Origin of the sequence: Methylobacterium sp. 22177 (assembly GCF_052045615.1) — a bacterium.
Lineage (GTDB): Bacteria > Pseudomonadota > Alphaproteobacteria > Rhizobiales > Beijerinckiaceae > Methylobacterium > Methylobacterium radiotolerans.
Window position 1 is genome coordinate 1 of sequence record NZ_JBQEPK010000030.1, and the last position, 56833, is coordinate 56833.

General features: G+C 72.4%; 45 protein-coding genes, 1 tRNA gene and 1 pseudogene (1 of these 47 cut by a window edge). 28 read left to right on the forward strand and 19 right to left on the reverse strand.

What is annotated here, in order from left to right:
- The 3 genes from ACTJK8_RS22725 to ACTJK8_RS22735 form a co-directional block, all read right to left on the reverse strand.
- Window positions 1–1508, reverse strand: a 1508-nt coding sequence (locus ACTJK8_RS22725) for a CHASE3 domain-containing protein (protein WP_440762543.1), incomplete at its 3' end; no start/stop codon positions are given.
- 479 nt (window positions 1509–1987) lie between these two features.
- On the reverse strand, window positions 1988–2515 hold the full coding sequence (gene hslV, locus ACTJK8_RS22730) for an ATP-dependent protease subunit HslV (RefSeq protein WP_024829538.1): 528 nt from the start codon (window positions 2513–2515) through the stop codon (window positions 1988–1990).
- Between the two features lie 124 nt (window positions 2516–2639).
- Complete coding sequence (locus ACTJK8_RS22735) at window positions 2640–3449, reverse strand: SGNH/GDSL hydrolase family protein (RefSeq protein ID WP_012320028.1); 810 nt, start codon at window positions 3447–3449, stop codon at window positions 2640–2642.
- Window positions 3450–3781: 332 nt separating this feature from the next.
- Between ACTJK8_RS22735 and ACTJK8_RS22740 the strand changes: the two genes are divergently transcribed.
- The 3 genes from ACTJK8_RS22740 to ACTJK8_RS22750 all read left to right on the forward strand — a co-directional run bounded on the left by ACTJK8_RS22740 (window position 3782) and on the right by ACTJK8_RS22750 (window position 5673).
- Window positions 3782–5008 carry an MSMEG_0565 family glycosyltransferase gene (locus ACTJK8_RS22740; RefSeq protein ID WP_012320027.1) on the forward strand — a complete coding sequence of 409 codons (1227 nt, stop codon included), beginning with the start codon at window positions 3782–3784 and terminating at the stop codon, window positions 5006–5008.
- Window positions 5001–5279 carry an MSMEG_0570 family nitrogen starvation response protein gene (locus ACTJK8_RS22745; protein ID WP_024829540.1) on the forward strand — a complete coding sequence of 93 codons (279 nt, stop codon included), beginning with the start codon at window positions 5001–5003 and terminating at the stop codon, window positions 5277–5279. The genes ACTJK8_RS22740 and ACTJK8_RS22745 overlap by 8 nt, the downstream gene beginning before the upstream one ends.
- 94 nt (window positions 5280–5373) lie before the next feature.
- Entirely contained in the window at window positions 5374–5673 is a 300-nt protein-coding gene (locus ACTJK8_RS22750; RefSeq protein WP_012320025.1) for a hypothetical protein, read from the forward strand.
- 106 nt (window positions 5674–5779) lie between these two features.
- Here ACTJK8_RS22750 and selB read toward each other — a convergent pair whose 3' ends face one another.
- Window positions 5780–7753: a selenocysteine-specific translation elongation factor gene (selB, locus tag ACTJK8_RS22755; RefSeq protein ID WP_012320024.1), complete on the reverse strand. Its 1974-nt coding sequence runs from the start codon at window positions 7751–7753 to the stop codon at window positions 5780–5782.
- Window positions 7754–8123: 370 nt separating this feature from the next.
- On the opposite strand from selB, the gene ACTJK8_RS22760 reads away from it, so the two are divergent.
- The 10 genes from ACTJK8_RS22760 to ACTJK8_RS22805 all read left to right on the forward strand — a co-directional run bounded on the left by ACTJK8_RS22760 (window position 8124) and on the right by ACTJK8_RS22805 (window position 18393).
- Entirely contained in the window at window positions 8124–9641 is a 1518-nt protein-coding gene (locus tag ACTJK8_RS22760) for a CYTH and CHAD domain-containing protein (protein ID WP_029357798.1), read from the forward strand.
- Between the two features lie 90 nt (window positions 9642–9731).
- Window positions 9732–10898: a carboxylate-amine ligase gene (locus ACTJK8_RS22765; protein ID WP_012320022.1), complete on the forward strand. Its 1167-nt coding sequence runs from the start codon at window positions 9732–9734 to the stop codon at window positions 10896–10898.
- A 230-nt stretch (window positions 10899–11128) separates the two neighbouring features.
- Window positions 11129–11590 carry a tellurite resistance TerB family protein gene (locus ACTJK8_RS22770; protein ID WP_024829545.1) on the forward strand — a complete coding sequence of 154 codons (462 nt, stop codon included), beginning with the start codon at window positions 11129–11131 and terminating at the stop codon, window positions 11588–11590.
- A 118-nt stretch (window positions 11591–11708) separates the two neighbouring features.
- Entirely contained in the window at window positions 11709–12974 is a 1266-nt protein-coding gene (locus ACTJK8_RS22775) for a Zn-dependent hydrolase (RefSeq protein ID WP_107681063.1), read from the forward strand.
- A gap of 87 nt (window positions 12975–13061) precedes the next feature.
- Window positions 13062–14345: a beta-ketoacyl-ACP synthase gene (locus ACTJK8_RS22780; protein ID WP_024829547.1), complete on the forward strand. Its 1284-nt coding sequence runs from the start codon at window positions 13062–13064 to the stop codon at window positions 14343–14345.
- The gene (locus ACTJK8_RS22785; protein WP_053621100.1) at window positions 14342–15109 is read left to right on the forward strand and encodes an SDR family NAD(P)-dependent oxidoreductase; all 768 of its coding nucleotides are present in this window, start codon (window positions 14342–14344) and stop codon (window positions 15107–15109) included. The genes ACTJK8_RS22780 and ACTJK8_RS22785 overlap by 4 nt, the downstream gene beginning before the upstream one ends.
- 2 nt (window positions 15110–15111) lie before the next feature.
- Window positions 15112–15429, forward strand: coding sequence for an SH3 domain-containing protein (locus ACTJK8_RS22790; RefSeq protein ID WP_012320017.1), 318 nt, complete (start codon window positions 15112–15114; stop codon window positions 15427–15429).
- Between the two features lie 11 nt (window positions 15430–15440).
- Window positions 15441–16463 (forward strand): zinc-binding dehydrogenase, encoded by a 1023-nt coding sequence (locus tag ACTJK8_RS22795; protein ID WP_440762544.1) that lies wholly within the window; start codon window positions 15441–15443, stop codon window positions 16461–16463.
- A gap of 138 nt (window positions 16464–16601) precedes the next feature.
- Window positions 16602–17618, forward strand: coding sequence for a lipid A biosynthesis lauroyl acyltransferase (locus ACTJK8_RS22800; RefSeq protein ID WP_440762545.1), 1017 nt, complete (start codon window positions 16602–16604; stop codon window positions 17616–17618).
- A gap of 7 nt (window positions 17619–17625) precedes the next feature.
- Window positions 17626–18393, forward strand: coding sequence for a DUF1223 domain-containing protein (locus ACTJK8_RS22805; protein ID WP_053621103.1), 768 nt, complete (start codon window positions 17626–17628; stop codon window positions 18391–18393).
- 16 nt (window positions 18394–18409) lie between these two features.
- Here ACTJK8_RS22805 and ACTJK8_RS22810 read toward each other — a convergent pair whose 3' ends face one another.
- A complete protein-coding gene (locus ACTJK8_RS22810) occupies window positions 18410–18631 on the reverse strand; it encodes a hypothetical protein (RefSeq protein ID WP_440762546.1) in 222 nt (73 codons plus the stop codon).
- A 223-nt stretch (window positions 18632–18854) separates the two neighbouring features.
- Here ACTJK8_RS22810 and ACTJK8_RS22815 point away from each other — a divergent pair, with 223 nt between their 5' ends.
- From ACTJK8_RS22815 to ACTJK8_RS22835, 5 genes are all read left to right on the forward strand, one after another.
- On the forward strand, window positions 18855–19571 hold the full coding sequence (locus ACTJK8_RS22815) for a DUF1194 domain-containing protein (protein ID WP_012320012.1): 717 nt from the start codon (window positions 18855–18857) through the stop codon (window positions 19569–19571).
- A 31-nt stretch (window positions 19572–19602) separates the two neighbouring features.
- Window positions 19603–21105 carry a M81 family metallopeptidase gene (locus ACTJK8_RS22820; protein WP_058606935.1) on the forward strand — a complete coding sequence of 501 codons (1503 nt, stop codon included), beginning with the start codon at window positions 19603–19605 and terminating at the stop codon, window positions 21103–21105.
- Between the two features lie 120 nt (window positions 21106–21225).
- A complete protein-coding gene (locus ACTJK8_RS22825) occupies window positions 21226–22296 on the forward strand; it encodes a malate/lactate/ureidoglycolate dehydrogenase (RefSeq protein ID WP_012320010.1) in 1071 nt (356 codons plus the stop codon).
- Window positions 22297–22403: 107 nt separating this feature from the next.
- Window positions 22404–23714, forward strand: a complete 1311-nt coding sequence (locus tag ACTJK8_RS22830; protein ID WP_063110343.1) for an MFS transporter — start codon at window positions 22404–22406, stop codon at window positions 23712–23714.
- A gap of 35 nt (window positions 23715–23749) precedes the next feature.
- Window positions 23750–25273, forward strand: coding sequence for a UxaA family hydrolase (locus ACTJK8_RS22835; protein ID WP_440762547.1), 1524 nt, complete (start codon window positions 23750–23752; stop codon window positions 25271–25273).
- A 73-nt stretch (window positions 25274–25346) separates the two neighbouring features.
- Here the strand turns inward: ACTJK8_RS22835 and ACTJK8_RS22840 are convergent, their stop codons facing one another.
- On the reverse strand, window positions 25347–26393 hold the full coding sequence (locus ACTJK8_RS22840; protein ID WP_440762548.1) for a saccharopine dehydrogenase family protein: 1047 nt from the start codon (window positions 26391–26393) through the stop codon (window positions 25347–25349).
- Between the two features lie 140 nt (window positions 26394–26533).
- Between ACTJK8_RS22840 and ACTJK8_RS22845 the strand changes: the two genes are divergently transcribed.
- Entirely contained in the window at window positions 26534–27346 is an 813-nt protein-coding gene (locus tag ACTJK8_RS22845; protein WP_024829558.1) for a hypothetical protein, read from the forward strand.
- 102 nt (window positions 27347–27448) lie between these two features.
- Complete coding sequence (putA, locus tag ACTJK8_RS22850; protein WP_440762549.1) at window positions 27449–31135, forward strand: trifunctional transcriptional regulator/proline dehydrogenase/L-glutamate gamma-semialdehyde dehydrogenase; 3687 nt, start codon at window positions 27449–27451, stop codon at window positions 31133–31135.
- Between the two features lie 16 nt (window positions 31136–31151).
- Here putA and ACTJK8_RS22855 read toward each other — a convergent pair whose 3' ends face one another.
- The 3 genes from ACTJK8_RS22855 to ACTJK8_RS22865 all read right to left on the reverse strand — a co-directional run bounded on the left by ACTJK8_RS22855 (window position 31152) and on the right by ACTJK8_RS22865 (window position 34890).
- Window positions 31152–32744 carry an ABC transporter substrate-binding protein gene (locus ACTJK8_RS22855; protein ID WP_012320004.1) on the reverse strand — a complete coding sequence of 531 codons (1593 nt, stop codon included), beginning with the start codon at window positions 32742–32744 and terminating at the stop codon, window positions 31152–31154.
- Window positions 32745–32892: 148 nt separating this feature from the next.
- Window positions 32893–33186, reverse strand: a complete 294-nt coding sequence (locus ACTJK8_RS22860) for a DUF2218 domain-containing protein (RefSeq protein WP_012320003.1) — start codon at window positions 33184–33186, stop codon at window positions 32893–32895.
- A 258-nt stretch (window positions 33187–33444) separates the two neighbouring features.
- Window positions 33445–34890: an FAD-binding oxidoreductase gene (locus ACTJK8_RS22865; RefSeq protein WP_043074006.1), complete on the reverse strand. Its 1446-nt coding sequence runs from the start codon at window positions 34888–34890 to the stop codon at window positions 33445–33447.
- Between the two features lie 137 nt (window positions 34891–35027).
- Here ACTJK8_RS22865 and ACTJK8_RS22870 point away from each other — a divergent pair, with 137 nt between their 5' ends.
- The 5 genes from ACTJK8_RS22870 to ACTJK8_RS22890 all read left to right on the forward strand — a co-directional run bounded on the left by ACTJK8_RS22870 (window position 35028) and on the right by ACTJK8_RS22890 (window position 38161).
- Window positions 35028–35723, forward strand: a complete 696-nt coding sequence (locus tag ACTJK8_RS22870; protein WP_012320001.1) for a fumarylacetoacetate hydrolase family protein — start codon at window positions 35028–35030, stop codon at window positions 35721–35723.
- 13 nt (window positions 35724–35736) lie between these two features.
- On the forward strand, window positions 35737–36201 hold the full coding sequence (locus ACTJK8_RS22875) for an NUDIX domain-containing protein (RefSeq protein ID WP_012320000.1): 465 nt from the start codon (window positions 35737–35739) through the stop codon (window positions 36199–36201).
- Window positions 36202–36308: 107 nt separating this feature from the next.
- Window positions 36309–36383, forward strand: a tRNA-Gly gene (locus ACTJK8_RS22880).
- A 277-nt stretch (window positions 36384–36660) separates the two neighbouring features.
- The gene (locus tag ACTJK8_RS22885; RefSeq protein WP_440762550.1) at window positions 36661–37539 is read left to right on the forward strand and encodes an NAD(P)H-hydrate dehydratase; all 879 of its coding nucleotides are present in this window, start codon (window positions 36661–36663) and stop codon (window positions 37537–37539) included.
- A gap of 124 nt (window positions 37540–37663) precedes the next feature.
- Window positions 37664–38161 carry a hypothetical protein gene (locus tag ACTJK8_RS22890; RefSeq protein ID WP_012319998.1) on the forward strand — a complete coding sequence of 166 codons (498 nt, stop codon included), beginning with the start codon at window positions 37664–37666 and terminating at the stop codon, window positions 38159–38161.
- 32 nt (window positions 38162–38193) lie between these two features.
- On the opposite strand, the gene ACTJK8_RS22895 is transcribed toward ACTJK8_RS22890, so the two are convergent.
- Window positions 38194–41199, reverse strand: coding sequence for a PAS domain S-box protein (locus ACTJK8_RS22895; RefSeq protein ID WP_440762551.1), 3006 nt, complete (start codon window positions 41197–41199; stop codon window positions 38194–38196).
- Window positions 41200–41576: 377 nt separating this feature from the next.
- Here ACTJK8_RS22895 and ACTJK8_RS22900 point away from each other — a divergent pair, with 377 nt between their 5' ends.
- Entirely contained in the window at window positions 41577–44066 is a 2490-nt protein-coding gene (locus tag ACTJK8_RS22900) for a PAS domain-containing protein (RefSeq protein WP_182178085.1), read from the forward strand.
- Window positions 44067–44073: 7 nt separating this feature from the next.
- Here the strand turns inward: ACTJK8_RS22900 and ACTJK8_RS22905 are convergent, their stop codons facing one another.
- Window positions 44074–44673 carry a TetR/AcrR family transcriptional regulator gene (locus tag ACTJK8_RS22905; RefSeq protein ID WP_012319995.1) on the reverse strand — a complete coding sequence of 200 codons (600 nt, stop codon included), beginning with the start codon at window positions 44671–44673 and terminating at the stop codon, window positions 44074–44076.
- 88 nt (window positions 44674–44761) lie between these two features.
- Between ACTJK8_RS22905 and ACTJK8_RS22910 the strand changes: the two genes are divergently transcribed.
- The gene (locus ACTJK8_RS22910) at window positions 44762–46021 is read left to right on the forward strand and encodes an efflux RND transporter periplasmic adaptor subunit (RefSeq protein WP_440762552.1); all 1260 of its coding nucleotides are present in this window, start codon (window positions 44762–44764) and stop codon (window positions 46019–46021) included.
- A 113-nt stretch (window positions 46022–46134) separates the two neighbouring features.
- A pseudogene (locus ACTJK8_RS22915) lies at window positions 46135–49362 on the forward strand (efflux RND transporter permease subunit).
- Here ACTJK8_RS22915 and ACTJK8_RS22920 read toward each other — a convergent pair.
- The 8 genes from ACTJK8_RS22920 to ACTJK8_RS22955 all read right to left on the reverse strand — a co-directional run.
- Entirely contained in the window at window positions 49336–50328 is a 993-nt protein-coding gene (locus ACTJK8_RS22920) for a DUF808 domain-containing protein (RefSeq protein WP_012319992.1), read from the reverse strand. The pseudogene ACTJK8_RS22915 and the gene ACTJK8_RS22920 sit on opposite strands and share 27 nt — an antisense overlap.
- A gap of 124 nt (window positions 50329–50452) precedes the next feature.
- The gene (locus ACTJK8_RS22925) at window positions 50453–51121 is read right to left on the reverse strand and encodes a response regulator transcription factor (protein ID WP_012319991.1); all 669 of its coding nucleotides are present in this window, start codon (window positions 51119–51121) and stop codon (window positions 50453–50455) included.
- A gap of 10 nt (window positions 51122–51131) precedes the next feature.
- Window positions 51132–53207 carry an ATP-binding protein gene (locus ACTJK8_RS22930; protein WP_059409803.1) on the reverse strand — a complete coding sequence of 692 codons (2076 nt, stop codon included), beginning with the start codon at window positions 53205–53207 and terminating at the stop codon, window positions 51132–51134.
- A gap of 164 nt (window positions 53208–53371) precedes the next feature.
- On the reverse strand, window positions 53372–53596 hold the full coding sequence (locus ACTJK8_RS22935; protein ID WP_024829568.1) for a ribosome modulation factor: 225 nt from the start codon (window positions 53594–53596) through the stop codon (window positions 53372–53374).
- Window positions 53597–53924: 328 nt separating this feature from the next.
- A complete protein-coding gene (locus ACTJK8_RS22940) occupies window positions 53925–54347 on the reverse strand; it encodes a hypothetical protein (protein ID WP_053621132.1) in 423 nt (140 codons plus the stop codon).
- Window positions 54348–54884: 537 nt separating this feature from the next.
- Window positions 54885–56258 (reverse strand): hypothetical protein, encoded by a 1374-nt coding sequence (locus ACTJK8_RS22945; RefSeq protein ID WP_287080658.1) that lies wholly within the window; start codon window positions 56256–56258, stop codon window positions 54885–54887.
- Entirely contained in the window at window positions 56258–56575 is a 318-nt protein-coding gene (locus tag ACTJK8_RS22950) for a hypothetical protein (protein WP_059409804.1), read from the reverse strand. Before ACTJK8_RS22950 ends, ACTJK8_RS22945 begins: the two co-directional genes overlap by 1 nt.
- 103 nt (window positions 56576–56678) lie before the next feature.
- A protein-coding gene (locus ACTJK8_RS22955) for a hypothetical protein (protein WP_012319985.1) crosses the window boundary here: on the reverse strand, window positions 56679–56833 show its 3' end. 583 nt of this gene lie beyond the right edge of the window; only the last 155 of its 738 coding nucleotides appear in the window; its start codon lies beyond the right edge, outside the window — the gene reads right to left on this strand; the stop codon is at window positions 56679–56681.

The following is a 56833-nucleotide window of genomic DNA, read 5'->3' on the forward strand; positions in this document are numbered from 1 at the left end:
ACGTTGCGGACGATCTCCTGGGTCGCCGCACCCTGCTGCTCGACCGCGGCGGCGATCGAGGTCGCCACGCCGCTGATCTCGCGGATCCGGCCGGTGATGCCGGCGATCGACGTGACCGCCTGCCCGGTCGAGGCCTGGATCTGCGCGATCTGGCCGGAGATCTCGTGCGTCGCCCTGGCGGTCTGCTCGGCCAGCGCCTTGACCTCGGAGGCCACCACCGCGAAGCCCTTGCCGGCGGCCCCGGCCCGGGCCGCCTCGATGGTGGCGTTGAGCGCCAGCAGGTTGGTCTGGCCGGCGATGTTGGAGATCAACCCGACCACGTCGCCGATCCGCGACACGGAATTGCTCAGCTCTTGGACGAGGGCGCCGGTCTGATCGGCATCGGAGACGGCCCGCTGCGCCAGGAGCGCCGAACCGTCCACCTGCCGGCCGATCTCCTGCACCGACGAGCCGAGCTCCTCGGCCGCGGCCGCGACGGTGTTGACGTTCGAGGCGGCTTCCTCGGCGGCTGCCGCAACCGTGTTCGACTGGCTCGACGTCTGGGACGCCGTCGCCGACATGGTCCGGGCGGTCGCCTGCAGCTCGGTGGCCGAGGATGAGACCATGCCGACGATCCCGCCGACCGCCCGGTCGAAGCCGTCGGCGAGCTCGATCATGGTCCGGCGCCGCTCGGCCGCGGCGGCCGCGTCGGCGACGCGCTTCATCTCGGCCTCCTCGGCGGCCTTCTTGGCGACCATCGCCTTGATGCCGTCCACGGCGCGCCCGACAGCGCCGATCTCGTCGCCGCGGGCGGCCTCCTCGATCTCGGCCTCGATCTCGCCCCGGGCCATGCGCTGCAGCACCGCCACGAGACGGCCGAGGGGCCGGGTCAGCATCGCGAAGACGAGGAAGGCCAGCAGCACCGCGATGACGACGCTGGCGAGGCTGCCGAGGAGGCTCGCGAGGTAGGCGGCGCCGAAGGAGCGCGCCTGCTCGTCGCTCCGGGCCGTCAGGAGGTCGCGTTCGGCCTTCTCGGCCTCGCCGATCTTGGCGCGCAGGGCGTCCATGGACGCCTTGCCGGCGCCGCTCGCCTCGATCTGCCGGGCCTTGTCGAGGTTTCCGGCCTCGACGAGGGCGATCTCCTTCGCGGCGATGTCCTTCGACCACGTCTCCGCCGAGCCGCGCACGGCCTCCAGGCGCGCCTGCTGGGCGGCATTGTCCGCGGTGAGCGACCTGGCGCTCTCGAGGGAAACCTTGAAGGACTTCTGGCCGGCGTGGAGCGGCTCCAGAAATTTCGGGTCGCCCGCGATCAGGTATCCGCGCAGTCCGGTCTCCTGATTGACCATCGCCTGCGTGAGGCCGTCGAGGGCCGAGATGACCTGATACGAGTGCTCCGTCAGATGATTGACGCGCTCGATCGAAGAAAGATGAGTGTATCCGATGACGCTGATCCCGACCGTGACCGCCGCCAAGGTGCCGAAAGCGGCAGTCAGTTTCGTTACGATCCGGACGTCATTGATCGAGCGCATAGTCAGTCCTCAGGGTCCCATTCGGGAATTCGGTTCTCGTTCCCTGCGGTCAGTAATAATTTATACGATGTAAATTTTGTGTTACTTTGGGCATTAACGCCGTAGACAGCTCTGACGAAAGGTGTTGAGAGCGCGCCGCCCGCGATCAAATTTCTGTGCGCGCCCGGCGTTCTTCTGTCGTCAGCGGTTACAACCTCAGATGAGTGTTGACCGGTCAAGGTCTTCGTCGGCGCTACGGTCGCATTACCGGTACAGACGGGTGGCGGCAGACCCGAAAATCGGTGCAGGACCGTATTCGCGCGCGGTGCAGCTCGCGCGGAAGCTGTGGTGCGCTGCCGTCAGCCGGACGCGCGCCGTGCTGTGCTGCCGAGCTTCGAGCGCCAGCGACGGCAGGCGGGCGCGGCGAGGAACGCCTTGCGCGCGCGACGCCGCGGCGAGGACGGTCGGGCCGGCGCGACCCGGCCCCGCGGAGCCCGGTCTCAGGCGTCCAGCGCCTCGATGACGAGGTTGCCGTTGGTATAGACGCAGATCTCGGCGGCGATCGCCATGGCCCGCCGGACGATCGCCTCGGCGTCGAGGTCGCCCTCCTCCAGCGCCCTGGCGGCCGCCAGGGCGTAATTGCCGCCGGAGCCGATGGCCATGACGCCGCTCTCGGGCTCCAGCACGTCGCCGGAACCCGACAGGAGCAGGCTGACTTCGCGGTCGGCGACGAGCATCATCGCCTCGAGGCGACGTAGGTAGCGGTCCGTCCGCCAGTCCTTGGTCAGTTCCACGCAGGCCCGGGTCAGCTGGCCGGGGTACTGCTCCAGCTTCGCTTCGAGGCGCTCGAACAGCGTGAAGGCGTCCGCGGTGGCGCCGGCGAAGCCGCCGATCACCGCGCCCTTGGCGAGGCGCCGGACCTTGCGGGCGTTCCCCTTCACGATGGTCTGGCCGAGGCTGACCTGACCGTCGCCGCCGATGACGACGCGACCGCCCTTGCGGACCATCAGGATGGTGGTCGCGTGCATCTGGGGGACGGCGCCCCGGTCGTCGTACCTGAATGCGTCCTGGCTCAAGATTCGGCTCCGCTCTCGATCGCGCCGAGATGGGGAGCTTCGCCGGCCGAGTCCAGCCGGTCCGGGACCCGGGCGCCTACTCGGCGACCGCCTGGGCGCTGCGCAGCGGGCCGGCATCCTGCAGGATCGACTGCGCGGCGGCCTCGGCCAAGAGTGCGTAGCCGCGATCGGCCATGTGCAGGCCGTCGGCGGCGAAGAGCTGCTTGGTCGTCAGCTTACCCTCGCGGACCCAACCGTGCATCAGGTCGGCCCGCCGGATCACCGGCACGTCGAGCTCGTCGCCGATGCTGCGCACGGCGTCGCGGAAGCGGGAGGCGCCCGGCGTGGATTCGAGCTTCGGGCACCATTGCGGCTCCATCAGCACCACGTCGATGCCGGCATCCCGGATCCGGCGGATCGCCGACACGGTGGCCTCGCGGAAATGCTCCAGCGAGACACCGCGCAGAGGGTCGTTGCTGCCGGTCTGCCAGATGACGAGCTGGGGCTCGGCCGCGATGACGTCGCGGTCGAGCCGCGCCAGCATGTCGTCGACGTGCTCGCCGCCGATGCCGCGATTGATGACCGCGACGTCCAGCCCGTGCAGCTTCTTGCGGAGGTCGATCTGGAGGCGGGCCGGGTAGGCGTTGGCCGGGCTCGAGGCACCCACGCCCTCCGTCGAGGATGATCCGAAGGCCACGATCTTGAGCGGGGCGCCGATGGCAATCTGGCGGGCGACGTGCGGCAGGTCCGGGCTGTCGCCCAGGTCGAAGCCCAGCATATCCAGGGATTCGGGGAGCAGGTCCGCGTAGGCGAGCACCGCGGTCGGCAGAACCAAGAGGGCGCCCAACAAGCCGAGGCGGCGCAGCATCCTGCGGGCGGGAAAGACAGTGTTCAGCGACTTGGACACGGGACCGACGGCTCCGGCTCTCGTGAGCGGTAGATACAATCTGACACAGGGCCCTGAAAAGAGCGGTTCCAGGCAGAGTTTGAAAACACACTGAATTCGTAACACAAAATTAGGCGTTAGTTGGGAGCGGGGGGCTTGCGCGAGGTTTCCCGGCAACATCGACCGGCCCATCGGCGCCGCCAGTCGCGGCGACCGCGCTTTCGAGCGCCTCCCGGCCGACTCGGCATGAACCATGCGACCGCTTCGAAACGCGTCTCCGAGAGGGCGGCGGAGCGCGCGGTCGGGCGACGCGGCGCGTCCCCCGACCGGCCGCGGGCTCCACGCGCCGTCCCATGGTCGATTGCTTGCGCATCGCGATCCTCACGCACTCGACCGACCCGCGCGGCGGCGTGGTCCACGCTCTGGCGCTCGGGGAGGCCCTGGGCAGGCTGGGGCACGAGGCGGTCGTCCACGCGCCCGATCCGACCGGCGGCGGCTTCTTCCGCGCGGCGCAGTGTCCGGTAATCTCGGTCGCGGCCAAGCCGGCCGCGGGGTCCGACGCGGCGCTGGTCGGCGCCCGGATCGCCGATTACCTCGCGCATTTCTCGACCCCCGCCGCCTGCGACTTCGATGTCTTCCATGCCCAATGCCGCGTCAGCGGGAACGCGCTCGCGACCCTGACCCGCCGCCGGCTCATCCCGGGCTTCGTGCGCACGGTCCACCGCATCGACACGTTCACCGATCCGCGGCTGGCGCAGTGGGAGGAGCGCGCGATCCTCGATGCCGGGCGCCTGCTCTGTGTCAGCCGGACCTGGGCGGCGACGCTGGCCGCCGAGTACGGCGCGCGGGCCGACGTGGTCGGGACCGGCGTGGACGCGGCCGCCTTCACGCCCGATCCCGGGCCGGAGGACGACGCGCTCCGTCGCCGCCTCGGCCTCGGCGGCGGCCCGGTCTTCCTCGGTGTCGGCGGCTTCGAGGCGCGCAAGAACGCGCTGGCGATCATCGAGGCCTTCGCGGCCCTGCGCCGGAGCTTGCCCGGCGCGCAGCTCGTCGTGGCCGGCGGCGCGTCGTCCCTCGATCATGCCGGGTACGAGGCCCGGTGCTGCGCCGCCCTCGAGCGCGAGGGGCTCGAGGTCGGCCCCGGCCGGCCGGTGATCCGCACCGGCGCCGTGGCGCAGGCGGACATGCCGGCCCTCTACCGGCTCGCCGACACCCTGGTCTTCCCCTCGCTGGTGGAGGGCTACGGCCTGTGCGTGCTGGAAGCCATGGCCTGCGGCACGCCGGTGATCGTGTCGGGAAGACCGCCCTTCACCGAGTACATCGCCCCGGGGGAAGCCCTGTCGGTGAATCCGGAGGACACAGAGGCCATCGCGGCCGCCATGCGGGCGAGCCTGGACCCGAGCCGGCGGGCGCGACTGCGCAACGCCGGCCGCGAGGTCGCCCGGGCGCATGTCTGGGACGCCTGCGCGGCGCGCCACCTCCCGACCTACGCGGAACTCGCGCCCGGGGACGCGCCGTTGATGGCGGCGGCCACGGGGGCTGCGGCCTGGAACACGCTGCGGGTCCCGCGCGATGCCTGAGATGCGCTTCCATATCCGGTGGCCGGACGGGACCCGCGAGGCCTGCTACTCGCCGTCGCTGGTGATCAAGGACCACCTCGCGGTCGGGCAGGACTACCCCCTCGACGAGTTCGTCGCCCTGAGCCGTCTGGCCCTCGGCATCGCCAGCGATCGCGTCCGCGCTCGCTACGGCTTCCCCTGCGGCCGCGCGCAGGCGCAGCTCGCCCGGATCGAGGAGGGGGCCCGCCGCCAGGAGCCCGGGACCGTCCACGTCGAGGCCTTCGAGGACTAGCCCGGGCCCGCCGCGTCGCCTTGCGGCGAGCCGACGCAGCGCGGGCGACGGCCGCGCCGGGTTGTTCGCAGGACCGATGGCGGAGGCGAAGGCGATGATGACCCGGATTGCGACGGCCCTGGTCCTGGCCGCGTCGCCGGTCGCGGCTCAGACGCGACCGTCCAGCACGACGATGACCTGCCAGCAGACGATCCGCCTCATCCAGGCCCGCGGCGCTCTCGTCCTCGGGACCGGCGGCATGACCTACGACCGGTTCGTCCGCGACCGCTCGTTCTGCGAGCCCACCGAGATCGCGCGGCGGGCCTTCCGGCCGACCCGCGACAACCCGAACTGCCTGATCGGGTACACGTGCTACGAGCCCGGTCGCGGCGATTGGTTCGGCGCGGATGACTAGAGTTGGCGCTGACCGCGCTGGCGCGCGCCTTTCCCTCGTGGAGGAGACACCGGCTCAAGGGCGCCTCGGGTGCGAGTGTGCCGCGGTGCGGTGATTCCCGGCCCTGTCATGAATGGGACGCGCCGTCCTGGGCGCCGCGTCGGCCCGCGTCCGGGCCCGCGCGCCCGGTCTCGAGGGCGACGATGACCCGGCGATCTCCCGCCCGGCGGGTGAACCCCGTGGCGTCGAGATGCTCGAGCAACGGGATGGAGAATTTGCGCGAGATCCCGAGGGTCGCGCCGGCCTCCCGGGCCAGGAAGCCGGTCTCGGCCGTCCGCGCCGTCGGGAAGGCGTCGATCAGGCGGGTCTTGGCGCTGTCCACCGCCTCCCGGTGGAACAGCACGGCGCGGCGCTGGACCCGGTCGACGGCGCGGATCACCGTGCCGGCCCCCACGAGGTAGGTCAATGCCTCGCGGCGGCGCACGTCACGGCCGATGGCCTCGGCCTCGTCGGGCGGGTTGAGGCCGGCGCGGCGGAAGACCTGCTCCAGCCGGCGGGCGGCCTCGCTCTCGTTGCGGGCGGGGTCGAATTCGGCCCGTCGCCACAGGGCTGCCGCCTGGGCGACTGCGCCGGCGGCCGCGAGGTCGCGCAGGACGGCGCCGGCCACCGCCTCGGGCAGCGCCAGGGCGCGCGACAGGCGCTCGAGGGCGATGCCGTGCTCCATCGGGTAGTCGCGGTGGTGGTGCGCCAGGGCTGCCAGCGTGCCGGTACGCAGCGCCTCGAAGGCCGCGGCCCCGACGAAGCGGTCGCCGATCGCCCGGGCGCCGCCTTCGGAGAGCACCTGCCGGGCCCGGTCCGGCGCCACACCGGCGATCCGGGCGAGGTCGATGAGCGGCGCTCCGGCCGCGCCGAGCTGCCCGAGGCGGACCGTGATCGCGTCGGCGGGACCGCCCGCCGCCAGGGCGGCCAGGTCGGCCATGACCCGGGGATCGTGGCGCCGGCGGCGGCGGCTCGCCGGATCGAGGATCCGACCGCCCGCCACCGTGACGGAGGGCGAATCGAGCCGCAGCACGAACGGCTCCCGCGCCGGCACCGCCACCGGCTCGCCGAGATGGAGCTGCGCCCGGGTGCTGGCCCCGGGCTCCAGGGCGTCGCGGTCGAGCAGCCGCAGCCGCGCCTCGACCTCGGTGGTCCCGAACAGCAGGCGACAGGCCGTGCCGCCCGCCAGCGCGTCCGACAGGCTCGCGGCCGCGGTGATCGCCACGTCGAGCCACGGGCTCGGCGCGAGCTGGCCCGGCAGCGACAGCGCCTGCCCGCGGGCGATCTGATCGAGGTCGATCCCGCGCAGGGCGACCGCCGTGCGCCGCCCCGGCTCGGCACGCTCCACCGCGCGCCCGTGGATCTGCAGGCCGCGCACGGTCGCGGTGCGGCCGCCGGGGGCGATCTCGACGGTGTCGCCGACCGCGAGCGGCCCGCGCCGCAGCGTCCCGGTCACGACGGTGCCGAAACCCGGCCGGGAGAAGACCCGGTCCACCGGCAGGTAGGGGAAGCCGTCGTCGCGGCCGGGCTCCGTCTCGGCCAGAAGCGCCGAGAGGGCGGCCGCGAGCTCCGGCAGGCCGTCGCCCGTCACGGTCGAGGTCGCGATGACCGGTCCGGCCTCGATCCCGGCCCGGGCGGCCGCGGCGGCGATCTCGGCGGCGCGGGCCGCTACGGTCTCGGGCGTCGCGAGGTCCGCCTTGGTCAGCGCCAGCACGCCGCGGCGCACGCCGATCAGGGACGCGATCTCGAGATGCTCGACCGTCTGCGGCTTGATGCCCTCGTGGGCGTCGACCGCCAGCAGGACGGCCCGCATCCCGGTCGCGCCGGAGATCATGGCGCGGACGAACCGCTCGTGGCCCGGCAGGTCGACGAGGTCGATCTCGCCCTGTCCGGAGGTCAGCAGCGCGAAGCCCGGCACGATGGACACGCCGCGGGCGCGTTCCTCCTTGAGCCGGTCGGTCTCGACGCCGGTGAGCGCGCGGACGAGCGCCGTCTTGCCGTGATCGACGTGCCCGATCACGCCGACGAGGAGTGTCTTCAAAGCAGCCACCGACCGGATCATCTCCACGGTGCCGCCGTCCACAAGGGGCGCACCGCTCGCTCGGATGGGAAATCCGCCGCGCCGGCGCGTCGTGGCGCCGTGTGCCGCCGGGCGGTCGGGGCCGGGGCTGCGTGGCAGATCGATTGTGGACAATTTGTCTTGCCACGCCGTGCCGTTCTGGGAAAGCGCGATTTTAACGCAGCGCAGCATCCATCTGCAGCGCGGAGCAGCGGCGTCGCAGCTTGACGACGGGAACGCGGCCCCCTTTGCTGAGTCAGGTGCGTCGGACGGTCACGCCCCGATGCCGGTGTCGCGCGGCGCGATATGGGAGCCGATGCAACCGGAGCCCATCCCTGCCTCGTTAGCGGTGGCAGGCGACGAAGAGGAGCGTATGAGCGATACCGATAGCAACGCCGGGGAGGAGCCCCGCGAGGTCGAGCTGAAGCTCGACTGTGCCGGCCCGGACCTGACGGCGCTCGCGTCCCATCCCCGGCTGACGGACGCGTCGGCGACCGAGCCCGAACTCCTGGTCACGACCTACTACGACACGCCCGACCGCGCCCTCCGCGAGGCCGGTCTGACCCTGCGCGTCCGCGCCAAGGGCGGCCGCCACATCCAGACCGTGAAGGCCGGGAGCGGCGGCGTCGGCCTGTTCGATCGGGCCGAGTGGGAGACCGAGATCGCCGGCGAGACGCCGGAGCCAGCGGCCTGGGCCGACACGGCCGCCGAGCCGGTCCTGCGCGCGGCCGACGCGCCGCTGGAGCGACTGTTCGCCACCGTCGTGATGCGTCGGGAGATTCCGGTCATCCAGGGCGAGTCTCGCGTGCTCGTCACCCTCGACGAGGGCAGGGTCGAGACCGCGTCCGGCGACGCGCCGCTCTGCGAACTCGAGCTGGAACTCCAGTCCGGCGAGCCGGCCGACCTGTTCGCGCTGGCGCGGGAGCTGGCGGAGACCGTGCCGCTGCGCCTCGGCGTGAAGGCCAAGAGCGCGGTCGGCTACGCGCTTCTCGACGGGAAAGGGCCGGGCGTCGTGAAGGCCGAGCCGGTGGAGCTGCCCGAGGGCGCGAGCGCCGGGGAGGTCTTCCGCCGGGTGGCGCGCGCCTGCCTGCGCCACATGCGCCTCAATGAGACCGCGTTCCTGGAGGGCGGACGGCCGCCCGAGGCGCTCCACCAGATCCGCGTCGCCCTGCGCCGCCTGCGCTCGGCGCTGTCGCTCTTCGGACCCATGCTGGAGACCGATTCCCGGGCCGCGGCCTTCAATGACGAGATCAAGCGCGTCACCGAGCCCTTCGGCCACGCGCGCAACCTCGACGTGTTCCTGAGCGACACGCTGCCGGACATCGCGGAGCAGCGCCCCGACGAGCCCGGCCTCGACGCCTTGCGCGCCCGCGCGGAGGCGGAGCGCGCGACCGCGTACGATGCGGTGTCGGCGACCCTGGAGAGCCCGCAGTGGCGCGCGCTCATCATCGACTTCGCCGGCTGGGTCGAGGCGGGGTCATGGGCAGCCGGGCCGGACGCGGCCGTCGACGGACGGCACTTCGCCGCGCAGGTCCTCGACAAGGCGCGGGCGCGCCTGAAGAAGCGCGGCCGCGGCCTCCGGCACCTCGATCCGCACACGCGGCACCGGGCGCGGATCGCCGCCAAGAAGCTCCGATACGGCGCGGAGTTCTTCGCCGGTCTCTACCGGAAGAAGAAGGCTGTCCGCCGGCAGGAGAAGTTCGGTGCCGCGCTCTCCGACCTGCAGGACCATCTCGGCGCGCTCAACGATCTGGAGACGGCTCGGACGATGACCGAGAGCCTGTCGGGGCCGCCGATGCCGGGTCCGGACGATCCTGGGGCACAGAAATTGCTGGACGCGGCCGCGGACGCGCGGTCCGAGCTCCTCGACGTCAAGCCCTTCTGGCGCTGAGGCTTTTCGCGCCGCCGGTCGGGCCGGAACCCGGCCGGTGCGGCGGCGTTCGCCGGACAACGATCGGCCCGTCCGGGGCAGGGAGCGCGGATGGCCCACGCCTACAGGTTCGGCATCGAGGAGGAGTTCTTCCTGGCCGATGCCCGCACGCGCGGCACACCGCGCGCCGGCCTCCGCGCCTTCCACGCCGCCGTGCGGGGCCGCCTCGACGATGCCGAGCGCGAGCAGCTCCAGTGCCAGGTGGAGGTGGCCTCGCCGCCGACCGCCGACCTCGCGGAGGCGCGGGCGCATCTCGCGGACCTGCGCGCGAGCCTCGCGGAGATCGGCGGCGAGCGGGGCATCCTGACCTTCGCGGCGGGCACGCATCCGACCGCCCGGTGGCGCGACCAGCGGCCCACCGACAAGGCGCGCTATCACGGCATCATGGCCGACCTCCGGATGCTCGGCCGGCGCAACCTCGTCTGCGGCCTCCACGTCCACGTGGAGGTGCCGGATCCCGCGGCACGGATCGGGCTGATCAACCGGCTTCTGCCCTACCTGCCGGTGCTGCTCGCGCTCTCGACCGGGTCACCGTTCTGGCAGGGGCAGCAGACCGGTCTCGCCGGCTACCGGATGCGCGCCTACGCCGAGCTGCCGCGCACCGGCGTTCCCGAGCTGTTCGCCGATGCCGACGACTACGCCCGCTACGTCGACGTGATGACCCGCTCGGGTGCCATCGCGGATGCCAGCTATCTCTGGTGGCACGTGCGCGCGTCCGTGAAGTACCCGACGCTGGAGCTGCGAATCGCCGACAGCTGCGCGCGCCTCGACGACGCGCTCTGCATCGCCGCGCTGTTCCGCTGCCTCGTTCGCCGGGTCGTCCGGGACAGGCGGCTCAATGCCGGCCTGACCGCGGCCTCACGCGGCTTCGTTTTGGAGAATCTCTGGCGGGCCGAGTGCGACGGCGTCCGCGCGACGCTCATCGACGAGGCGCGGGTCCGGGCCGTGCCGGTCGCCGCAGCGGTCGAGGCCCTGCTCGCCGACATCGCCGAGGATGCCGATGCCCTGGGCTGCGGCGCGGCCTGCGCGCACGCGTCGCGGATCGTCGCGGAGGGGACGAGCGCCGACCGGCAGATGGCCGTGTTCGCGGCCGCGCGCCGGTCGGGCGCGCGGGAGCGCGCGGCGCTGTCGGCAGTGGTCGATCATCTCGCGGCGGAGACCGCCGCCGGCTCGAAGTCCGGGCCTGGGGGGCACCCGAACATCGCTCCGGCGGCGTGACGACGGGCGCGGACACGGCTGAGGGGGGATCGTCGAGGCCGCGGTCCGTCGGCCGCGCTCGAGGACGCGGTCGCCCACACGAGTCGCATGGCCATGTTGCCGAAGGATGTCTGGCCGCCGGTTTCGCCCGCGTATATGGCCGGTCGCGCGGCGACGGGTTCCCTCCGTGTCGTCCTCTGCTATCCCTCGCGTCCCAGCAGCTACCCCGACTCCGCGGCCGAACCTCCGGAATGAGCCTCCTGCGCGACCTCTTCGGCCATGTCGGCCGTACCGTGACGGCCTATGCCGGTGACAAGGCGCTGATGCTCGCGGCGGTCTCGGCCGCCGCCAACGTCATCGTGGCCGACGGCGAGGTCGCGGGCCCGGAATTCGACGCGGCCCTGCACGGCCTGAAGGCCGACCCGGTCCTGATGAAGGGTTACGACGCGCTGATGCTGGAGACGGAGCTCTACGAGGGCATCGCCCGGGCCCGCACCCGGCTCGGCCGGGCCGAGAACCTGCGCCACGTCGCGGCGGTCGCCGAGCGACCCGCGAACCAGCGCGAGAACGTCTTCCTGATCGCCGCGGACGTCGCCGACCAGGACGGGATCAGCAACATCGAGGCGGGCGCCCTCGGCGAGATCGCCGTCGCCCTCCGGGTCGACGCGATCGCTCTGCTGCGCGCCAACCCGGTGCGGCGACCGCCGGCCTGACCGGGTCGGTTGGCATCGCGGTTGCTCGCCGCGGGAATTGTGAGGTGGGAGCGCTGCCAAGGGGCTGGCGCCCCATAACGTTTGCGTCGCACGGCGACCCGCCGTGAAAGGAACCGGCATGGCCGAGATGAGCCTCAGCAAGACCCACAACCTGCGCGCCAACGGTGCGCGCCTCTGGGCGACGATCCTGGAGACCGCGGAATTCGGCGGCACGCCGGCCGGCGGCATCAACCGCCTGACGCTCTCGGCCGAGGACGGCCAGGTCCGCGACTGGTTCCGGGAGGCCTGCGAGGCGGCCGGGCTGACCGTGTCGGTCGACGCCCTGGGCACGCAGTACGCCCTGCGGCCGGGCCGGGACATGAGCCGGAAGCCGATCGCCTTCGGCTCGCACCTCGACACCCAGCCGACCGGCGGCAAGTTCGACGGCGTCCTAGGCGTCCTGGCCGGACTGGAGGTGATGCGCAGCCTGAACGATGCCGGGATCGAGACCGAGGCGCCGCTCCTCGTGGTCAACTGGACCAACGAGGAGGGCTCGCGCTTCGCCCCCGCCATGATGGCCTCGGCGGCCTACGCGGGCGACTTCACCACGGACGAGATCCTGGCCAAGCGCGACGCCGCCGGCACCACGGTGGCGGAGGCCCTCGACGCCATCGGCTACCGCGGGGTCGAGGCCGTCGGCACGCGGGAGATCGGCGCCTTCGTCGAGCTGCACATCGAGCAAGGGCCGATCCTGGAGGCCGAGGGCAAGACCATCGGCGTGGTCGAGGGCGGCCAGGGCATCATGTGGTTCGACGGCGTGATCACCGGCTTCGAGAGCCACGCCGGGACGACGCCGATGCCGCGCCGCCGCGACGCGCTGCTCGCGCTCTCGGAATTCGCCCTGGCCGCCGAGCGGATCGCGGTGGGCCACGCGCCCTCCGCGGTGGCGACGATCGGCGAGGCCGCGATCCTGGCGCCCTCCCGGAACGTCGTGCCGGGCCGGGTCGCCTTCACGGTGGACGTGCGCGACCCGCGTTCCGAGACCCTGAACGCGATGGAGGCGGCGCTCGGTGAGGCGGCGGCCGAGATCGCGGCGCGGCGCCACCTGGAGATCGCGCTGACCCGGATCTGGCGGAAGGAGCCGGTGCCGTTCGACCCCGCCGTCGTGGCGGCGATCGACGCGTCCGCCGAGAGCCTGGGGCATCCGCGGCGCCGGATCATCTCGGGCGCCGGCCACGACGCCTGCAACCTCGCCGCGAAGGTTCCGGCCGCGATGATCTTCGTGCCGTGCAAGGACGGGGTGAGCCACAACGAGTCGGAATCCGCCACGCAAGGCGACTGCGCGGCCGGCGCCGACGTGCTGCTGCAGACCGTGCTCCGCCTCGCCAACGCGCCGGGCGCCTGAGCCGCCCTGCCGTCACGGCGGTGCCCCGCGCGCGGCACCACCCGCGCGGAGGTGTACCGCGGCGGAAAATCCCGTAAGGACCGCTCCATGAGCGCGCGATCCTACCGCGACGCCAGGGGCCGGCCGCTCGTCGCGGTCACCGGCCTCGGCGTCGTCTCCTCCCTCGGTCAGGGACAGGCCGACACCTGGGCGGCCATGACCGAGGGCCGGTCGGGTATCCACGCCATCGCGCGGTTCCCGACCGACAACCTGCGCACGCGCATCGCCGGGACGGTGGACTTCCTCGACACCGACCCCCTCGTCGCGCCGCTCCTGTCCGAGCGGTTCGCCGCCGTCGCCGCCGAGGAGGCGGTGGCGCAGGCCGGGATCGGCGCCAGGGGCGATTTCCCGGGCGCCCTGTTCATCGCGGTCCCGCCGGTCGAGATGGAGTGGCCCCAGCGCCAGGCCCTGGCCGAGGCCGCGGGCGGCGACGGTCCGGTCGACTACGCCGGTCTCCTGCGGGCGGCGGCGACGCGCCGCTTCGATCCCTGGCACGACCTGTTCATCTTCGGCACGGTCGCCGACCGCATCGCCGACCGCTTCGGCACGAAGGGCTCCCCGATCTCGCTCTCGACCGCCTGCTCGTCGGGGGCCACGGCGATCCAGCTCGGCGTCGAGGCGATCCGGCGCGGCGAGACCGCGGCGGCGCTCTGCATCGGCACGGACGGCTCGGTGAACCCGGAATCGCTGATCCGCTTCTCGCTGCTCTCCGCGCTCTCGACCCGCAACGACGACCCCGCGACCGCCTCGAAGCCGTTCTCGAAGGACCGGGACGGGTTCGTCATGGGCGAGGGCGCGGCCGCCCTCGTGCTCGAGGACGCCGAGGCCGCCGTCGCCCGGGGCGCCGCGATCCTCGGCTACGTCCTCGGCTGCGGCGAGAAGGGCGACGGCTTCCACCGCACCCGCTCCAGCCCCGACGGCGCCCCGATCATCGCGGCGATCCGGGCGAGCCTGGACGATGCCGGCGTGGCGGCCGAGGCGATCGACACGGTGAACGCGCACGGCACGTCGACGCCGGAGAACGACAAGATGGAGGCCCTGGGCCTCGCGGCGGTGTTCGGCGACCGCGCTGCCGCCCTGCCGGTCACCTCCAACAAGTCGATGATCGGCCACACGCTGACGGCGGCCGGCGCCATCGAGGCGGCGGTCTCGCTGCTGACGATCCGCCACGGCCGCATCCCGCCGACCATCAACCACCGGGTGCCGGACCCGACCATCGCCCTCGACATCGTGGAGACTGCCCGCGACCTGCCGGTGCGGACTGTGCTGTCGAACTCGTTCGGCTTCGGCGGCCAGAACACCTGCCTGGTCCTCGGCGCGGAGCCCGCGTGAGCGTCCCCGTCACACCGCGCCGGGTCCTCGTGACCGGCGGCGCGTCCGGGATCGGCGCCGCGATCGTCCGCGCCCTGGCGGGAGCCGGTCTCGGCGTCGACTTCACCTACCGCGCCTCGGCCGAGGCCGCGCAGGCGCTGCTGGCCGAGCTTCGGGCGACCTACCCGGACCGGCCGTTCGCGGCCCATGCCGTTGACCTCGCCGACCGGGCAGGGCTGGAGCTGTTCTGCGAGGCCGCCGAGGCGACGGGCTATTACGGTCTCGTCCACAATGCCGGCCAGTCCTGCGACGCCCTCGCGGCGATGCTCGATCAGGAGCGGGCCGAGGCCGCCATGCAGGTCAATTTCTTCTCGCTGACGCGCCTCGCCAAGGCGCTGGTGCGGGAGATGACCCGCGCGCGCGCGGGCCGCATCGTGGCGATCGGGTCCGTCGCCGCCCTGCGGGCCAATGCCGGCAACGCCGCCTACGCGGCGACCAAGGGCGCGCTCATCGCGTATTGTCGGACCCTGGCGATGGAGACGGCCAAGCGCGGCGTGACCGTCAACGTGATCGCCCCGGGCTTCGTCGACACCGCCATGATGGAGCGCTACGCCGCCTACCGGGACGGCATGGAGCGCCAGATTCCGATCGGCCGCTTCGGCCGGCCCGAGGATGTCGCGGCACTGGCGGCCTTCCTGATGGGCGAGGGGGCATCCTACATCACCGGCACCGTGCTGCCCGTCGATGGCGGCCTGACCGCCATGATGGGTGTCCACCGGACCTGACGGTGGCGCCGCCGAACCGGACGACCCTGACGATGCGCGCCAGCCTCGCCCTCACCGCCGCCCTCTGCGGCGCGGCTCTCCTGGCCCCGGGCCACGCCCGGGCGGAGCCGCAGGTCTACCGGGTCTCCGGCCTTCCGCCGGGCGAGCCGCTCAGCGTCCGCGCCGAGCCGGACCCGTCCGCCGAGCAGGTCGGCGAGATCCGGACCCGCGCCCTGGTCTTCGGCTGCACCAACGACACGCCGAGCCGCACCACGTGGTGCCGGGTGAAGGCCGGACGCGCCCTGGGGTGGGCGCGGCGGCGCTATCTGGCGCCGGAGTGACGAGAGACACGATGCGAGCCCTCCAGCTGTTCGGCGACCGCGACCTGCGCCTCACCGAGATCGAGCCGCCGCCCGCGCCCGGAGCCGACGAGGTCCGGATCCGCATCCGCGCGGTCGGCCTCAACTTCATCGACGTCTGGGGCTTCCGCGGCATGGCCTTCGCCAAGCGGAAGATGCCGCTGATCGTCGGCGCGGAGGCGGCCGGGACCGTCGAGTCGGTCGGGGCGGGCGTCACCGGCCTCGTCGCGGGCGACCGGGTCGTGCCCTACGGCGCCATGACCTGCGGCCGGTGCAAGGCCTGCCGCGAGGGGCGCGACAACCTCTGCGAGGACGTGTCCGGCGTGATGGGCTTCCATCTCGACGGCTTCGCCCGGGAGCTCGTGACCATGCCGGCCCGCCTCGTCGTGAAGGTGCCGGACGGCGTCAGCGACACCGACGCCGCCTGCGCGGGCATCGCCTTCGGCACGGTCCAGCACATGCTGTTCGACAACGCCCGCCTGGAGCCCGGCGAGAGCGTCCTGGTCCATGCCGGCGGCTCGGGAATCGGCACCGCGGCGATCCGCATGGCCAAGGCGATCGGCTGCACGGTCTACACGACGGTCGGCGACTACGAGAAGGGCCGTAAGGCGGCAGAACTCGGCGCCGACCACGTCATCAACTACCGCACCGAGCGTTTCGAGGGCGAGGTCCGCCGGCTGACGAAGCGCAAGGGCGTCGACGTGGTGTTCGAGCACGTCGGCGCCGACACCTGGAACGGCTCCCTGCTCTGCCTGAAGCGCGGCGGTCGCCTCGTGACCTGCGGATCGACCTCGGGCGTCTCGGCGACGATGAACCTGATGCAGCTGTTCCAGCAGCAGTACCGCATCACCGGCTCGTTCGGCTGCTCGCTCGCGAATATCGGTCAGGCCCTCGCCAAGATGGACGCGGGTATTCGACCGGTTGTCGATACCGTGTACCCGCTGGCGGACTTCGCGCAGGGTCTGGAGCGACTCGAGTCTCGCCGGGTCTTCGGCAAGATCCTCGTCAGCCTGTAGCGCCGGCCACGGCACACCGGCACGGCGCGACACCGGACCGTAGGCGGCGATCCGCATTTCGCGCCGCGACAGACTTGGCGTAAACGTCGCCGTACGGGTCGCTGGGGGGCCGCCCGTACCGTATCCCTGGAATCGATCGTGCTGCGTCTCGCCCTCCTGCTCAAACGGTCGTACCCGCGCCTCGCGGGCTTCGCGATGATTCCGGTGATCCGCGCCCTGGTACTGCTGGCGCGCGTCCTCGGGCCGGAGCGGTCCACGGCGTTCGGCGCCGCGCTGCTGCGCACCCTCGGCCCGCTCCTGCCGGCGCACCGCACCGCGATGGCGAACCTCAGGGCGGCCTTTCCCGACATGCCGGAGGCGGAGCGGAAGCGGATCGCTCTGGAGGCCTGGGACAATCTCGGGCGGACGGGGGCCGAGTACGCCCACCTCGACACCCTGTTCGATTACGATCCCGCCGCCACCGGCGCGTTGCGGACCGAGGTCACGGGGATCGAGCACTTCTACGCCCTGCGCGACGACGGCCGGCCGGGACTGATCTTCTCGGCGCACTTGGCGAATTGGGAATTGCCGGCGATCTGCGCGGCCAAGTTCGGCCTCGATGCCACCGCGGTATTCCGGCCGCCGAACAATCCCGCGGCCGCGCGCCTCGTCCAGGAGGTCCGCCGCCGGACGATGGGCGGCCTCGCCGCTTCCACGCCGGGTGCCGTGTTCGCCATGCGCGACGTGGTCGAGACCGGCGGCCACCTCGGCCAGCTGATCGACCAGCACTTCACACGCGGTGTCGTGGTGGAATTCCTCGGCCGGCCGTGCCTCGCCAACCCGCTGCTGGCCAAGCTCGCCCGCCACTATGACTGCCCGGTGCACGGCGTGCGCGTCGTGCGCCTGCCGGAGGGCCGCTTCCGCCTCGACCTGACGCCGCCCCTCGACCTGCCCAGGGCCGCCGACGGGACCGTTGACGTCGCCGGCGCGATGCAGGCGATGACGGCCGTCGTCGAGGGCTGGGTGCGGGAGAATCCGGGCCAGTGGCTGTGGATGCATCGTCGCTGGCGGCCCGATATGCTGCCCAAGCCGAGAGTTGCGCCGGCGCCACTTCAACCGAAGGTAGAGGCCTCTCAAGCCAACGTGATTTCACCTTCGGCTTCGCAGACGGTCTGATGGATCGATGACGCCCCGGCACCGCGCCCCGACCCGCGACCGCCGCGCGCTCCGCGCCGCGCTGCTTGCCTGCGCGACGCTGGCCGCGATACCGGCGCGGGCCGAGCCCGTTCGCGCCGTGGTGGAACTCTTCACCAGCCAGGGCTGCGGCGCCTGCCGGTCCGCCGACCCGGTCCTGCGCGACCTCGCCCACAAGCCCGGCGTCATCGCCCTGACCCTGCCGGTGACCTACTGGGACTACCTCGGCTGGAAGGACACGCTGGCGCTGCGTCCGCTGACCGAGCGCCAGCGCGCCTACGCGCGGGGCCGCGGGGCCCGACAGGTCTTCACGCCCCAGGTGGTGGTCGACGGCAACGGCTTCGCCGTCGGGTCCGACCGGCCGGCCCTGGAGCGCCTGATCCGCGATGCCTGCCAGCACGGCGGGCTGCCGGTGCCGGTGCGCGGGGAGACCAAGGGCGACCGGATCCTGGTTGAGGTCGGGGCGGCCCCGGAGGCCAGGACCGAGATCCGCGGCGACGTCTGGCTGGTGCCCGTGCTGCGCAGCCGCGCCATCGCGATCCAGGCCGGGGAGAATGGCGGCCGGACGGCGACCTACGTCAACGTCGTCCGCGGCATGCAGCGCCTCGGTCCCTGGACGGGCCAGCCGGCCCGCTTCGAGGTGCCCGACACCCAGGCCCGCGTCGCCGATGCGGACAGCTGGGTCGTGCTTCTCCAGGGTGCGGCCGACGGCAAGCCGGGCCGCATCTTCGGCGCCGCCAAAGGCCCGGGGCTCTAACGCCTGTACGCGCCCGCTACTCCAGCGAGATCGGGTCGATCTGCCGCCGGCCCTCGCGCCGGTGGCGCGCCCGGGACTCGTCGGCGAGCGGCGCCAACTTGGCGTCGAGGCGCTCGGACAGGTGACCCACCAGCCCGATCAGCCCGTCGATCATCCGACTGACGAGGGCGACCGTCCCGGTCACGGCTCCGACGATCCCGTTCTCGATGGCGCGACCGATTCGGCGAAGACGCTGCATGTCGACTGACTCTGGCTGGGCGGCGCCGGCGGCGCCCCGATCCGCGGCAGGTAGGGCGGGCGCCCCGGCGTGTGATGCGGCCGAAAGCGGCGCGGATCCGCGCTGCGCGGGTGGAACCTTCGCGCAGTGCGGCCGGACGGTCCGAACCGGCGGGTCGGCAGGCTCGTTGCATGGGTGTGGCTGCCCGCCGTCCCGCGCGGGCGCCCGAATTCGAGGGTCGGCCATGCGGCGACGCCCGTTCCTGTCCGGGATGCTCGCCGCCCTGTCGGTGGTCGGCCGTCCCGCCCGCGCGGCGGATGCGAGCGTCGACCTCCTCCTCGTCCTCGCGGTGGACGTGTCGCTCAGCATCAGCGAGGCCCGGTTCGATCTCGAGCGCCGCGGTTACGCCGAGGCTTTCGGTGATCCGGGCGTGCTGCGCGCCATCGGCGACGGCCCGACCGGGCGCATCGGCGTCGTGCTGTTCGACTGGGCCGGGCCCGGCGAGCAGCAGGTGGCGGTCGACTGGATGGTGATTTCCTCGGCGCGGGACGCTGCCGCCTTCGCGGCGCGCCTGCGCGCCGCGCCGCGGCCGTTCTACGGACGCACCGCCATCGGGTCGGCCATCGGTTTCGCCGCGGACCTGCTGGCCCGGGCGCCCTTCCGCGCCGACCGTCGGGTGATCGACATCTCGGGCGACGGCACCGGCAATGCCGGGCGCCCCATCGCGGAGGCCCGCGACGCGGCCGTGGCGGCCGGCATCACGGTGAACGGCATCGTCATCCTCACCGAGCCGGAGGGGATGCCGGCCTTCCTGAAGGAGCACACCAACCCGGCAGGCGGTCTCGCGGCGTATTACCGGAGCGTCGTCATCGGCGGAGAGGGCGCCTTCGTGATGACCGCCGAGAGTTTCGCGGCTTTCGGCCGCTCGCTCGTCGCCAAGCTGGTGCGCGAGATCTCCTGACCGTCACCCGATCTCAGAGGGCCGACCATCGATGCGCCTTGCCGTCCTCCAGTTCACCCACGAGACCGTGACGTTCCTGCCGAACGACACGACCCGTGACGACTTCGTCTATCCCGGCTCGCCGGCCACCGGGGCCGCGCTCCTCGCCACCGATCCCAAAGGATACATGGGCGGCTTCGTGCAGGTGGCGCAGGAGTACGACGGCGTCGAGCTGGTGGGGATCACCTCGCCGCTCTGGCCGCGCACCGGCACCGCCTCGGGCTGGATCACCGCCGACGCCTACGCGCACTTCCTCGGGCGGATGGCGGAGGAGCTGCGGGCGCGGGGGCCGTTCGACGGCGTCTACCTCGCCCTGCACGGCGCCATGGCGGTGCGCGGCGTCCCCCGGCCGGAGGCCGACATCGCCCGGCAAGTCCGCGCCGCGGTGGGCGAGGGGGCGATCCTGGTCGGGACCTTCGACCTTCACGGCAACGAGGATGCGGCCTTCCTCGACCACGCCGACATGGCCTTCGCGGTGAAGTACTTCCCGCACTACGACGGCCACCTCCAGGGGGAGCGCGCCGCCCGGATGCTGGTGCGCGCCGTGCGCGGCGAATTCCGGCCCGCGCACCGGACCTTCAAGGTGCCCATCCTCTCGCCCACCGTGGTGCAGTGGACCGGCGCAGCGCCCTGGTCCGATCTCGTGCAGCGGGCCCTCGTCTGGGAGGCGCGCGAGCCGGACGTGTACGTCAACGTCTACTTCGGCTTCCCGTGGGGCGACGCCCCGGACGCCGGAATGACCGTGCAGGCGATCACCAATGACGACCCGGCCCTCGCCGAGCGGGTGGCGCGGGACGTGGCGGATTTCGCTTGGCGGCGGCGGCGCGCGCTCCTCGAGGCGACGCGGATCCACACGATCGCCGACGGCGTCCGCCTCGCCCGGGCGGCGGTGGCGGAGGGCGCCGCCCCTGTGGTCCTCGCCGACCACAGCGACCGGTCCGGCCGGGCGACTTGGCTGCTGCGCGAGATCCTCCGGCAGGGCCTCACCCGCACCCTGGTCGCCACCGTAGCGTCGCCCGACATCGCGGCGGCGGGGACCTTCGCGGCGGGCGACCCGTTCGACGCGCCGGTCGGCGGCGGCGGTGACCCGTCCGCGGGCGATCCGGTGCGGATCGCCGGAACCGTGCTGCGCGTGGTCGAGGCGCCGGAGCCGGGCGTCGCCGGCAGCGGCGGCGGCGGTACGTGGATCTGCGTCGCGTTCGGGGCCGGCAACGTCCTTGTGTTGAGCCCGCAGCTCGCGCAGATCGTCGAGCCCGACGAGCTGTGGCGTCTCGGCCTGGAGCCGGCGGATTTCGACATCGTGGCGATCAAGTCGCGGGTGCATTTCCGGCGCGGCTTCGACGACAGCGGCTACGCCCGCACGATCCTGCTGGTGGAGCCGCCGGAACCGTTCCTCGGCACGGTGCGGCTCGATCACCTCGCCTACGCGCACATGCGGGCCGCTGACTTCTTCCCCTACGGCGATCCGCCCGGGCCCGCCCCGTCCGGGCCGTGACCGGTCCGGCGGGGACGACAGGTGGCGGCCGCCGTCACCCGCCGGTGCTCGCCCTGCACGTGCGAGGCCGCTAGGTTCATCCCGCACGCGCTCGGCGAAGCGCGGCGAGGGAGAGACGGGATGCGGATTCCGGCCGACAGGCTGACCGCCTACGTGCGGGACATTTTCGTGCGCGAGGGCTGCGCCGAGCCGGAGGCCGAGCGGATCGGCCGCTTCCTGGTGGCGGCGAACCTGACCGGCCACGACAGTCACGGCGTCGTCCGTGTCACCCGCTACGTCGAGTGGCTGCGCGCGGGCGAGGTCGAGGCCGGCCGCACGCCCGAGATCGTCACCGACGCGCCGAACTTCGCCCTCGTGGACGCGCATTACGGGTTCGGGCAGACGGCCGGCCCCTTCGCCACCGATCTCGGGATCGCCAAGGCGCGGGAGAACGGCGTCGCGATCATCGCCCTGCGGCACGCCGGGCATATCGGCCGGATCGGCGAGTGGGCCGAGCGGGCGGCGGCGGCGGGGCTCGTCTCGGTGCACTTCGTCAACGTGGCGGGGAGCCTCCTCGTGGCACCCTTCGGATCCGTGGAGCGCCGATTCTCGACGGCCCCCTTCGCGGCCGGCTTCCCGGTCCCGGGGGGCGACCCGATCATCCTCGATTTCGCCACGTCGCTGGTCGCCGAGGGCAAGGTGCTCGTCGCCTCCCGGGGCGGCAAGCCGCTGCCCGAGGGCGCGCTGATCGAGCCGGACGGCCGCCTCAGCGCCGACCCTGCGACCCTGTTCGGCCCGCTGGAGGGCGTCGAGCGCGACAACCAGCGCGGCGCCGGGGCGATCCGGGCCTTCGGCGAGCACAAGGGCTCCGGCCTCGCGCTGATGTGCGAGCTCCTCGCCGGCGCGCTCACCGGCTCCGGCACGGCCGGCCCCGGGCAGCGGCGGATCTGCAACGGCATGCTGTCGATCTACGTCACGCCGACCGCCCTCGGCACCGAGGACGCCCTCGCGGTCGAGACGCGGGCCTATCTCGACTTCTTCAAGAGCGCCAAGCCGATGCCGGGCGCCGAGGTCCTGCTGCCCGGCGAGCCGGAGCGGCGCATGCGCGCCGAGCGCCTCGCCGAGGGCGTGCCGCTGCCGGAGCCCGTCTGGGAGACCCTGCTCGCCGCCGGCCGGCCGCACGGCCTCGACGGCAACGCCTACCGCACCTGAGCCGGACGAGGGCCGGCACGACACCACGCTCGGCGGCGACCCTCGGCCCCAACGGGGGCGCCGCACGGACCGGGGACGCCATCCCCGGAAGACGGGAGGAGCCCACGATGCCTCGCCTGCGCTGGCTCATGATCGGCCTCTGCATGGCCGCCAACGCCATCAACTACATCGACCGCGCCAATCTGGCGGTCGCCGCGCCCTCCATGTCCAAGGAGCTGGGGCTCGACGCCACCGACATGGGACTGATCCTGTCGGGCTTCTTCTGGACCTACGCGATCATGCAGCTGCCTTTCGGCTACGTGGCCGACCGGGTCGGCGCGCGGCTCTCGCTCGTGGTCGCGGTGGTCTGGTGGTCGGCCTGCACGGCGCTGACCGCGGTCGGACGGGGCTTCCTGTCGCTGCTCGGCCTGCGCATGCTGCTCGGCATCGGCGAGGCCGGGGCCTACCCGTCCTTCGCCAAGGTCGTGGCCTCGTGGTTCCCGCGCAGCGAGCGGAGCTTCGCCAGCAGTATCTTCGACAGCGGCTCGCGGGTGGGCTCGGCGCTGGCGATCCCGCTGGTGTCCTGGGTCATCGCGACGCTGGGCTGGCGGGAATCCTTCGTCGTCACCGGTGTGCTGGGCTTCGCCTGGGCTGTGTTCTGGATGTGGCTCTACCGCGAGCCCGAGAACCACCCGAAGGTCTCGCCGGAGGAGCTCGCCCGGCTCCGGGCCGCGCAGGAGCGGCCGAAGACCGTCGACGCCGCCGACGCCCAGAACCAGGTGCCGTGGCTGTCGCTGTTCCGCTACCGCACGGTCTGGGGCATGATGGCGGGATTCTTCTGCCTGAACTTCGTGATCTACTTCTTCATCACGTGGTTCCCGACCTACCTGGTCAAAGCGCGGGGCTTCTCGCTGGCGGAGCTCGGCACGCTCGGCAGCCTGCCGGCCCTGGCGTCGATCCCCGCGGGCTGGCTCGGCGGCTTCGCGTCGGACGCCCTCTACCGCCGCGGCTGGAGCCTCACGGCGGCCCGCAAGACCTGCCTCGTCGGCGGCATGCTGATGTCGTCGGTGATCACCCTGTCGATCATCGCGCCGAACGTCTACGTGGCGCTGCTGTGCTTCGCGGTCGCCTACGGCAGCCTCGCCTTCACGGCCGCGTCGATCTGGGCACTGCCCGGCGACGTGGCGCCGACCCCGGCCCACGTGGCCTCGATCGGCGGCATCCAGAACTTCGCGTCGAACGTCGCCGGGATCGTGACGACGACCTTCACGGGCGTCATGCTGACCGTCACCCAGGGCTCGTTCGTGATCCCCCTGATCGTGGCCGGCGGGTTCTGCCTGCTGGGCGCCTTCATCTACCTGTTCGTGGTCGGCGAGATCGCGCCGCTGCCGGTCCGCGACGCCCGCGCCCCGGCTCTGCGCCCCGAGGCGGCGCGGTGACGGCGAGCGGCCCGATCGAATCCGAGGAGAGACCGATGTCGACCTACCACGTGATCACCCTTCGGCCGGCCGATGGTGTCGCCGTGGCCCGCGGCGCCATCGAGCCGGGAATGCCGGTCGCCGACGGCGTCGCGGCGGCGGAGCGGATCCCGGCCGGCCACAAGGTCGCGGTCCGGGCCCATCGCGCTGGCGAGCCGGTGACCAAGTACGGACAGATCATCGGCTTCGCCAAGGACGACATCGCGGCCGGCCGCCACGTCCACGTCCACAATCTCGGGATGGGCGAGTTCGCCCGGGACTACGCGTTCGGGGTCGACGCGAGGCCGACCCATCTGGTGACGCCGCCCGCGACCTTCCAGGGCATCCGCCGCCCCGACGGGCGCGTGGCGACGCGCAACTACGTGGGCATCCTCACCTCGGTGAATTGCAGCGCGCACGTCGCCGACCTGATCGCCGACGCGTTCCGGCGGCACCCGATCCTCGGCCTCGACCCGCTCGCTCCCTATCCCAACGTCGACGGTGTCGTGGCGCTGACCCACAAGACCGGCTGCGGCATGGCGATGGGCGAGCCGCTGCGGCTCCTGCGCCGGACGCTCGCGGGCTACGCGCGGCACGTCAACTTCTCCCACATCGTGATGATCGGGCTCGGCTGCGAGGTGAACCAGATCGGCGCCTTCTTGGAGGAGCAGGGGCTCGGCGACCGGATCCGCAGCATGAACATCCAGAGCCTCGGCGGCACACGGAAGACCGTCGAGGCCGGCATCGCGTTCGTGAAGGACATCCTGGCCGAGGCGAACGTGGTCCGCCGCGAGCCGGTGCCGGCGAGCGAGCTGATCGTCGCCCTGCAATGCGGCGGCTCGGACGGCTATTCCGGAGTCTCGGCCAACCCGGCTCTGGGAATCGCCAGCGACCTCGTGGTGCGGAACGGCGGCACGGTGATCCTGTCGGAGACCACCGAGACCTACGGCGCCGAGCACCTATTCACCCGCCGCGCCGTCAGTCCGGAAGTCGGCCAGAAGCTCGTCGACCTGATGCACTGGTGGGAGGAGTACACCCGCAAGGAGGGCTCGGAGATCGACGCCAACCCGTCGCCGGGCAACAAGGCCGGCGGCCTGACGACGATCCTGGAGAAGTCGCTCGGCGCCATGGCGAAGGCCGGCAGCACCAACCTCGTGGACGTGCTGCGCTACGCCGATCCCGTCACCGCCAAGGGCTTCGTGTTTATGGACACGCCCGGCTACGACCCGGTCTCGGCGACCGGGCAGGTCGCGGGCGGGGCGAACCTCGTCTGCTTCACCACGGGACGCGGCTCCGTATTCGGCTGCAAGCCGTCGCCCTCGATCAAAATCGCCACCAACTCCGCCATGTACCGGCGGCTCGAGGAGGACATGGACGTCAATTGCGGCACGATCCTCGACGGTGAAGAGAGCGTGGAGCAGGCTGGGCGCCGGATCTTCGACCTGATCCTGCGGGTCGCCGGCGGCGAGCGGACGAAGAGCGAGCAGTTCGATTTCGGCTCGTCGGAATTCGCGCCCTGGCAGATCGGCGCGACCGTGTGAGGGGCCCGGGCGTGCGCTCCGCCGTCGTTGCGAGCGCAGCGACGGTCAGGGCGATCACCGAGCAGGCCGCATCTCAAAGGTCCGTTCGCACCACGCCCGGGAAATTCAGGATGAAGTCCGCCCCGAAGGCCGTCACCGGCGTGTGGAAGCCCGCCGGCACCGCGCCCGAGGCGAGGCGGCGGGCGACCTCCAGGGCCGTCGCGGCCGTGAGCGTGTAGCCTTCGGGCGTTTCCATCCGGCTCGCCGCCTCCCGCCCTGCGCCGTCCCAGGCCTCCGCCAGGAACGTGCTGCGGGCCTTCTCGCGCGCCGTTGCAGAGGGACCGGCGGGCAGCCGGTCGATGCCGCGGTTGATCAGGCGCTGCGCGGTGCCGCCCGCGATGATGCGCCGGATGCCGGCGGGCAGGCCGGCCGCCGCCGCCATGGCGGGGAAGGCCTCGAAGTAGACATCGATGTTCGGGACGCCGGTCGAGTACCACGCGCTCGACACGTCGCCCCAGCCGAGCCCGACGGTCCGGCGCGGTCCGGCGCCGAAATCGGCGGTGGACCGCGGCGGGCTCGGCAGTTCGACGATGCGCCCGTCCCGGCGCACCCGCGTGCCCCAGGCGATGCCCTCCACCATGGTGCGGGCCGTGCCACGGCTGAAGCCGCCGAATCCGCCGATGGAGATGCGCAGGTGCGTCGCCCCGGGCAGTCGCCCGGCCACGTGGGCCGCGAGGCAGTCGCTCGGCACCACGTCGAAGCCCGCCGCCGGCAGGAAGACGATGCCGGCGGCCTTCGCCTCTGCATCCTTGGCCGCGAGAGCCTCCAGCACCGCGATCTCGCCGGTGATGTCGACGTAGTGTGCCCCCGCCGCGAGGCAGGCCTCGGCCATCGGCCGCGCGGTTCGCGAGAACGGGCCGGCCGCGTGGATCACCGCCGCCACGCCCGCGAGGGCCGCGCGCAGACCTGCGCGGTCGTCGAGGCGCGCGGACCGCATCTCCAGGCCCAGCCGGGCTGCCAGCGGCCGCAACTTGTCCGGATCGCGCCCCGCCAGGATCGGCCGCAGCCCCTGCGCGACGGCGTGCGCGGCCAGGAGCTGCCCGGTATAGCCGGTGGCGCCGTAGATCAGGATCGCGGTCATCCCGGGGTTCTGACACCGCTTCGGCCTGTGTCAAAGCGCGCGCCGCGTCGCCGCGCCGGATGCTAGGGCTGCGTCGATCCGATTGTCCCGCGGTGGGGACCGGAAACTCGCCGTCCCGCCCCAACAGGAGCCGAGGCCCGATGTACCAGCGTGATTTCCCGCTGCGCGGGCGCCGAGCCCGCCGCAGGGTCGGCGGCTGGGGCGCCGTGCTCCTGAGCCTGACCGCGCCCGCCTGGGCCGCCGACGGGCCCGTGACCCTGGTGGCGTCGTCCGACGCGCGCCCCGGCATCGCCGCCATGCCGCAGATCGCCGCGCCGGCGGACGAGGCCGAGCGGCGGATCAACGCGGCGTTGAAGCGTCTCGATGCGCGGGCGCTCAAGGCCGAGCAGGCGTGCAGGGCCCAGGGCGGGAAGAACAGCTCCTGGGAGCGCTCCGTCCAGGCACCGATGCGCGGACCGCGCTTCCTGAGCTACGTCATCTCCGACAGCTGGTTCTGCGGCGGCGCGCACCCGAGCAGCAACACGATGTCGATCGTCTACGACCTCACCACCGGCGCCCCGGTGGATTGGACAACCCTGCTGCCCGCTTCCCTGACCGGGAAGCTCGCCCTGGCGGAGGGCCCGGGCGGGACCAAGATGGTGACGCTCGCGTCCGGGAAACTGCACGCCCTCTATCTCGCGGGCTATCGCCCGAAGACGGGCGATCCGAAGGCGGACGACGCGGACAAGGAGTGCCGCGAGGCCGTCGCCGAGACCTACGACGGGCAGCCGCCGGCCATGATGGCGTGGCTCGATGCCAAGGCCGGCGGCCTGGCGGTGCAATTCGACCTCGCGCACGTCGTCCAGGCCTGCGCCGATCCGGTGGTGATTCCCGTAGCAGCCCTGCGCCGGGAGGGCGCCCAGCCGCTCCTGGCCGTCGCGCTGGAGGCTGCGCACGCGCGAGCCCCCAAGTGACGGGATCGCCCCGCGCGTCTCAGGCCTCGACGCGTGTCCTGAACGGTGTAGCGTGAGGCCGCGACGGCGCGGTGTCACCGGGCCGTGACCGAGGGGCGGCCCATGTCCGGATCCGGCGTTGTCGACGACGCAGCCGTCGGGGCCAGCGAGCCGTTCGGCCTGTTCGCGCCCGCCCTGGCGGACCGCTCGCCCCTGCGGCAGGCGGTGATCGCGGCCTGCCGGCGGCCTGAAGCGGATTGCGTGGCGGCGCTCCTCGCCGAGGCGCGCCTGCCGCCCGATGCCGCTCGGCGCGTCGCCGAGCACGCGCGGCGCCTCGTCGAGAGCCTGCGGCGGCAGGGCCGACGCGGCGGCGTCGAGGGTCTGATCCACGAATACGCGCTGTCCAGCCAGGAAGGCGTGGCGCTGATGTGCCTCGCCGAGGCGCTGCTGCGCATCCCCGACGCGGCGACGCGGGACGCGCTGATCCGCGACAAGATCGCGGGCGGCGACTGGGCGGCCCATCTCGGGCACAGTCCGTCGCCCTTCGTCAACGCGGCGACCTGGGGCCTGCTCGTGACCGGCAAGCTGACGGCGACCCGGGACGAGGCCGGCCTCTGCGCCGCGCTCACCCGGCTGATCGCCCGCGGCGGCGAGCCGGTGATCCGCAAAGGCGTCGACCTCGCCATGCGGATGATGGGCGAGCAGTTCGTGGCGGGGCGGACCATCGCCGAGGCCCTGCGGCACGCGGCGCCGCTCGAGGCGAAGGGCTTCACCTACTCGTACGACATGCTCGGCGAGGCCGCCGTGACCGCCGAGGACGCCGAGCGCTTCCGCCGCGCCTACGCGGAGGCCATCGCGGCGATCGGCGCGGCATCGGCCGGCCGCGGCGTGCTCCTCGGCCCCGGCATCTCGATCAAGCTGTCGGCGCTCCACCCCCGCTACGTCCGCGCGCAGCGCGACCGGGTCCTGGCCGAGCTCTATCCCCGCGTGCTGGACTTGGCCCGCCGCGCCATGGGCCACGGCATCGGCCTCAACATCGACGCCGAGGAGGCCGACCGCCTCGACCTGTCGCTCGACATCCTTGAGCGGCTCGCCGCCGACCCCGAACTCGCCGGCTGGGACGGGCTCGGCTTCGTGGTCCAGGCCTACGGCAAGCGCTGCCCCTTCGTCATCGACGTGCTGATCGACCTCGCCCGGCGGTGCCGGCGCCGGCTGATGGTGCGGCTCGTGAAGGGCGCCTACTGGGACAGCGAGATCAAGCGGGCGCAGGTCGACGGTCTTTCGGACTTCCCGGTCTTCACCCGGAAAGTCCACACCGACGTCTCGTACCTCGCCTGCGCGCGGCGGCTGCTCGCCGCGCCCGACGCGGTCTTCCCGCAATTCGCCACCCACAACGCCCAGACACTGGCGAGCATCGTCGCGATGGCCGGCCCGGATTTCCGGCTCGGCCAGTACGAGTTCCAGTGCCTGCACGGCATGGGCGAACCGCTCTACGAGGCCGTCATCGCCGGCGCGGTCCTGCAACGGCCCTGCCGCATCTACGCGCCCGTGGGCACCCACGAGACCCTGCTCGCCTACCTGGTCCGGCGCCTCTTGGAGAACGGGGCCAACACCTCCTTCGTCCACCGGGTCGCCGACGAGGCCGTGCCGGTCGCGGACCTGATCGCCGACCCCGTCGCCGTCGTCGAGGCTGAGCCGGATCCCGGCGTGCCCCATCCGAGAATCGCGGCGCCCCGGGACCTCTACGGCCCGGGCCGCGCGAACGCGGCCGGGCTCGACCTCGCCGACGAGGCGGCTCTCGCCAGCCTGTGGGACGGGTTGGCGGCGAGCGGCCGCACCGCGTGGCGGGCGGTGCCGTCGGGCGCGGATGCCGCGGCGGCCGACGAACCCGTGCGCAATCCCGCCGACCGCCGGGACATCGTGGGATACGACCGGCCGGCGACGGCCGGGACCGTGGCGATCGCCGTGGCGCGGGCGGAGGCGAGCGCGGCCGGCTGGGCGGCGACGCCAGCCACAGAGCGCGCCGCCTGCCTGCGGCGGGCCGCCGACGCCCTCGAGGCGCAGATGCCGACGCTGATCGGGCTCGTCGTGCGTGAGGCAGGCAAGACCTGCGCGAGCGCCGTCGCGGAGATCCGCGAGGCGGTCGACTTCCTCCGCTACGACGCCGCCGAGGCCGAGCGGACTCTCGGGAACGCGCACGCGCCGCTCGGCCCGGTCGCCTGCATCGCGCCGTGGAATTTCCCGCTGGCGATCTTCGTCGGTCAGGTCGCGGCCGCCCTGGCGGCGGGCAACACGGTCCTGGCGAAACCCGCCGAGGAGACGCCGCTGATCGCGGCGGCTGCGGTCCGCGCGCTGCACGCGGCCGGGATCCCCGCGGAGGCGCTGCACCTCCTGCCGGGCGACGGCAGGGTCGGCGCCGCCCTGGTCGAGGATCCGCGCGTGCAGGGCGTGATGTTCACCGGATCGACGGCCGTGGCCAAGGGCATCCAGCGCGCTCTGGCGGAGCGGCTGAACCGCTTCGACGAGCCGGTGCCGTTCGTTGCCGAGACCGGCGGCCAGAACGCCCTCGTGGTCGATTCCTCGGCGCTCGCCGAGCAGGTGGTGGCCGACGTGATCGCCTCGGCCTTCGATTCCGCGGGCCAGCGCTGCTCCGCGCTCCGGATCCTGTGCCTGCAGGAGGAGATCGCCGACCTGACGCTGCACATGCTGAAAGGCGCTCTCCGGGAGTTGCGAGTGGGCGATCCGCGGCGCCTCGCCGTCGATGTCGGGCCGGTCATCACCGCCGAGGCCGCCAAAGGGATCATCGGCCACGTGGCGCACATGCGCGCGCGCGGCTTCCCGGTGGCGCAGTTCCCCCTGCCGCCCGAAGCCGACGCCGGGACCTTCGTGCCGCCGACCATGATCGAGATCGGGGCCGTCGCCGATGTCGAGCAGGAGGTGTTCGGGCCGGTGCTGCACGTGCTGCGCTATCGCCGCGACGCCCTCGACGCGCTCCTCGCGGCGATCGACGCGACCGGCTACGGACTTACCTTCGGGCTGCACAGCCGCATCGACGAGACCATCGACCGCGTCCTCGGCCGCGTGCGGGCCGGCAACCGCTACGTGAACCGCAACATCATCGGTGCGGTCGTCGGCGTGCAGCCCTTCGGCGGCTCCGGGCTGTCGGGGACGGGCCCGAAGGCCGGCGGCCCGCTTTCCCTCGGCCGCCTGCTGCGCCGCGCGCCCGCCGCCGCCCGCGACGGGCTGGCCGCCGACGATTCGGGTCTGCGTCCCTTCACGGCGTGGCTGCGCTCGCGGCACCGGCACGACCTCGCGGACAGGCTCGAAGCCGTCCGATATACCGGCCGCGCCGCGATCGCGCTGGCCGGTCCCGTCGGTGAGCGCAACCTGTACGCGCTGCGTCCCCGCGGGCGCGTCGCGGCCGTCGCCGCCACCGAGACGGCGCTCCTGCTCCAGCTCGGCGCGATCCTCGGCACCGGCAACGCGGCGGTCGTCGTCGGGCCGGACGGGCGCGATCCGGCCCTGGGCGATCTGCCGGCGACGTGCGCGGCGCGGGTCGCCCGAGCCCCGGATCTCGGGCGCGCGAGCGATATCGACGGCGTCCTGTTCGCGGGCGACGACGCTGCCCTGAGGGCCGTGAACAGGGCCGTCGCGGCGCGCGACGGCGCGATCCTGCCGATCCAGGCCCGCTGCCCGGAGGCGCTGGCGGCCGGCGACCTCTACGATCCGGCCGGCCTGGTGGAGGAGGTCACCACCACGATCAACACCGCGGCGGCCGGCGGCAATGCCAGCCTGATGAGCGTCGGGTGAGCCCGCAACTGCCCGGTCAGGCCGACCGGCGCAGATTCCAGAACAGCGGCAGCCCGGTCAGCATGCCTTCGAGGTCCCGCCGGTAGGCGGTCGGCTGGAAATACTGGCCGCAGGGCAGGTAGGCGCCGACCTCCAGCGCCCGCGCCTGGATCCGCGCCGCCAGGGCCTTCTGGGCGTCGAGGTCCGGCGCGTCGAACCACGCGCCGCGCAGCTCCTCCAGGGGCGCGTCCGTCAGCCAGCTTGGCACGCCGGCCCGGCCGTTCCCGCGGACGGCCAGGTGGTAGGCCGGCGAGAGGTGGTCCAGCCCGCCGGAGAAGATGCCGAACATCGACCAGCCGCCCTGGTCCAGGGGCTTGGCGTTCAGGATCCGCTGGTTGACCGTGCCCCAGTCGGTGGCGACGACGTCGAGGTTCATCCCGATCTTCCGGCAGGCATCGGCCATCACCTCGCAGATCGCGTTGATCCGCGGCACGTCGGTCCCGGAGAGCAGCACGACGCGCTCGCCCTTGTAGCCCGCCGCCGCCAGAGCCCGTTTCGCGGCGGCGAGGTCGCGGGGGCCGGTCAGCGCCTCCATGCCGGCCGACGACGCCATCGGTCCGCCGGACGTGAAGATGCCGACGGGCCCGCGCCGGATCGCCGGGTCGCTGCCGGCGACGGCGTCCATCATCTCGGTCTGGTCGACGGCCGCGAGGAGCGCCCGGCTGATCGCGGGATTGTCGAAGGGCGGCAGGGTATGGTTGAGGCGGATCTGGCCGATCAGCCCGGCGGTCTCCACCAGATCCACGCGCACGGCGGGCTGGCGGCTCAGGTCCGGCACGAGGTCGACGAGCGGCTGCTCCCACCAGTCGATCTCGCCCGAGCGCAGGGCGCCGGCCGCGGTCGCGCCGTCGGGGATCGTGCGCCACTCGACGCGGTCGAAATGCGCGATCCGCGGTCCGGCCGTGAAGCTCGGCGTGCCGTCGGCGCGCGGTCGATAGGCCTCGAACCGGCGGTAGACGTTGAGCGAACCCGGGACCCGCTCGTCGGCGGCGAAGCGGAACGGGCCGCTGCCGACCATCTCCGGCACCGGCTGCGTCGCGGGTGTCGCGCTCAGGCGCTCCGGCATGATCACCGGGACGTAGGAAGTCGGTTTGGCCAGGGCGTCCGGCAGGAGCGGGAAGGGCCGCTTCAGGCGGAACTGCACGACCGTGTCGGTGGGCGCCGTGAGTTCATCCACGGTCGCGAACAGGGCCCCGCCGTAGGCATCGCGCTGCGCCCAGCGCTTCAGGCTCGCCACGACGTCGCGGCCGAGGACCGGCGTCCCGTCGTGGAAGCGCAGGCCGTCCCGCAGGGTCAGGCGCCACGTGAGGCCGTCGGACGCGACCTCGTGCCCCGCCACCATCTGCGGTTGGGCGCGGTAGGCGGTGTCGAGGCTGTAGAGGGTGTCGAAGATCATCAGCGCGTGGGTGCGCGTGACGTAGTTGGTGGTGATGATCGGGTCGAGAAGCGCCAAGTCCGCGTAGGGCACGAACCGCAGGGTCGTCGCCGAGGCCGCGCGGACCAGTGCCGGCTTGGCGAGGGCGCCGGCCATCAGGGCTCCGGCGCCTGTCAGCAGGGTGCGTCGCTTCATCAATCGATCCCGGTCGCGGCGGCGCCCGATCTGGCCGCAAGCCGGGTTCGCGTGCAAGTGGTGCGCCACTGCCGCGCTTCGGGCGGGATCGGGCAGCCCGCCCGGGCCGGCGTCCGGACGGGTCGGCGTGATCGCGCCGCGCGGTCCCTCAGGCGGCGCGCGACCAGCGGATGTCGCCGAGGCTCTCGCGGAAGGCGAAGCGGGCGAGGTGGTCGGCCACGACGTTCTCCAGCCGGGTAAGGTTGACCGGGTCGGAGCTGTCGATGCGCATCACCAGGGCGTCGGGCTCGGCATCGAAGGTGCAGACGCGGTCCTCGCCGAAGGGCACGGTGCCGTGAACGGGGGTCGCCTCGACCTTGAACTTGTGGCTCCAGTGCCGGCAGAGCTGCTGCAGGTAGCGGCTCGCCTCGGTGGTCTGCACGCGGGCCTGAGAGGTGGGCATTCCGTCGGTCTCCAGATGGGTATGAAAACAGCCTGTCGGTGACGGTTCGTCGTTCGATCTCGCATGTGCGAGATAGGGAGGCCTCAGAGCAATTGCCATGCCTGGCGCCGACGGATCCGTCTCCGCCGTCTGTGATGAAGGTCTGTCCGAAGCGTTAGCAGCGGCTTAACGCGACGGGCCGCCCGGCCGGTTGGCGGCGCGGCGTGGCCGTCCTGCACCCGCCTGCGCGCCGAATTATGGCGCGATGCACAAATTTCCTCAGCCCGTCGGCGCGGCGCGGTCGGTCCGCACGAGGACCTTGCCGGGGTTGAGCAGGTCTTCCGGATCCAGGGCGGCCTTGAGGCGCCGCATCAGGTCGAGCCCGACCGGGTCGCCGTAGCGCGCGAGTTCCTCGCGCTTGATCAGCCCGACGCCGTGCTCGGCCGCGATGGAGCCGCCGAGCGCGTGCACGAGGTCGTGAACGATCCGGTTGAACCGGCCCCACGCGGCGAGGAACTCCGCGGGCTCCATGCCGAGCGGTTGCGACAGGTTGAAGTGGATGTTGCCGTCGCCGAAATGGCCGAAGCCGCAAGGCCTCAGGCCCGGCATCTCGGCGAGGCAGGCCGCGCCCGCCCGCTCCAGGAACTCGGGCAGGCGGGAGAGCGGCACCGAGACGTCGTGCTTGATCGAGGCGCCCTCGCGGGTCTGCGCCTCGGGAACGCCTTCGCGCAGGCGCCAGAGCGCGGCGTTCTGGGCCCCGCTGGTCGCGATCGTGGCGTCGGCGATCAGCCCGTCCTCCAGGGCCTGCCCGAGGGCCGACTCGAGTTCGGCCCCCGTGTCGGCATCGGGGCGGGCGGACGCGATCTCGATCAGGGCGTAGGCGCCGTGCGCGCCGTCGAGGGGCCGAACCGTGCCTGGCACGTGGCGCAGCACGATCTCCAGGGCGAAGGGCGGCAGGTACTCGAACGCCGTGAGGTCGCGGTCCATCCGCGTCCGCAGGAAGACGAACAGGTCCAGGGCCGCCCTGGCCGAGGCGAGCCCCACGAAGGCGACGCTCGTCGAGCGCGGCCGCGGGAACAGCTTCAGAACCGCCGCCGTGACGACGCCCAGCGTGCCTTCCGACCCGATGAAGAGCTGCTTCAGGTCGTAGCCGGCATTGTCCTTGCGCAGGGCCTTGAGCCCGTTCCAGACGCGCCCGTCGGCGAGGACGACCTCGAGCCCGAGGACGAGGTCGCGGGCGTTCCCGTAGGCGAGGACCGCGATGCCGCCGGCATTGGTGCTGACGCCGCCGCCGATCCGGGCGGATCCGCGCGACGCGTAGGAGAGCGGGAACAGCATGCCGGCGGCCTCGGCCGCCTCCTGCACGTCCTGCAGGATCATCCCGGCCTCCACCGTGATGGTGGCGTCCACGGGATCCACCGCGCGCAGGCGGTTCACGCGCTCCAGAGACAAAACGACGCCGCCGCGCGGCACGCCGGCGCCGGTGAGGCCGGTGTTGCCGCCGAGCGGCACCACGGCGACGCCGGCCTGCGTGCAGGCGCGGACCGCGAAGGCGACCTCCTCCGTGCTTCCCGGCCGCAGCACGGCCAGGGCCGACCCGGTGAACAGGCGTCGGCTCTCCGTCAGGTAGGGCGCCAGGCCGTCCGGGTCCGTCAGCACGTGCCGCGCGCCGAGCCCGTCCCGGAGGGCGGTCAGCAGGGTGTCGAGGTCGGCTGTCGGCGTCATCGCGTGGATTCTGTAGGCCAGAGGAGGCCGTACGCAAGCGCCGGTATGGCGCGCGCCGATGCGAACCTTACAACGGTGATGTCGGGCCCGTGCGTCGTCGCGCCGGGCCACCCGGACGATCCACCGCAGAGGCAGAGATGCTCTCCGTCATCCAGAACCCGCCCCGCATCGCGCTCCCCATCGTCGGCAGCAGCGACTTCTTCCCCGTGCGCCGCGTCTACTGCGTCGGCCGCAACTACGCCGCCCATGCCCGTGAGATGGGTGCGGACCCGGACCGTGAGCCGCCGTTCTTCTTCATGAAGCCTGCCGACGCCCTGCAGATCGTCGGCCCGGAACCCACGGCCCACGCCTACCCGCCGAAGACCGCCAACTACCATTTCGAGGTGGAGATGGTGGCGGCCCTCGCCAGCGGCGGCAGCGACATTCCGGCCGAGACCGCGCTGGAGCACGTCTACGGCTACGCCATCGGCCTCGACATGACCCGGCGCGACGTCCAGGACGAGGCCAAGAAGATGTCCCGGCCCTGGGACACCGCCAAGGCCGCCGACGGTTCGGGCCCGGTCGGCGCCCTCCACCCGGTCTCCGTCATCGGCCACCCGGCGAAGGGCGCGATCACCCTGTCGGTCGACGGCGAGATCCGCCAGAAGGGCGACCTCGCCGACATGATCTGGTCCGTCGCCGAGCAGATCGCCTACCTTTCGGGCTACTTCGTCCTGCAGCCCGGCGACCTGATCTTCACCGGCACGCCCTCCGGCGTCGGTCCGGTCCAGCGCGGCCAGCGCATGGTCGCGGCGATCGACGGTCTCGGCGCCATCACCCTCGACGTCGTGTGAGCCGCGCAGCCGCATGATCCTCGATCGGCCGGTCCTGCGGCGCCTGTTTCACCTCGGGGCGCTCGCGTCCCGGGGCATGACCCTCGGCGTGCGCGGCGTCGCACTCGACGGGGCGGGGCGGGTGGCCCTGGTGCGCCACACCTACGTGAGTGGCTGGCACCTTCCTGGCGGCGGCGTCGAGCGCGGCGAGACCGCGCGCGACGCGATGGTGCGGGAGTTCCGCGAGGAGGCGGAGATCGTCCCCGAGGGAGAGCCGCGCCTGCATGGCCTCTATCGGAACGTCGCCGCCGCTCCCCGGGACCACGTCGCCCTGTTCGTCCTGCCGGCCTTCACGGTCCTGTGTCCCAAGGCGCCGGATCGGGAGATCGCCGAGTGCGCCTTTTTCCCGGTGGACGCGCTCCCCGAGGGCACAACGCGGGGGACCCGCGCCCGTCTCCGAGAGCTCCGCGAGAGCCTCCCGCCGGAGCCGAATTGGTAAATCGTCACGGTTCGCGAAAAGGGCGCTTGCGTCGCCCGGCGGAATGGTGTTTAGAGAGCCGCGCCGGGGGCCGCCGGCACGAAAGTCCGGGCGGCGCGGCACAGTGAGCGGGTGTAGCTCAGGGGTAGAGCACAACCTTGCCAAGGTTGGGGTCGAGGGTTCGAATCCCTTCGCCCGCTCCAGTTTTCCCAACCATACGAACGACGTACAAGGCCGCAGCTCTGCGGCCTTTGTCGTTTCCGGCCGCCTTCGCGGTGCGCTCCAGGCGCGTCGGAGAGGGCACGCGGCTCGTCCCGCTCCGAGCGGGGCGATAGCCCGAGCGGTCGGTCGTCGGAACCGACTGTCATCCTGCCGGGCTGTCATCGGCAAGCCCGGACCGCCGCGCCGCGACCTCGGGGCGGCGATAGCCCATGGCAGAGCGATCATGAGATTCCGACTTACCGCGGCCACGCTCGCCCGATGAAGCACACGCCCCTCACGGCCGCCTCTCTCCGGGAGCACCCGCTGCCGCTCCCGCAAGCGGGGAGCAAGGACGCGCGCGGCAGGGCGCTCGTGGTTGCCGGCTCGGCCTCGGTCCCGGGGGCGGCCCTGCTGGCCGCCGTCGCCGCCCTGCGCGCGGGCGCCGGGAGGCTGAGGATCGCGACCGTCGCGAGCGCGGCCGCCGGCATGGGACTGATGGTGCCCGAAGCCATGGTCGTCGGATTGCCGGAGACCGCGGATGGCGCCGTCGATGTCGCGCAGGCTGCGACCAGCCTGCGGACGCTGGCGGACGGATGCGACGCCGTCCTGATCGGGCCCGGAATGCTCGGCGAGGCGCCGACCGCGGCACTCGCGGTCGAGCTGCTCGGCGCCGACGCGTCCTTCATCCTCGACGCCACCGCACTGTCCGAGCTCCGCGCCCGTGCGGGGGCCGTCAGGGCCCGCGCCGGGCGGGCGGTGGTCACGCCCCATGCCGGCGAGATGGCGCGGCTCCTGGACCGCCGCCGCGAGGCGGTGGAGGCGGATCCGCTCGAGGCGGCGCGCGCGGCAGCCGAGCTTCTGGGATCGGTCGTGGTGATGAAGGGGGCGTCGACGTGGATCGTGGAGCCGCAGGGCGGGCGCTGGCTCTATGCCGGCGGTGGCATCGGCCTCGCGACGTCGGGCTCGGGCGACGTTCTGGCCGGCCTCATCGTCGGGCTCCTCGCGCGCGGCCTGCCGCCGATCTCGGCCGCTCTCTGGGGCGTGTTCCTGCACGGCGAAGCCGGCCGGCGCCTCGCCGGGGCGATCGGCCCGGTCGGCTTCCTTGCCCGGGAACTGTCGGGCGTCGTGCCGGAACTGATGCGAGAGACGATGGGCTAGGGCGCCGACTGCGGGGCGATCCGGATGTGGCGCGGTTCCACGGGCGCTGCGGACCGCCGCACGCTCGGAACAGCGCGTCCCGCCGCCGCCTTGCCCTTGGACAGTGAACGCGCGGACGGGCGACATGCAGGGCTACGCGACCTCTTTCGGCATCGGGTTCGTCGCGGGGATGCGGAGCCTGTCGGCCTGTGCCGCCCTGACCTGGGCCGCCTCTGGAGGACGGACGCGCCGCGCGCCGATCCCGGCCGGTGTCGCCGCGCGCGGGGTGGCGACGGCGGCCGCCCTGGCGGAGATGGCCGGCGACAAGATGCCGTTCGCGCCCGACCGCCGCATCCCTCCCTCCTTCGCGTTCCGACTGGCCATCGGTGCGGTCGGCGGATGGGCCCTGGCCGGGCAACGCACCTCACCCGAATTTGGGGCCCTGGCCGGCGCGGCCGGCGCGGTCGCGGGCACGCTGATCGGCCGGTCGGCACGGGGTGGCGATTCTCGTACCGCGTCCGGCCGGAGCCGCGGCTTGGCCGAGGACGCGGCCGCCGTCGTTCTCGCGGCGCTGGTGATCGCGTCGGCGGAAGGCCCGCCCCGCGCGCCGCGGGAATCGCGGGCCCGCGGCACCCGGACCTGACGCGCCCGCACGAGAGCCTGTCAGGCCGCGTCTCAAGCGGCGCTCGGCGCTTCCTGCATCGCGGCGAGGGGGGCTTCGAGCCGGCAGATCAGGCCGGTCGGGGCGAAGGTGAGCCTGACCTCGCAGCCGACTTCGACGGAGAAGCTGCGCTCGATCAGCCGCGAGCCGAAGCCGCGCCGCACGGGGGGCGCGAGGATCGGCGGTCCACCCGTCTCCGACCATGTCAGGCAGAAGCGCGGCTCGGCGGCCTCGCGTACCACGTGCCAGCGGAGATCGACGCCGCCCTCCGCGGTCGAGAGCGCCCCGTACTTGGCCGCGTTGGTGGCGAGTTCGTGCAGCGCCAGCGCCAGGGCGAGCGCCGGCTTGGCGGCGAGGAGCACGCCGGGCCCGCTCACGCGGATGCGCGTCCCGGCGCCGCCCTGATGCACCGCGAGAGCGCCGTCCACCACGTCGGCGATGGGTGCCTCGGTCCAGCTCGCCCGGGTCAGGATGTCGTGCGCGCGGCCCAGCAGGATCAGGCGCGCCGAGAAGGCGTCCCGGGCCGCGTCCAGGTCGGCGGCGTTGCGGAACGTCTGGTTGGCGATGGCCTGGACCATCGCCAGCGTGTTCTTGACCCGGTGCTGCAACTCACCGGTGAGAAGGCGCTGATGCTCCTCGGCGCGCTTGCGCTCAGTGATGTCGAGCATGGCACCGATCATCCGCACGGCCTGCCCGGCCGCGTCGCGCAGCACGTAGCCGCGGTCGAGGACGTAGGCGTAGTCGCCATCCGCTTTCCGGAAGCGGTACTCCTCGGACCAGTGCTCGATGCTGTCGTCGATCACGGCGTAGATGCCGGCCGTCACGCGCGCCCGGTCTTCGGGGTGGATCTGCGCCTTCCACCACGACCCGCTCGCGCCCACCGCGTCGGCCGCGTAGCCGAACAGGGTCTGCACGGCCTCGTTCCAGAGGATGTGGTCGCTCGCCAGATCCCAGTCCCAGATCGCGTCGTTGGTCGCACGGGCCGCGAGCCGATAGCGCTCCTCCGCCTCGCGGGTCGCATTCTCGGCGCGCCGGCTCGCGGTGACGTCGCGCGTGGTGCCGATGAATCGCACCGTCCGCCCGTCCGCCGCGAAGGCTTGACCCTTAGCGGCGACCCAGCGCTCGACCCCGTCCTGCAATCCGACAACGCGGAAGGCGATGTCGTAGGTGCCGGGACCGGTCGGGTCGATGGCGCGCTGGACCGCCGCGTCGACCCAGGCGCGGTCATCCGGGTGAAGCCCGGCCAGGAAGACGTCGTAGCTCACGGGCGCGTCGGGCGGCAGGCCGAACAGGGCGCGGGTGCGCGCGTCCCAGGTCAACACGTCGGCGACGAGATCGTAGTCGAAGATCCCGGTGGCGGTCGCCTCGACGGCCAAGGCCAGCTGCTCCCTGGCCTCACGCAACTCCAGTTCGGCGCGGCGCCGGTCATGGATGTCACTGTTGCTGCCGAGCCAGCCCACGACCGCGCCGCTCGCGTCCTTCAGGGGCTCGGCCCGAATGAGGAACCAGCGGTAGGTGCCGTCGTGGCGGCGCAGGCGGGCCTCGGTGTCGTACATGACCTCCCGGCTCCGCGCCGTCTCCCACGCCTGCAGCAGGCCCGAGAGGTCGTCCGGATGGACCGGCCGGTCCCAGCCCATCGGCAGCGCCTGCTCGGGCGTCTGGCCGGTGTAGGCGTACCACCGGTCGTTGAGGTAGTTGAGGCTGCCGTCCGGATTGCCGAACCAGATTATCGCCGGGGCCAGCTCGGTCAGGACCTGGAAGCGCTCCTCGGCCAACTTGCGCTCGTGGATATCGATGGTCGTGCCGATCCAGCTGCGCCGCTCGCCGTCCCCGTCGCGGACGGGGTGGGCGCGGGAGAGGAACCAGCGGTACTGCCCGTCCGCGCGCCGCAGGGGGAACTCCACCTCGTAGAGACGCCCCGCGCCGGCCGCCGCGAGCCACGCCGCACGCGTCGCCTCCCGGTGATCGGGATGGATGACGCTCATCCAGCTCTGCTCGCCGGTCGCGCCGGCGGGTAGGCCCGTGTAATCGTACCAGTAGGCGTTGCAGTAGGTGACGCTGCCCTCCGCGTCGGCGAACCAGACGATCTGCGGGCTGACCTCGACGAGCGAGCGGTAGCGCAGCTCGCTGGCCTCCAAGGCGGCGTCGGCCGCGCGCTGCTCGGTGCGGTCACGCAGGATCTTGACGAACCCCACGAGGGCGCCGTCCTCGGATCTCAGCGGCATGATCTCGCCGCTGGCCCAGAAGCGGCTGCCGTCCTTGCGCAGATGCCAGCGCTCGTCCGGCGCGCTGCCCGACTCGAGGGATTGCCTCATCTCACGCGTCGGCCGCTCGGCGGCGCGATCCTCGTGGGTGAAGATCACCCCGATCGTGCCACCCAGCATCTCGGCTTCCGACCAGCCCAGGATGCGCTCGGCACCGGCGTTCCAGCGGGTGACGCGTCCCTCGGGATCCATCGCCACGATGGCATAGTCGGTGGCGCTGTCGAGGATGCGCGCGTGCAGCAGGCGCTGCTCGGCCTGCTCGCGCAGGGAGCGGCGCAGCTCCATCTGCGCCATCGTCTGGCGGGCGAGCCGGAGCAGGCCCGCGCGCTGCCGGTCGCTGAGCTGATGGGGCTTGGTGTCGAGGACGCAGACGGTGCCGATTGGATGACCGTCGGCGGTCTTCAGCAGCGCCCCGGCGTAGAAGCGCAGCCCCGGCTCCCCCGTGACGAGCGGATTGCCCTGGAAGCGCGGGTCCCGCGTCGCGTCGGGTACGTGGAGGAAATCCTGCTGCAGGATAGCCTGGCGACAGAACGAAGTTTCGATTGGCGTCTGCCGTATGCCCAGTCCGACTTCGGCCTTGAAGAATTGCCGCCCGTCCCCGACCAGGTTGACCACCGCGATGGGAGTCCCGCACAGCTCGGCGGCCGCCTCGGCAATCTCGTCGAAATCCTGCTCACGCGGCGTGTCGACCAGGCAGTAACGGTCGAGGGCGCGCAGGCGCGCCGCTTCGTCCTCGCGTATGCGGGAGAGGTCCATCGGAATGGTAGTTTCGCGCGGTCCGGGTGGTTCCGTGAGAGGGGTTCTCGGGCGGCGAAAGTATGGCCGCCGGCAATAAACATCGGGCCGGCGGCATTTCCCCGCGGGATCCCGCGCCGACACGACGGGTTCGGATCGCCATATACGGCGCGGCAGCGATCGCCCGCGCGGGATCCGAATCTGGGAACATCGCGCGTCGACAACGATCATCGTCGGCGACCTCGGGACGACAGGTGACACGGACGGCATGACCGGCAGAACCTCATCTCGCGCCGAGTACCGGGCCACGCGGCAGCCTCCGATCGGGGCGGGCGCCCGCTCGACCGGGCGGAGCGCGCGCGGTCACCGAGACGTCCCGCCGGCGGCACGGTTCCGTCGTGGCTGATCCGTTCAGGTTCCTGCCGCCCGGCGGTCTGACGGGGGTGGAGATCCGCGCCCGTGACTGGGCGGAGACGCCGCTCGGGCCGCCCGACGGGTGGCCGTCGGCCCTGCGCAGCGCGCTCGGACTGATGTTGTCCTGCCCCACCGCGATGTTCCTGGCCTGGGGACCGGACCTGCTCTGCTTCTACAACGACGCCTACCGGCCGGTCCTCGGCTACCGCCTCGCCACGGCCCTCGGTCGTCCCTTCCGCGAGGTCTGGGCCAGCATCTGGGACGAGATCGCACCCCTGGTGTCTGCGACCCTCGCGGGCGAGAGCCAGACCCTGACCGACGTCATGCTCGACCTGTCGCGGGACGGCCGGTCCGAGCAGGGCTGGTGGTCCTTCACCTACTCGCCGGTGCTGGACGATGCCGGAGCGATCAGCGGCCTGTTCTGCGTCACCGCCGAGACAACGGCGCGCGTCCTCGGCGAGGCGCGGCTGCGCGAGAGCGAGGATCACTTCCGCCACACGGTCGAACTCAACCCGCAGGTGCCGTGGACCTGCGACCCGCAGGGCAACATCACCTCCTACTCCAAGCGCTGGCTCGACCTGACGGGACAGGCGCCCGGCGAGCCGGACGGCACGGGCTGGACCAGGGCGCTGCACCCGGATGATCTGCCGTGGACCATCACGGTGTTCACGCAATGCCTCGCTTCGGGCGACACGGTCGATGTCGATTACCGCATCCGCGTCGCGCGGACCGGGACTTACCGGTGGATGCGCGCCCGCGCGCAGCCGCGCCGGGCCGAGGACGGTGCCATCGTCCGCTGGTACGGCGTGGTCGAGGACATCCACGACCGCAAGCTCGCCGAGGACCGGCTGCGCGAGATGAACGCCACCCTGGAGCGGCGCGTCGCGGAGGCCCTCGCTCAGCGCAAGCTCTGGGCGGACGTGTTCGAGACCACCGACGCGCTCGTGGGCGCGCTGGATACCGAGTACCGGTTCCTCGCCGTGAACGCGGCTTACGCTGACGCGTTCGAGGCGATTTACGGCCTGCGCCCGGCCGTGGGGGCCAATCTGCTGGATCTGCTGTCCGGCTATCCCGAGCAGCGGGCCGCCGCGCAGGCGGTCTGGTCACGCGCCCTCGCGGGCGAGGAGTTCACCGTCGCGGAGGCCTTCGGCGATCCCGGCCTCAAGCGGCCCTCTTACGAGCTGAAGTTCACGACGCTGCGCGACGCGCGCGGTCGACGGATCGGCGCCTTCCAGTACGCCCAGGACATCACCGAGCGCCTGCGCCACCAGGAGCAGCTCGCGCGCGCCGAGGAGGCGCTGCGCCACGCGCAGCGGATGGAGGCGGTGGGCCAGCTCACCGGCGGCGTCGCGCACGACTTCAACAACCTGCTGACCATCATCCGCTCGTCCGTCGAGTTCCTGCGCCGGCCGAATCTCGCCGAGGAGCGCCGCACCCGTTACCTGGAGGCGGTCTCCGACACGGTCGACCGCGCCGCGCGGCTGACGAACCAGCTCCTGGCCTTCGCCCGTCGCCAGCCGCTCGCGCCCGAAGTCTTCGATGTCGGGGCGCGGCTGGGCGAGATGGCCGACATGCTGAACGCCGTGACGGGCGGGCGCGTCCGGATCGTGACGGAGATCTCCGACGCGCGCTGCCACGTGCGGGCCGACCCGAGCCAGTTCGAGACGGCTTTGGTCAACCTCGCAATGAATGCCCGCGACGCCATGGAGGGCGAGGGCACGCTGACGCTCAGGCTCACCTGCGGCGCCGCCCTGCCGCCGATCCGCGGCCATGCCGGCGCACCCGGACCGTTCGCCGCCGTCGCGGTGACGGACGAGGGGCCTGGCGTGGCGCCGGATCTGCTGGGACGGATCTTCGAGCCCTTCTTCACCACCAAGGCCGTCGGCAAGGGCACGGGGCTCGGCCTCTCACAGGTGATCGGCTTCACCAAGCAGTCGGGCGGCGACGTCGAGGTCGTGAGCCATGTCGGTCGCGGGGCGACCTTCACCCTCTACTTGCCGGAGGTCGACCCGCCGCCCGCGGCGGCGGACGACGGGGCCGTCATGGACGCGCCGGCAGGCGAGGACCGCGCGCTCTGCGTGCTGGTCGTGGAGGACAATCTCGAGGTCGGGCGCTTCTGCACGCAGATCCTGGAAGATCTCGGCCACGCGACCGTCTGGGCCCACAACGCCGAAGCCGCGCTCGCCGAGATGGAGAAGGTGCCGTTCCGGTTCGACGCCGTCTTCTCGGACGTGGTGATGCCCGGGATGGGCGGCGTCGAGCTCGCGCGCCGGCTGCGCGCCGACCACCCCGCGCTGCCGGTCATTCTGACCACCGGCTACAGCGACGCGCTCGCGCGGGACGACGCGCACGGATTCGAGCTCGTGCGCAAACCTTACTCGGCCGAGCAGGTCGCGCGGGCGCTGCGCGACGTCCTGGCCCGGCACCGTCCAGGGTCGATCGACCGGTCCGGGGTGCAAGATCGCGCCGGGTAAGCGCGTCTCAAACGTCCTCCCCCTTCGCGAAGGCCCGCAGCGAGACGCGCGCGACTTCCCGCAGCGCCTCGCGGTCGGCGCCCGAGGAGGCCAGCACGCCCATGCCGGAGGCGACGGTCGACAGGAACCGTGCGAGGGCGACCGGATCGGCGTCCGCCGGGAGGTCACCGTCCTCCCGGGCCCGGACGAAGCGCTCGCGAAGTTCCATCTCGCTCTGCGCCCGCCGGGCTGCCAGCTCGAACGGGATGTTCTCCGAACCCGCCCCGCAGGCGAGCCCGCCCTGGACCAGGAGGCAGCCGGGCGGGTTCGCCGGATCGGTGTGGCTCTCGGCGATGCTGCTCAGGAAGCGCTCGGCCACGTCGTGCGCGGTCTCGCCCGCCAGGACGAAGCGCATGTGCTCGGAACGACGCTGCGCGTATCGGTCGAGGGCGGCCTTGAGCAGCCCCTCCTTGCTGCCGAAGGCCGCGTAGAGACTCGGAGGCTTGATGCCCATCGCCTTCGTCAGCATTGCGAGGCTCGCGCCGTCGTAGCCGTGGCGCCAGAACACCTCCATCGCCTCGTCGAGGGCCTTGTCCGTGTCGAAGGACCGGGGGCGCCCCATCACCATTGCCTCTGGACTCCAACTTTTATATCGAGTGGTAGATAAGTCACTTGACGCCCCGCGTCCATGCCGACATGTGTAGCGACCTGTACAGATGTCGGAGTCGCTCGTGGAACCTCAGCGTCATCCCTCTCGCGGTCCTCTCCCCGTCCGGCGCTTCGCCGCCGGCGGTCTCGCCATCGCACTTCTGGCGGGCGCTGCCTACGCTCTCGTACCGGGGACGCTGATCCGAGGAACCGCGGCCATCGCCGCGACGCCACCGGCCGAGGTGGCGATGCCGGCCGCGGTCGCGACCGTCGAGCCGCGCGACGTCATCCTCTGGGACGAGTTCTCGGGGCGCCTGGAAGCGGTCGAACGCATCGACGTGCGCGCCCGGGTCGGCGGTGCGATCCTGGCCACGCATTTCGCCGAAGGCGAGCTGGTCAAGGCCGGGGACCTGCTGGTGACCATCGACCCCGCGCCCTACGCGGCCGAGGTCCAGAGGCTCGAGGCCCAGGTCGCGGGCGCCGAGGCGCGCGTCGGCCTGACGGCGAGCGACCTCGAGCGTGGGCAGAAGCTGTCGGATCAGCACATCGTTACGGCACGCGACCTCGACGTCCGGGCCAACGCGTTCAAGGAGGCTCGGGCGAGCCTCGACGCGGCGAAGGCGGCGCTGGAGGCCGCGCGCCTCAACCTCGGCTACACGCAGGTGCGGGCTGCGGTGAGCGGCCGCGTCGGCCGCCGCGAGATCACGCCGGGCAACCTCGTGGCGACGGGCGCGGCGGCCGCCGTGCTGACCACGCTGGTCTCGGTCGATCCCGTCTACGCCAGCTTCGACGCCGACGAGGGCGTGGTCCTGAAGGCGCTGGCCTCGGTCGCCGAGCCGGGCGGCCGGCGCGGCAAGCTCGGCCTCATCCCCGTCGAGATGGCGACCGCCGACGGCGCGCGCGCCAGCGGGCATCTCCAGTTCATCGACAACAAGGTCGATGCGCGCAGCGGCACGGTCCGCGTGCGCGCGACCTTCTCCAACGGTGACGGCCGCCTGATCCCGGGCCAGTTCGCGCGGATGCGCCTCGGTCAGGCCGCTCCGGAACGCCTCGTCCTCGTCGACGAACGGGCCGTCGGCACCGATCAGGACAAGAAGTTCGTGCTCGCGGTAGGGGCGGACAACCGGGCCGAGTTCCGCGCCGTGACCCTCGGTCGAGCCGTCGACGGACTCCGCGTGGTCACCTCCGGCCTGTCGGGCGGCGAGCGCATCGTGGTCAACGGCCTGCAGCGCGTCCGTCCCGGGACACTCCTGAGCCCCGAGCCCGTGGCGATGGGAGCGCGGCCGCAGGACAGCGGGTCCGGACCGCGCAAGCTCGCCCAGCGCTGACGGAAGCCGCTCGGGCGCGCCTCCCTTCCCCCGAGTCAGATCACCGACGCGACGATGACGGCGGCCGCCTACGGCCGCCGGGACGCCCCTGCCTCGCGCCCTCGGAGGGCGGCATGAATCTCTCCAAGTTCTTCATCGACCGCCCGATCTTCGCGGGCGTGCTCTCGATGCTCATCTTCATCGGCGGCCTGCTCTCGCTCTTCGCGATGCCGATCTCCGAGTACCCGGACGTGGTCCCGCCCTCCGTGGTCGTCCGCGCCACCTTCCCGGGCGCCAATCCCAAGGTGATCGTCGAGACCGTGGCGACGCCGATCGAGGAGCAGATCAACGGCGTCGAGGGCATGCTCTACATGTCGAGCCAGGCCACGACCGACGGCATCATGACCCTGACCGTCACCTTCCGGCTGGGCACCGATCCCGACAAGGCGCAGCAGCTCGTCCAGAACCGCGTCTCGCAGGCCGAGCCGCGCCTGCCGGCCGTGGTGCGCCAGCTGGGCATCGTCACGGTGAAGAGCTCCCCCGACCTAACGATGGTCGTGCATCTCGTGTCGCCGAACGGGCGCTACGACATGACCTACCTGCGCAACTACGCGGTGCTGAACATCAAGGACCGCCTGGCCCGGCTCGACGGCGTCGGCCAGGTCCAGCTCTTCGGCTCCGGCGACTACGCGATGCGGATCTGGCTCGACCCGCAGAAGGTGGCCGAGCACGGCCTGTCCGCGGGCGACGTCGTGCGCGAGATCCAGGCCCAGAACGTGGAGGCCGCGGCCGGCGTGATCGGCGCGTCGCCGGCCGTCCCGGGCCTCGACCTGCAGCTCTCGCTCAACGCCGAGGGACGCCTGAGCAGCGAGGAGCAGTTCGGCGACATCGTGGTCAAGACCGGCACCGACGGCGCGATCACCCGCCTGCGCGACGTCGCGCGGATCGAGCTCGGCGCCTCCGACTACGCCCTGCGCTCGCTCCTCGACAACAAGTCGGCGGTGGCGATCCCGATCTCCCAATCGCCGGGCTCGAACGCGATCCAGATCTCGGACGAGGTCCGCCGCACCATGGCGGAGATCAAGCGGACCATGCCGGAGGGCGTCGATTACCAGATCGTCTACGACCCGACGCAGTTCGTGCGCGCCTCCATCGAGGCCGTGATCCACACGCTGCTGGAGGCCATCGCCCTCGTCGTGCTGGTGGTGATCCTGTTCCTGCAGACGTGGCGGGCGTCGATCATCCCGCTGCTCGCCGTGCCGGTCTCCATTGTCGGCACCTTCGCGGTGATGCACGTCTTCGGATTCTCGATCAACGCGCTGAGCCTGTTCGGCCTGGTGCTCGCCATCGGCATCGTCGTCGACGACGCGATCGTGGTGGTCGAGAACGTCGAGCGCAATATCGAGAGCGGCCTGTCCCCGCGGGAGGCCAGCTACCAGGCCATGCGCGAGGTCTCGGGCCCGATCATCGCCATCGCCCTCGTGCTCGTCGCTGTCTTCGTGCCGCTGGCCTTCATCAGCGGGCTGACCGGCCAGTTCTACAAGCAGTTCGCCCTGACCATCGCGATCTCGACGGTGATCTCGGCGATCAACTCGCTGACCCTCTCGCCGGCGCTGTCGGCGCTGCTGCTGAAGGACCACCACGCGCCGAAGGATCGCCTGACCCGCGTCCTCGACCGGCTCCTCGGGTAGTTCTTCCGCCGGTTCAACCGCGCCTTCGGGCGGGCCTCGGACGGCTACGGCCGCGGCGTCGGCTTCGCGGTGTCGCGCAAGACCGTGATGATGGTCCTCTACGTCCTGCTGGTCGGACTGACCGGCGGCCTGTTCCGCCAGATCCCGGGCGGCTTCGTGCCCGGGCAGGACAAGCAGTACCTCGTGGGTTTCGCGCAGCTGCCCGACGGCGCGACCCTCGACCGGACGGAGGAGGTCATCCGCCGCATGAGCGAGATCGCCCTCAAGGAGCCCGGCGTCGAGAGCGCCGTCGCCTTCCCGGGCCTCTCGATCAACGGCTTCACCAACAGTTCCAACTCGGGGATCGTGTTCTCGACGCTGAAGCCGTTCGACGAGCGCAAGGACCCGTCCCTCAACGGGGCGGCGATCGCGCAGTCGCTGAACAAGAAGTATGCCGCGATCCCCGAGGCCTTCATCGCGATGTTCCCGCCGCCGCCGGTCAACGGCCTCGGGACGATCGGCGGCTTCAAGCTGCAGATCGAGGACCGCGCCGGCCTCGGCTACGAGGCGCTGAACGACGCCACCAAGGCGTTCATGGCCAAGGCCGCCCAGGCACCGGAACTCGTCGGTCTGTTCTCGAGCTTCCAGATGAACGTGCCGCAGCTCTTCGCCGACATCGACCGGACGAAGGCACGTCAGCTCAACATCCCGGTGACGGACGTCTTCGACACGCTGCAGATCTATCTCGGCTCGCTCTACGTGAACGACTTCAACAAGTTCGGCCGCACCTACTCGGTGCGCGTCCAGGCCGACGCCCCGTTCCGGGCCCGATCTGACGACGTCGGCCTCCTGAAGGTCCGGGCCGGTTCGGGCGAGATGGTGCCGCTCTCCGCCCTGCTGCGCGTCCGCCAGAGCGCCGGACCGGAGCGGGCCATGCGCTACAACGGCTTCCTGTCCGCCGACATCAACGCCGGCGCGGCGCCCGGATACTCGTCGGGCCAGGCCCAGGCGGCTGCGACGCGGATCGCGGCCGAGACGCTGCCGCGGGGCTTCGCCTTCGAGTGGACGGATCTCACGTACCAGGAGTTCATCGCGGGCAATTCCGGGATCTGGGTCTTCCCGCTGGCGCTGCTCCTGGTCTTCCTCGTGCTCGCCGCGCAGTACGAGAGCCTCGCCCTGCCGCTCGCCATCCTGCTGATCGTGCCGATGGGCCTGCTCGCCGCCATGTTCGGCGTGTGGCTGTCGGCGGGCGACAACAACGTGTTCACGCAGATCGGCCTGATCGTGCTCGTCGGGCTCTCGGCCAAGAACGCCATCCTGATCGTGGAATTCGCGCGCGAGCTCGAGTTCGCCGGGCGGACCCCGCTCCAGGCGGCGATCGAGGCGAGCCGCCTCCGGCTGCGGCCGATCCTCATGACGTCGATGGCCTTCATCATGGGCGTGCTGCCGCTGGTCACCGCGACCGGCGCCGGATCGGAGATGCGCCGCGCGATGGGCGTCGCGGTGTTCTCCGGCATGATCGGCGTGACCGCCTTCGGGCTGTTCCTGACGCCGGTCTTCTACGTGCTGCTGCGTCGTCTGAGCGGCAACAGGCCGCTCAAGCACCACGGCACTCCCGCAGGGACGACCGCGCCGGTCCCGGCGGCTCCCGATCACGGCCTTCCGTCAGGCGCGCCGCTGCCACAGGCCTGACAGGGCCCGCCACGCCGGCGCCAGCACGAAGGTCGTCAGCGGGATCAGGGCTCCGCCGACGACCAGCCCGATCACGCCCGACACCGTCGCGGTGACGAGCCACGCGACGAGGCCCGCGGCGAACGGCACGCGCGCCGCAGCGGCCTCCGCCATCGCGTGGGCGGCGTGGGCCGGCGCCGACAGGCCGTAGGCCTCGAGCCCGTGCATGAGGATCCCGCCGCCGACCCAGATCATCGCCGCCGTCCCGATGATCGCCAGGATCGTGAGCAGGATCGGCATGCCCCTGACCACGCCGCGGCCGAGCCCGCGGATGAGATTTCCGACCGGCGGGCCGGCGGTGCTGCGGGCGAGGGCGAGACCGGCATCGTCGGCCTTCACGATCAGCGCGACCACACCGTAGACGCCCGCGGTGATGCCGACGGCGACGATGGCCAGCACCGCCGCGCGCATCCAGAAGCTGCCCTCCGGCAGCGCCGCGAGGGTGATGGCCATGATCTCGGCCGAGAGGATGAAGTCGGTCTTGATGGCGCTCGCCACGCGGCGGTCTTCGCGGGCCTGATCGCCGCCGGCGCCACCCTCCTGGTCCGCCTCGTCGCCGTGCCCGTGATGGGCGAACACGGCCTCGTAGACCTTCTCGGCGCCCTCGAAGCTCAGGTATGCGCCGCCCAGCATGAGGAGCGGCGTGATCGCCCAGGGGGCGAAGGCGCTGAGCGCCAGGGCACCCGGCAGCAAGAAGAGGATCTTGTTGCGCAGCGACCCGAGGGCGATCCGGCCGACGATCGGCAGTTCGCGCTCCGCGGCGAAGCCGACGACGTAGCGCGGCGTCACGGCCGCGTCGTCGATGACGACGCCGGCGGCCTTGGTGCCGGCCCGCGCCGCTTGGCCGGCGACGTCGTCGAGGGAGGCCGCCGCGGCCCTGACCATGAAGGCAACATCGTCCAGCAGGGCGATCAATCCGACGCTCACCCGTCTCCCCTCATCCGTGACCGGTCCGCCAGAGAGACGATCCGCGGGAGGATTTGATCCCTGACGGATGAAATTCGGCGCGCCCGACCTTCGGCGGGACGATCCTGCCGACGCTCGCTCGGGCCTAGCGGAGCGCCAGGGCGTCGAGCCATCCGTGCGCGGCGGCGTAGCGGATGATCTCCGCGCGCGTGCGCAGGCCCAGCTTCTCGGCGGCCCGCGCCTTGTAGGTCTCGATGGACTTGACGCTGAGATCGAAGCGCCGCGCGATCTCCTTGTTGCTGAATCCCTGCGCGATCAGCCGGAGCACGTCGGTCTCGCGCGGGCTCAGGGCCTCGGCCGACGGCTCGGTGTCCCCGCCCTGAGTCGGGGTCGCGGGATGCGCCATGGCGTGGCTCGCCACCGAGGGGTCGAGGTAGATCCCGCCCGCCGCGACGGCGCGGACCGCGCGGAGCAGGTCCTCCGCGGCCGAGCGCTTGAGGAGGTAGCCCCGGGCCCCCGCCTTGAGCAACGGCTGGACGTAGGCCGCGTCCTCGTGGACCGTCAGCACCAGCACGCGCGTCCGCGGGCACGACCCGGCGACGCGCTCGGTGAGCTCCAGGCCGTTGAGACCCGGCATCGAGACGTCGACCACGGCGACGTCCGGGTCCGCGGCGTGGATCATCGGCAGCGCCTCGCTGCCGCTGGTGGCCTCGCCGACCAGCTCGATCTCCGGGTCGGCGTTCAGGAGCGTCCGGATCCCCGCGAGGACGATGGGGTGGTCGTCGGCCAGGGCGACGCGGATGCGGTCCGTCATGCGCTTCTCCTCAGGTCTCGGGATGGTGCGGGATCGGGATGGTGACGAACAGCGTCGTGCCGATGCCCGGAGACGATTCCAGCGTGAGGGTCCCGCTCAGGAGCGACAGCCGCTCGCGGATGCCCGACAGGCCGAGCCGCAACTTGGCCGGTGTCTCGCCGATGGCGCGCTCGCGCAGGTCCTCGGTGACGAAGCCGATGCCGTCATCCTCGATGACGACCCGCATCTCGCCCGGACGCTTCTCCAGCGAGACGCTGACGCTCGCGGCCCGGGCGTGCTTGAGGACGTTCGTGAGTGCCTCCTGCACGATCCGGTAGACGGCGGTCTCGATCGCGGCCGGCAGCCGGGTCGCCTCGCTCAGGAATTCCAGATCCGCGCGGATCCCGTGCCGCTGGCTCCAGTCGCGCAGCAGGGTGGCCAGGGCCTCGCGCAGGCCGAGATCGTCGAGGGCGGTCGGCCGCAGGTCGACGGCGGCCCGGTGGATGTCGCGACCGATCTCGCCGGCGAGGGATTGCAGCCACTCCACCTGCCGGCCGGCCTCGGCCGTGGCCCCGCGTGCCAGGAGCCGCTCCATGCTCTTGAGGCCCAGCGACAGGCCGGTCACCGTCTGGCCGACTTGGTCGTGCAGTTCGCGGGCGATCCGGCGCTGCTCGTTCTCCTGGGCCTCGCCGAGGCGGCGCAGCAGCGCGAAGCGCTCGGCCTCCGCGCGCTTGCGCGGCTCGATGTCCGACACCACGCCGTAGATCAGCCCGGCCGGAGTATGCTCGTGGAGCTGCGGCACGCGGCCGGCGACCCGCACCCAGCGCGGGTCCCCATCACCCTGGATCACGCGGAACTCGACGTCGAGCGGGGTGTCCTCGGCGAGGCTCCGGTGCAGGGCCTCGCTCAGGCGCCCGCGATCCTCGGGATCGACAGCCTGCAGGACGGTGTCGGCGTCCACATCGCTGTCGCGCCCCTCCGCGGCCGCCGTCCACCCGAGGAGGTCGGCCGCGCGGGCCGAGCCGGTGACCCGGTGCGCGACCGTGTCCCAGCGCAGCGTGCCGAGTTCCGCGGCCTCGGCGGCCACGGCGCCCTGCTCCTCGCTGGAGCGGAGGGCGAGGGAGAACCGGGCTTGCTCGCCCGCCCTGCGCTGCGCCATGTCTCGGCCGACCAGTCCCACCAGTGCGAGGGCGAGGCCGATGCTGACGAAGCTGCCGCCGCCCAGCACGACGTAGGACCGCGACACCGGCGCGTTGAGCGTCGCGACCGGCATGCCGAAATGCACTGACCAGCCGCCGGTATGCTTCAACGTCCGGTAGACCACCTCGACATCCGCGCCTTCCAGCGTCGGTCCGGTGTAGAAGCCGTTGGGGGCGTGCCGGATGGCCGCCTGCAGCGCCGGGTTCGCCGGGTGGCCGAGTTCCTCCACCTCGGCCCGGGTCCGGGCGATCGTATTGCCCTCCGCGTCCACGATGGTGCCGACCCAGCCCTCGGGGGCGCCGGCGTCGCGCAGGATCGAACTCACCGCGTTGGTGGCGAGCCGGATCGACAGGACGTAGCGCAGCGTGCCGTCGCGGATGACCGGCACGCGCAGGGCCACGAGGCGCTTGCCCGAGATCGAGCCGGCCGGGCCGATCCCGCCGATCACCGGCTGCCGCGTGCGCACCACCGCGTCGAAGCTCGTCCGGTCCGAGGTCGGTCCGAGTTCCTCCTCGAGGGAGCGGAGCAGGTTGACGATCTGAGCGCCGTCCGGTCGGGCGAGCTCCACCGTCTCCCAGAGGGGGTGCGCCTGCCTGAGCCGCTCGGCCTCGGCGTAGAAGGCCGCGAGGTCCGGCCGGTCGAGGGTCGCGGAGGCGGCCTCGGCCTCGAGGACAGCGATCTGGGCAGCGATGTCGGAGGCGACGCGCTCGGCAACCCGTGTCGCGCTGGCGACGGCGGCGTTTCGGGCGAGGTCGCGCTGCTGCTGCGCCATCAGCGTCGCGACCCAGCCGCTCAGCAGCAGGACGGGAATCGCGGCCGCGAGGGCGAGGGCGACGAAGGTGCGGCGGCTGCCGCGGCTGAGCTGGGGCTCGGGCCCCCGGATGGCGTCGCGGGGTCGGACGGTCATGCGTCCGTGTGCGGGCACGCTGCGCGTCGGTCCGCACCTGCCGCCCATCGCTCGGACGGCCTGACCACCCTACCGCGCCGTCCCGAGCGCATCGTCGCCCGCCTCCCCAATCACCGCATCGCCTTGGAAGTCCCCCGCTCTCCTACGGGAAAGTCGCCCCGCCGTCAGGCCGGGGATGCGGAGTCGGACGCGGCATTGCCGTCGCAGAGGGTCGATCCGGGCAGCATCCGGGCCGGGTGCGGCATCCGCGTCGCCACCGCCCACGATGAGCCGTCGTAGCCCTCGAACCAGGCCCGGCGCTCGCGCGACTCGCCCGGATACGGACAGGCATCGCGGGGCCGACCGACGGAGCGCGCGCGGGCGCCCTGTTTGACGATGTCCATGAGCATGGGCGCTGATCTCTCCGGCTGCTCGGGAGCATGTCCCGCCCGGTCAGAAGCGCCGAGATCGAACAGCCGAGCAAGCTGTTTCGAACCGGGATATCGCTCACACCGACGCGTGTCGGGCTTATCCCGACACGCGTCGGAACGATGATCGGTTGACCATTGCACGAAAGGGGCACCGGACCTCGCGGTACTTGCGCCGATCCATCCGAATGCCGCGCGGAAGGCTATCAGATCCTCGCGTCGTCGGGCGCGAGGACGACCGGGCGCGGCTCGGCGCAGGACGCTGTCCGGGAAGCCGCGATGGCCCGGTCTCGCGGACCGGACGGCCAGCCTAGTAGTAGGCGCAGCCGTAGCCGGCCGGTGCGTAGCGGTAGCCGTAAGGCCGCCCGTAGGCCGCACCGTAGAGACCGGGGCGGGCGGCGCCCGCCGCGAGGCCCAGGCCGGCGCCGGTCGCGAAACCCAACCCGCGGTGACTGCCCCAGCCACCGTAGCGATACGCGTAGGGCCGGTAACCGTAGCCGGCGGGGCGGAAGTGGACGCCGCGGTATCCGCGATACCCACGGTGCCGCCGGTAGTGCCGGTGGAGACGGTGATGCCGATGGCGGTGCAAACCGTGGCGTCGCCCCCTCCAGGCACCGTGGCCGAGATGGTGGGGCCCATGATGGAAGCCGCGGCCGTGGGGCCGCGCCTCACTCGACGGCGCGAACAGGACGAGGCTGGACAGCGCCGTGAGGGCGATCGCAAGACGTTTCATGGGTCTGCTCCAGAGACGGTGAAGGACGTCCACGCGGATCGGACCCGATGCCGGATCCGGACGCGCGGCGCGGTCTGTCGGGGTGGCGATGCCGGCCGCCATCGCCGGCCACCGCTCGTCCCCTGAGGGGGCCGTCGGCGGGTCGCCGCCGGTCGCTGCCCCGCACCCTCATCTGTGCCGTCGCGGGCCGATCAGCAGTCGGAGAGATCGGCATTCGTGTCAGGGTCGGCCCGACATGCCCGGGCGCCCGGCCTGGATTAGCTTGGCCGTGGGCATTCGCGCTCGCGCCAGAGGGGGACGGCATGAGGAAGGCGTTGGGACTGCCGGTGCAGCGGGCGCGATCCTGGTACCGGCGCTACGGACGCCTGGCGGGGCCGCAGACATCGCGACCCGTCGTTTCGGGCCCGCACGTCGCCCGGGGACGGACGCTGGAGGACTGGGCGCGGCTGGGGGGCGGTCTACTCACACCCGAATCCGCCGATGCTCCGCCTGCGGAGAGCCGCGCGCCGACCGAGCGGCGGTCCTCCGCCGCCTCGATCAGTCCGCCGGGCTGAAGACGGCGTCGCCCACGAAAATCATCTCGCGGTCGATCTCGGGCGGATTCTTCTGGGAGCCGTAGGCGAAGAACAGGCGCCGGGTCCGGCCATCCGCTGTGATCAGCGTGAGCGTGTGGCGATCGAGGGCGTAGTGGCCGCCCTCCGGCGCGCGCCGACGGCCGATCGCCGTGCCGACCCCGGTGCTGGCCCCGGAATTCGTCGCGCCGACCGAGCCGCCGCGGCCGTAGCTCCCGTCCGCGTGGAAATCGTAGCGGCTCTCCACGGCGATCGCCACGTCGCCCCCCAGGGCGGTGTTGCCGCCGCCCGACAGCCGCCGGTACGCCCGCGCCACGCGCTCGCCCGAAGCGGCCGGGAAGGCCCGGAAGAAGCTGCCGTCGCCGAGGGCGTAGTCGCTGGCACGGCCGCGCCCGTCCGTCAGCACGAAGCCGGCCCCCTTGGCGGTCCACCGCCCGAACCGCTTGGGTCGGGCGCCCCGCTCGGCGGCGAGGTCCACGTCTTCCAGCGCGGTGTCGTCGATCTCGTAGTAGGTGCCGTCGCGCAAAAAGATCAGCGGCTCGAAATCGATCGTCATAAGACCACCGACGCCGAATCCCGTGGTCGACCGGAAGTACACGCCCTCGACCGATTCCCAGTTGGCCGCGTGCCGCGGGGGTTCGGGCGCGGCCGGCGCGGCCGGGCTCTCCGCGGCCGACGGCGGCTTCGGGCCCGCGCGTCCGGCCCGGTCCTTCGGCACCAGCCCGTCGTCAGTCAGCGCCAGGGTCCGCAGCGTCGCGACCGGGATGAACTCCTTGGACAGGCCCGCGAGGAAGCGCGGCAGCACGCCGAGCCGCTTGGCCGCCTGCCAGCCGGCATGGTGGAGCACGGCACGCAGCTTGACCTGCTCGGCGAAAGCTGCGCGCGCGGCCGGCTGGGACAGGGGCGGCCGCTCCGCCATCGGGGCCACGAACCGGCTCCGGATCGCCCGCAGGGCCGACGGGCTCGGCTCGATTGTCGCGTCGTTGGCGACCATCCATTGCAGGGCGATGAAGGCAGTGAGCACGTCGCCCGCATCGTCCGGCCGCAGGGGCGTCCCGTCGAGGAAGCCGCGGAAGACGGAGTCGTAATCGTGCCGGGCGAGTTCCCGCGCCGTCTCGTCCGCGGCGATCGGGTTCGCCGCGCGCTGGTCGCGCACCGCCCGTACCACCGTGGCGGCCCTCAGGTCGGGCGTGGAGGCGTAGGGCAGGGCCGGACCCTGCGCCTCGGCCGCCTGCGCCCGTGCCGACGTCGCTGACGCGGCTATCGCCACGCTCGACAGCGGGACGGCTGACAACCCGAGGCCGAACAGCGCGGCCGCGCGCCAAATCGCATGTCGCATCATCGCCGCCGCCACGCCTTGAGGAGCATCAGCAGGCCCTGCAGCCCGGTGAGCAATAGTGTCAGGGCCATGAAGGGCAGGAATGGGATCAGCAGCCAGCCCGTCATCGTCAGCGTGTAGAGCAGGTCGCCGATATCGTGTCCGGCTACCGGGCACGGGTGCGTGCCCGCCTCGTTCACCGTGCATCCGGTCAGGCTCGTCAGCGTGAGGCCGAGGGCGAAGGGCAGGACCGGCAGCCACGTGATCAGCAACAGGATGAGGATCACGCGCCGGCGTCGCCGGGACGGGCTCGGCCGCGCCGTGCTGTGGATGTTCATCGGTCAGAGTCCTGCACACAGGCGCCGGTCCGCGAGGCATCCGGAGGCCGGTCGCGCGACGCATCCTGCGCGGGCCCGGGGCGGCCGCGTCTCGCCGCGCCGCTCATGGCTGGCGGCGGTAGAGGCCGCGGAAGGAGACGTTGAGCCCTCCGCAGGCGAGGTTGTCGTCGACGATCAGCCAGGGGCCGACCCGGCGCAGCCAGACCTTGCAGTCGGAGGCGTCCCCGGTCTCGACGGGCAGCGCCCCGCTCTCGCCGA

What these genes read in the sequence shown, in the direction of transcription:
- hslV (WP_024829538.1), bottom strand. Translation starts at nt 2,515, where the DNA reads ATGCACGCGACCACCATCCTGATGGTCCGCAAGGGCGGTCGCGTCGTC.
- ACTJK8_RS22740 (WP_012320027.1), top strand. Translation starts at nt 3,782, where the DNA reads ATGGTCGATTGCTTGCGCATCGCGATCCTCACGCACTCGACCGACCCG.
- ACTJK8_RS22745 (WP_024829540.1), top strand. Translation starts at nt 5,001, where the DNA reads ATGCCTGAGATGCGCTTCCATATCCGGTGGCCGGACGGGACCCGCGAG.
- ACTJK8_RS22750 (WP_012320025.1), top strand. Translation starts at nt 5,374, where the DNA reads ATGATGACCCGGATTGCGACGGCCCTGGTCCTGGCCGCGTCGCCGGTC.
- selB (WP_012320024.1), bottom strand. Translation starts at nt 7,753, where the DNA reads ATGATCCGGTCGGTGGCTGCTTTGAAGACACTCCTCGTCGGCGTGATC.
- ACTJK8_RS22760 (WP_029357798.1), top strand. Translation starts at nt 8,124, where the DNA reads ATGAGCGATACCGATAGCAACGCCGGGGAGGAGCCCCGCGAGGTCGAG.
- ACTJK8_RS22765 (WP_012320022.1), top strand. Translation starts at nt 9,732, where the DNA reads ATGGCCCACGCCTACAGGTTCGGCATCGAGGAGGAGTTCTTCCTGGCC.
- ACTJK8_RS22770 (WP_024829545.1), top strand. Translation starts at nt 11,129, where the DNA reads ATGAGCCTCCTGCGCGACCTCTTCGGCCATGTCGGCCGTACCGTGACG.
- ACTJK8_RS22775 (WP_107681063.1), top strand. Translation starts at nt 11,709, where the DNA reads ATGGCCGAGATGAGCCTCAGCAAGACCCACAACCTGCGCGCCAACGGT.
- ACTJK8_RS22780 (WP_024829547.1), top strand. Translation starts at nt 13,062, where the DNA reads ATGAGCGCGCGATCCTACCGCGACGCCAGGGGCCGGCCGCTCGTCGCG.
- ACTJK8_RS22795 (WP_440762544.1), top strand. Translation starts at nt 15,441, where the DNA reads ATGCGAGCCCTCCAGCTGTTCGGCGACCGCGACCTGCGCCTCACCGAG.
- ACTJK8_RS22805 (WP_053621103.1), top strand. Translation starts at nt 17,626, where the DNA reads ATGACGCCCCGGCACCGCGCCCCGACCCGCGACCGCCGCGCGCTCCGC.
- ACTJK8_RS22810 (WP_440762546.1), bottom strand. Translation starts at nt 18,631, where the DNA reads ATGCAGCGTCTTCGCCGAATCGGTCGCGCCATCGAGAACGGGATCGTC.
- ACTJK8_RS22815 (WP_012320012.1), top strand. Translation starts at nt 18,855, where the DNA reads ATGCGGCGACGCCCGTTCCTGTCCGGGATGCTCGCCGCCCTGTCGGTG.
- ACTJK8_RS22820 (WP_058606935.1), top strand. Translation starts at nt 19,603, where the DNA reads ATGCGCCTTGCCGTCCTCCAGTTCACCCACGAGACCGTGACGTTCCTG.
- ACTJK8_RS22825 (WP_012320010.1), top strand. Translation starts at nt 21,226, where the DNA reads ATGCGGATTCCGGCCGACAGGCTGACCGCCTACGTGCGGGACATTTTC.
- ACTJK8_RS22830 (WP_063110343.1), top strand. Translation starts at nt 22,404, where the DNA reads ATGCCTCGCCTGCGCTGGCTCATGATCGGCCTCTGCATGGCCGCCAAC.
- ACTJK8_RS22835 (WP_440762547.1), top strand. Translation starts at nt 23,750, where the DNA reads ATGTCGACCTACCACGTGATCACCCTTCGGCCGGCCGATGGTGTCGCC.
- ACTJK8_RS22840 (WP_440762548.1), bottom strand. Translation starts at nt 26,393, where the DNA reads ATGACCGCGATCCTGATCTACGGCGCCACCGGCTATACCGGGCAGCTC.
- ACTJK8_RS22845 (WP_024829558.1), top strand. Translation starts at nt 26,534, where the DNA reads ATGTACCAGCGTGATTTCCCGCTGCGCGGGCGCCGAGCCCGCCGCAGG.
- putA (WP_440762549.1), top strand. Translation starts at nt 27,449, where the DNA reads ATGTCCGGATCCGGCGTTGTCGACGACGCAGCCGTCGGGGCCAGCGAG.
- ACTJK8_RS22855 (WP_012320004.1), bottom strand. Translation starts at nt 32,744, where the DNA reads ATGAAGCGACGCACCCTGCTGACAGGCGCCGGAGCCCTGATGGCCGGC.
- ACTJK8_RS22860 (WP_012320003.1), bottom strand. Translation starts at nt 33,186, where the DNA reads ATGCCCACCTCTCAGGCCCGCGTGCAGACCACCGAGGCGAGCCGCTAC.
- ACTJK8_RS22865 (WP_043074006.1), bottom strand. Translation starts at nt 34,890, where the DNA reads ATGACGCCGACAGCCGACCTCGACACCCTGCTGACCGCCCTCCGGGAC.
- ACTJK8_RS22870 (WP_012320001.1), top strand. Translation starts at nt 35,028, where the DNA reads ATGCTCTCCGTCATCCAGAACCCGCCCCGCATCGCGCTCCCCATCGTC.
- ACTJK8_RS22875 (WP_012320000.1), top strand. Translation starts at nt 35,737, where the DNA reads ATGATCCTCGATCGGCCGGTCCTGCGGCGCCTGTTTCACCTCGGGGCG.
- ACTJK8_RS22885 (WP_440762550.1), top strand. Translation starts at nt 36,661, where the DNA reads ATGAAGCACACGCCCCTCACGGCCGCCTCTCTCCGGGAGCACCCGCTG.
- ACTJK8_RS22890 (WP_012319998.1), top strand. Translation starts at nt 37,664, where the DNA reads ATGCAGGGCTACGCGACCTCTTTCGGCATCGGGTTCGTCGCGGGGATG.
- ACTJK8_RS22895 (WP_440762551.1), bottom strand. Translation starts at nt 41,199, where the DNA reads ATGGACCTCTCCCGCATACGCGAGGACGAAGCGGCGCGCCTGCGCGCC.
- ACTJK8_RS22905 (WP_012319995.1), bottom strand. Translation starts at nt 44,673, where the DNA reads ATGGTGATGGGGCGCCCCCGGTCCTTCGACACGGACAAGGCCCTCGAC.
- ACTJK8_RS22910 (WP_440762552.1), top strand. Translation starts at nt 44,762, where the DNA reads ATGTCGGAGTCGCTCGTGGAACCTCAGCGTCATCCCTCTCGCGGTCCT.
- ACTJK8_RS22925 (WP_012319991.1), bottom strand. Translation starts at nt 51,121, where the DNA reads ATGACGGACCGCATCCGCGTCGCCCTGGCCGACGACCACCCCATCGTC.
- ACTJK8_RS22930 (WP_059409803.1), bottom strand. Translation starts at nt 53,207, where the DNA reads ATGACCGTCCGACCCCGCGACGCCATCCGGGGGCCCGAGCCCCAGCTC.
- ACTJK8_RS22935 (WP_024829568.1), bottom strand. Translation starts at nt 53,596, where the DNA reads ATGCTCATGGACATCGTCAAACAGGGCGCCCGCGCGCGCTCCGTCGGT.
- ACTJK8_RS22940 (WP_053621132.1), bottom strand. Translation starts at nt 54,347, where the DNA reads ATGAAACGTCTTGCGATCGCCCTCACGGCGCTGTCCAGCCTCGTCCTG.
- ACTJK8_RS22945 (WP_287080658.1), bottom strand. Translation starts at nt 56,258, where the DNA reads ATGCGACATGCGATTTGGCGCGCGGCCGCGCTGTTCGGCCTCGGGTTG.
- ACTJK8_RS22950 (WP_059409804.1), bottom strand. Translation starts at nt 56,575, where the DNA reads ATGAACATCCACAGCACGGCGCGGCCGAGCCCGTCCCGGCGACGCCGG.